The organism is Psychrobacter sp. GW64-MNA-CIBAN-0177, from assembly GCF_040309585.1.
GTDB lineage: Bacteria > Pseudomonadota > Gammaproteobacteria > Pseudomonadales > Moraxellaceae > Psychrobacter > Psychrobacter okhotskensis.
Genome location: NZ_JBEOOY010000010.1, coordinates 1 through 57,671, shown reverse-complemented (window position 1 = coordinate 57,671; position 57,671 = coordinate 1). Strand labels below are relative to the sequence as shown.

The 57,671-nt window shown below is 44.1% G+C and carries 43 protein-coding genes (1 of these 43 running past the window's edge); 26 read left to right on the top strand and 17 right to left on the bottom strand.

Features of this window, described 5'->3' with window-relative positions; translation table 11 throughout:
• Positions 1-370, bottom strand: the 5' portion of a protein-coding gene (locus AAEY79_RS08295) for a hypothetical protein (RefSeq protein WP_201616267.1). The gene continues 2,708 nt to the left of window position 1, outside the view; only the first 370 of its 3,078 coding nucleotides appear in the window; it begins with the start codon at positions 368-370; the stop codon falls past the left edge of the window.
• Between the two features lie 612 nt (positions 371-982).
• Between AAEY79_RS08295 and aceE the strand changes: the two genes are divergently transcribed.
• Positions 983-3,796 carry a pyruvate dehydrogenase (acetyl-transferring), homodimeric type gene (aceE, locus tag AAEY79_RS08290; protein ID WP_352288010.1) on the top strand — a complete coding sequence of 938 codons (2,814 nt, stop codon included), beginning with the start codon at positions 983-985 and terminating at the stop codon, positions 3,794-3,796.
• A 25-nt stretch (positions 3,797-3,821) separates the two neighbouring features.
• Positions 3,822-5,579, top strand: coding sequence for a 2-oxo acid dehydrogenase subunit E2 (locus AAEY79_RS08285; protein WP_350643024.1), 1,758 nt, complete (start codon positions 3,822-3,824; stop codon positions 5,577-5,579).
• Positions 5,580-5,712: 133 nt separating this feature from the next.
• Here the strand turns inward: AAEY79_RS08285 and AAEY79_RS08280 are convergent, their stop codons facing one another.
• Complete coding sequence (locus AAEY79_RS08280; protein ID WP_350643026.1) at positions 5,713-6,345, bottom strand: OmpW family outer membrane protein; 633 nt, start codon at positions 6,343-6,345, stop codon at positions 5,713-5,715.
• A 646-nt stretch (positions 6,346-6,991) separates the two neighbouring features.
• Between AAEY79_RS08280 and AAEY79_RS08275 the strand changes: the two genes are divergently transcribed.
• Positions 6,992-7,975, top strand: a complete 984-nt coding sequence (locus tag AAEY79_RS08275; RefSeq protein ID WP_201566225.1) for an ion transporter — start codon at positions 6,992-6,994, stop codon at positions 7,973-7,975.
• Positions 7,976-8,235: 260 nt separating this feature from the next.
• Here AAEY79_RS08275 and AAEY79_RS08270 read toward each other — a convergent pair whose 3' ends face one another.
• The 3 genes from AAEY79_RS08270 to AAEY79_RS08260 form a co-directional block, all read right to left on the bottom strand.
• Positions 8,236-8,883, bottom strand: a complete 648-nt coding sequence (locus AAEY79_RS08270; protein WP_025651789.1) for a TerD family protein — start codon at positions 8,881-8,883, stop codon at positions 8,236-8,238.
• 116 nt (positions 8,884-8,999) lie between these two features.
• Positions 9,000-10,121: a YafY family protein gene (locus tag AAEY79_RS08265; protein WP_201566224.1), complete on the bottom strand. Its 1,122-nt coding sequence runs from the start codon at positions 10,119-10,121 to the stop codon at positions 9,000-9,002.
• A gap of 165 nt (positions 10,122-10,286) precedes the next feature.
• Positions 10,287-13,139, bottom strand: coding sequence for an ATP-binding protein (locus tag AAEY79_RS08260; RefSeq protein ID WP_227693153.1), 2,853 nt, complete (start codon positions 13,137-13,139; stop codon positions 10,287-10,289).
• A gap of 441 nt (positions 13,140-13,580) precedes the next feature.
• Here AAEY79_RS08260 and rsmG point away from each other — a divergent pair, with 441 nt between their 5' ends.
• The 10 genes from rsmG to AAEY79_RS08210 all read left to right on the top strand — a co-directional run bounded on the left by rsmG (position 13,581) and on the right by AAEY79_RS08210 (position 23,939).
• Positions 13,581-14,258, top strand: a complete 678-nt coding sequence (rsmG, locus tag AAEY79_RS08255) for a 16S rRNA (guanine(527)-N(7))-methyltransferase RsmG (protein ID WP_374190023.1) — start codon at positions 13,581-13,583, stop codon at positions 14,256-14,258.
• A 260-nt stretch (positions 14,259-14,518) separates the two neighbouring features.
• Positions 14,519-15,292 (top strand): ParA family protein, encoded by a 774-nt coding sequence (locus AAEY79_RS08250; protein WP_037025999.1) that lies wholly within the window; start codon positions 14,519-14,521, stop codon positions 15,290-15,292.
• A gap of 262 nt (positions 15,293-15,554) precedes the next feature.
• On the top strand, positions 15,555-16,700 hold the full coding sequence (locus tag AAEY79_RS08245) for a ParB/RepB/Spo0J family partition protein (protein WP_201575783.1): 1,146 nt from the start codon (positions 15,555-15,557) through the stop codon (positions 16,698-16,700).
• Between the two features lie 91 nt (positions 16,701-16,791).
• Positions 16,792-17,532 carry a MotA/TolQ/ExbB proton channel family protein gene (locus AAEY79_RS08240; RefSeq protein WP_025651794.1) on the top strand — a complete coding sequence of 247 codons (741 nt, stop codon included), beginning with the start codon at positions 16,792-16,794 and terminating at the stop codon, positions 17,530-17,532.
• Between the two features lie 81 nt (positions 17,533-17,613).
• Entirely contained in the window at positions 17,614-18,045 is a 432-nt protein-coding gene (locus tag AAEY79_RS08235; RefSeq protein ID WP_025651795.1) for a biopolymer transporter ExbD, read from the top strand.
• Positions 18,046-18,220: 175 nt separating this feature from the next.
• Positions 18,221-20,008 (top strand): lipid A export permease/ATP-binding protein MsbA, encoded by a 1,788-nt coding sequence (gene msbA / locus AAEY79_RS08230; protein WP_352288004.1) that lies wholly within the window; start codon positions 18,221-18,223, stop codon positions 20,006-20,008.
• 79 nt (positions 20,009-20,087) lie between these two features.
• Complete coding sequence (gene lpxK / locus AAEY79_RS08225) at positions 20,088-21,278, top strand: tetraacyldisaccharide 4'-kinase (RefSeq protein ID WP_352288002.1); 1,191 nt, start codon at positions 20,088-20,090, stop codon at positions 21,276-21,278.
• A gap of 35 nt (positions 21,279-21,313) precedes the next feature.
• Positions 21,314-22,129: a 3-deoxy-manno-octulosonate cytidylyltransferase gene (kdsB, locus tag AAEY79_RS08220; RefSeq protein WP_352287999.1), complete on the top strand. Its 816-nt coding sequence runs from the start codon at positions 21,314-21,316 to the stop codon at positions 22,127-22,129.
• 166 nt (positions 22,130-22,295) lie between these two features.
• Entirely contained in the window at positions 22,296-23,432 is a 1,137-nt protein-coding gene (locus AAEY79_RS08215; protein WP_352287996.1) for a DNA polymerase III subunit delta', read from the top strand.
• 159 nt (positions 23,433-23,591) lie between these two features.
• A complete protein-coding gene (locus AAEY79_RS08210) occupies positions 23,592-23,939 on the top strand; it encodes a PilZ domain-containing protein (RefSeq protein ID WP_201566215.1) in 348 nt (115 codons plus the stop codon).
• 259 nt (positions 23,940-24,198) lie between these two features.
• On the opposite strand, the gene ppk2 is transcribed toward AAEY79_RS08210, so the two are convergent.
• Together ppk2 and AAEY79_RS08200 are read right to left on the bottom strand one after the other, a co-directional pair.
• Complete coding sequence (ppk2, locus tag AAEY79_RS08205) at positions 24,199-25,278, bottom strand: polyphosphate kinase 2 (RefSeq protein ID WP_240990777.1); 1,080 nt, start codon at positions 25,276-25,278, stop codon at positions 24,199-24,201.
• Positions 25,279-25,470: 192 nt separating this feature from the next.
• On the bottom strand, positions 25,471-27,090 hold the full coding sequence (locus AAEY79_RS08200) for an acetyl-CoA C-acetyltransferase (protein WP_201566214.1): 1,620 nt from the start codon (positions 27,088-27,090) through the stop codon (positions 25,471-25,473).
• A 652-nt stretch (positions 27,091-27,742) separates the two neighbouring features.
• On the opposite strand from AAEY79_RS08200, the gene AAEY79_RS08195 reads away from it, so the two are divergent.
• The 4 genes from AAEY79_RS08195 (at position 27,743) to AAEY79_RS08180 (ending at position 32,708) form a co-directional block, all read left to right on the top strand.
• Positions 27,743-29,143 (top strand): 3-oxoacyl-ACP reductase, encoded by a 1,401-nt coding sequence (locus tag AAEY79_RS08195; RefSeq protein WP_352287992.1) that lies wholly within the window; start codon positions 27,743-27,745, stop codon positions 29,141-29,143.
• Between the two features lie 421 nt (positions 29,144-29,564).
• Positions 29,565-30,476: a MaoC/PaaZ C-terminal domain-containing protein gene (locus AAEY79_RS08190; RefSeq protein WP_352287989.1), complete on the top strand. Its 912-nt coding sequence runs from the start codon at positions 29,565-29,567 to the stop codon at positions 30,474-30,476.
• Positions 30,477-30,563: 87 nt separating this feature from the next.
• Positions 30,564-31,136 (top strand): beta-lactamase hydrolase domain-containing protein, encoded by a 573-nt coding sequence (locus AAEY79_RS08185; protein WP_025651805.1) that lies wholly within the window; start codon positions 30,564-30,566, stop codon positions 31,134-31,136.
• Positions 31,137-31,316: 180 nt separating this feature from the next.
• Positions 31,317-32,708, top strand: coding sequence for a serine hydrolase domain-containing protein (locus tag AAEY79_RS08180; protein ID WP_350588152.1), 1,392 nt, complete (start codon positions 31,317-31,319; stop codon positions 32,706-32,708).
• 51 nt (positions 32,709-32,759) lie between these two features.
• Here AAEY79_RS08180 and AAEY79_RS08175 read toward each other — a convergent pair whose 3' ends face one another.
• From AAEY79_RS08175 to AAEY79_RS08165, 3 genes are all read right to left on the bottom strand, one after another.
• Entirely contained in the window at positions 32,760-34,007 is a 1,248-nt protein-coding gene (locus AAEY79_RS08175) for a sodium:proton antiporter (protein WP_201577822.1), read from the bottom strand.
• Between the two features lie 251 nt (positions 34,008-34,258).
• Positions 34,259-36,145, bottom strand: a complete 1,887-nt coding sequence (gene ilvD / locus AAEY79_RS08170) for a dihydroxy-acid dehydratase (RefSeq protein WP_025651808.1) — start codon at positions 36,143-36,145, stop codon at positions 34,259-34,261.
• A gap of 185 nt (positions 36,146-36,330) precedes the next feature.
• Positions 36,331-37,119, bottom strand: a complete 789-nt coding sequence (locus AAEY79_RS08165) for a hypothetical protein (RefSeq protein ID WP_201566209.1) — start codon at positions 37,117-37,119, stop codon at positions 36,331-36,333.
• Positions 37,120-37,339: 220 nt separating this feature from the next.
• On the opposite strand from AAEY79_RS08165, the gene AAEY79_RS08160 reads away from it, so the two are divergent.
• The 4 genes from AAEY79_RS08160 (at position 37,340) to dusB (ending at position 43,556) form a co-directional block, all read left to right on the top strand.
• A complete protein-coding gene (locus tag AAEY79_RS08160; RefSeq protein ID WP_025651810.1) occupies positions 37,340-37,783 on the top strand; it encodes an HIT family protein in 444 nt (147 codons plus the stop codon).
• Positions 37,784-38,065: 282 nt separating this feature from the next.
• Positions 38,066-40,111: a BCCT family transporter gene (locus AAEY79_RS08155; protein WP_025651811.1), complete on the top strand. Its 2,046-nt coding sequence runs from the start codon at positions 38,066-38,068 to the stop codon at positions 40,109-40,111.
• Positions 40,112-40,342: 231 nt separating this feature from the next.
• Entirely contained in the window at positions 40,343-42,385 is a 2,043-nt protein-coding gene (locus tag AAEY79_RS08150; RefSeq protein WP_025651812.1) for a BCCT family transporter, read from the top strand.
• A 133-nt stretch (positions 42,386-42,518) separates the two neighbouring features.
• Entirely contained in the window at positions 42,519-43,556 is a 1,038-nt protein-coding gene (dusB, locus tag AAEY79_RS08145; RefSeq protein WP_084212287.1) for a tRNA dihydrouridine synthase DusB, read from the top strand.
• A 32-nt stretch (positions 43,557-43,588) separates the two neighbouring features.
• Here the strand turns inward: dusB and AAEY79_RS08140 are convergent, their stop codons facing one another.
• Positions 43,589-43,978: a DUF1622 domain-containing protein gene (locus AAEY79_RS08140; RefSeq protein WP_025651814.1), complete on the bottom strand. Its 390-nt coding sequence runs from the start codon at positions 43,976-43,978 to the stop codon at positions 43,589-43,591.
• 211 nt (positions 43,979-44,189) lie between these two features.
• Between AAEY79_RS08140 and AAEY79_RS08135 the strand changes: the two genes are divergently transcribed.
• Positions 44,190-45,077, top strand: coding sequence for an SDR family NAD(P)-dependent oxidoreductase (locus AAEY79_RS08135; protein ID WP_025651815.1), 888 nt, complete (start codon positions 44,190-44,192; stop codon positions 45,075-45,077).
• A 173-nt stretch (positions 45,078-45,250) separates the two neighbouring features.
• Here AAEY79_RS08135 and AAEY79_RS08130 read toward each other — a convergent pair whose 3' ends face one another.
• The 6 genes from AAEY79_RS08130 to lipB all read right to left on the bottom strand — a co-directional run bounded on the left by AAEY79_RS08130 (position 45,251) and on the right by lipB (position 49,943).
• Positions 45,251-45,643, bottom strand: a complete 393-nt coding sequence (locus tag AAEY79_RS08130) for a hypothetical protein (RefSeq protein ID WP_025651816.1) — start codon at positions 45,641-45,643, stop codon at positions 45,251-45,253.
• A gap of 245 nt (positions 45,644-45,888) precedes the next feature.
• Complete coding sequence (locus tag AAEY79_RS08125) at positions 45,889-46,875, bottom strand: SEL1-like repeat protein (RefSeq protein ID WP_025651817.1); 987 nt, start codon at positions 46,873-46,875, stop codon at positions 45,889-45,891.
• 210 nt (positions 46,876-47,085) lie between these two features.
• Positions 47,086-47,448, bottom strand: coding sequence for a DUF5376 family protein (locus AAEY79_RS08120; protein WP_025651818.1), 363 nt, complete (start codon positions 47,446-47,448; stop codon positions 47,086-47,088).
• Between the two features lie 217 nt (positions 47,449-47,665).
• Positions 47,666-48,139: a hypothetical protein gene (locus AAEY79_RS08115; protein WP_025651819.1), complete on the bottom strand. Its 474-nt coding sequence runs from the start codon at positions 48,137-48,139 to the stop codon at positions 47,666-47,668.
• Positions 48,140-48,338: 199 nt separating this feature from the next.
• A complete protein-coding gene (locus AAEY79_RS08110) occupies positions 48,339-48,869 on the bottom strand; it encodes an inorganic diphosphatase (RefSeq protein WP_025651820.1) in 531 nt (176 codons plus the stop codon).
• Between the two features lie 168 nt (positions 48,870-49,037).
• A complete protein-coding gene (gene lipB, locus AAEY79_RS08105) occupies positions 49,038-49,943 on the bottom strand; it encodes a lipoyl(octanoyl) transferase LipB (protein WP_201566208.1) in 906 nt (301 codons plus the stop codon).
• Positions 49,944-50,383: 440 nt separating this feature from the next.
• Here lipB and AAEY79_RS08100 point away from each other — a divergent pair, with 440 nt between their 5' ends.
• The 4 genes from AAEY79_RS08100 to msrAB all read left to right on the top strand — a co-directional run bounded on the left by AAEY79_RS08100 (position 50,384) and on the right by msrAB (position 57,511).
• A complete protein-coding gene (locus tag AAEY79_RS08100; RefSeq protein ID WP_201566207.1) occupies positions 50,384-51,865 on the top strand; it encodes a coniferyl aldehyde dehydrogenase in 1,482 nt (493 codons plus the stop codon).
• A 361-nt stretch (positions 51,866-52,226) separates the two neighbouring features.
• Complete coding sequence (locus AAEY79_RS08095) at positions 52,227-54,179, top strand: glycine betaine ABC transporter substrate-binding protein (protein WP_352287984.1); 1,953 nt, start codon at positions 52,227-52,229, stop codon at positions 54,177-54,179.
• Positions 54,180-54,197: 18 nt separating this feature from the next.
• Positions 54,198-55,160 (top strand): ATP-binding cassette domain-containing protein, encoded by a 963-nt coding sequence (locus AAEY79_RS08090; protein WP_201578010.1) that lies wholly within the window; start codon positions 54,198-54,200, stop codon positions 55,158-55,160.
• Between the two features lie 527 nt (positions 55,161-55,687).
• The gene (gene msrAB, locus AAEY79_RS08085) at positions 55,688-57,511 is read left to right on the top strand and encodes a bifunctional peptide-methionine (S)-S-oxide reductase MsrA/peptide-methionine (R)-S-oxide reductase MsrB (RefSeq protein WP_201578012.1); all 1,824 of its coding nucleotides are present in this window, start codon (positions 55,688-55,690) and stop codon (positions 57,509-57,511) included.
• Positions 57,512-57,671: the final 160 nt, after the last annotated feature.

Genomic DNA, 57,671 nt, shown 5'->3' with positions numbered 1-57,671 from the left:
CAAATTTATAGGTAATGGTGTTGGTATCGTTTCTGTTTTGCATATTTTGTTTGATAAAGAAGGCGCCAACGTTGGGAGAGGTGGTATTAACAGCACCATTGATACTTTGGGAGGTTCCACTTTGTGTCATTGATCCAGTAATCACGACATCATCATCTGGAGTATTAGAGTTGCCCGCTGCTGTAATCGTTGAGTTGAAAGAACCTGCTAACCATTGACTATACTCTCCAGACTCTACTGTTGATGATTCATAGCCCGTTGGACAAGTAGCCGCTGCCACTGCAAAACTTGGGAAGAAGAATAAAGAAACTAACGCAATCCAGCGCGCTATTATGGATTTTAGTTCTGATGGCTTAGCAGACAGATTCATGACGACTCCAATGAGCAGGACAAAATATAGATACGGCTTTAGTCAAGTGTAACGTTCGAAGTACAATTAAGATACAAAAATATGACGAACGTCTTTTTAATGGGTATGAACAACCAATTTACTGGGGTCAATTATGAAGGTTATTGCTTTTATCATGTCTGTTACAATATTTGAATACTAAATATTTAACTAATCTAGCGTTTTTGTCTCTCATTATTCTAGAATAATAACTGAAAATTTTTCCAAAAAAATAATCACTATTTATTTAAGAAATACTTGTCATGTTGCCATTTTCTTATCGCTATAAACAACCATGTAATAAGCGCCTATAATAAAGAGTACTTATCGTTTGATAACCAAATGTAGAGCGCGATTTTCTATTTCATTTTACTGTGCTGCTTTTTTTCTAATAGGCTAAAGGGTAGTTGCATCATATTGTCACCTGAGCCTTATATGGCTGCACTATAAAGTGGGGCGGCTGAGCATATTTTGTCATAAGTAAAAAGAGAATCATTAAACAAACTATTCGCGTATTACTATATTGAATAACACGTTGATTTAACAATACCCTGCCATGGTGCAGGGCTGACTGATAAAAAAGGATGAATAAAGATGAATTATTACAAGGATGCTGATAGCACCGAAACCCAAGAGTGGCTGGACGCCTTTGAGTCTGTCATCAAACATGCGGACAAGGATCGTGCGCAATTTTTGTTAAAAGCTTTATACAATATGGGGGTACAAGAAGGACTGCCGTTCAATCGACTGGATACGGCTTATATTAATAGTATTGCCGTCGAAGATGAGCCAATGTACCCAGGTGACTTGGGTATGGAGCGTAAAATTCGCGCCTTGATTCGCTACAATGCTTTGGCAATGGTCATGCGCGCTAATAAGAATGACGACGACTTGGGTGGTCACTTAGCGACATTTGCCTCTAGTGCCACGCTATATGAGACTGGCTTTAACCATTTTTTTCGGGCAGCAAGCGATCACTTCGGTGGTGATATGATCTACTATCAAGGTCACTCTGCACCCGGTATCTATGCTCGCTCATTTTTAGAAGGTCGCTTGACAGAGGATCAGCTTGAGAACTTCCGTCGTGAAGTCGGTGGCAAAGGTTTATCAAGCTATCCGCATCCTTATTTGATGCCAGACTATTGGCAGTTCCCTACGGTATCAATGGGACTTGGCCCTATCATGTCGATCTACCATGCGCACGTGCATAACTATCTGATCAATCGCGGCTTGCTCGAAGATGAAGGTCGTAAGATTTGGACTTTCTTGGGTGATGGCGAGACAGATGAGCCAGAAAGCTTAGGAGCTATTTCTCTAGCGGGCCGCGAAAAACTGGACAACCTCATTTGGGTGGTCAACTGTAACTTGCAGCGTCTAGATGGGCCAGTGCGTGGTAATGGCAAGATTATTCAAGAGTTAGAATCTGTGTTCCGCGGTGCTGGCTGGCGAGTTATTAAAGTCGTTTGGGGTGGCAACTGGGATACCTTGCTAGCCAATGATGACTCTGGCGCGCTCAAATACCGCATGGAAGAAGTGGTTGATGGGGAGTATCAGCTGTATGAAGCCCGCGATCCTGAGTTTGTGCGTACAGAGTTTTTTGGTAAATACCCTGAGCTAGAAGAAGTCGGTAAATCATTGTCTGATGATGATATCGCACGCCTAAACCGTGGTGGTCATGACCCAGTGAAGGTCTACGCCGCCTTTAGTGAAGCGATGAAAACCAAAGGTCAGCCAACGGTAATTTTAGCCAAAACCGTGAAAGGTTACGGCTTGTCCGATCAAGCCCAAGCAGTCAACAAATCGCATCAGATCAAAAAGCTGGATCAAGATGGCTTGATGTATTTCCGTGACCGCTTTGATTTGCCGTTTACTGATGAGCAGTTAGAGACGCTACCGTTTTATCGTCCAGAAGAAAACTCAGCAGAGATGAAATATCTAAAAGGACGCCGCGAAGCCTTGGGCGGTCATTTACCCAATCGCCGCAGTGGGCATATCCCCTTAAATATCCCTGAGTTGTCCATCTTTGACCGCGTATTAAAAGGTAGTAATGGCAAAGAGCAATCGACGACGATGGTGTTCGTACGCCTGCTGGCAGCCATGCTAAAAAACAAAGACATCCAAGATCGAGTAGTACCCATTGTCCCTGACGAAGCACGTACTTTTGGTCTAGAAGGTATGTTCCGTCAATTGGGTATTTATTCTGCTATCGGTCAAACCTATACGCCAGAAGATAGCGAAGCATTGATGGGCTATAAAGAAGCCAAAGACGGTCACATGCTAGAAGAAGGCATCAACGAAGCTGGGGCGATGAGTGCTTGGATTGCGCTCGCGACCAGTTATTCGATCAACGCCTTACCGATGATTCCGCTATATATCTATTATTCTATGTTTGGTTTCCAACGTGTGGGCGATTTGGCTTGGGCGGCAGGGGATTGCCAAGCACAAGGTTTCTTATTGGGTGCGACCGCTGGTCGTACGACACTGAATGGCGAAGGCTTGCAGCATCAAGACGGTCATTCGCAGATATTGTTCAACGTCGTACCAAACTGCGTCAGCTATGACCCCTGCTTTGGTTATGAGCTGGCCGTTATCATGCATGATGGCTTGCGCCGCATGTACGCAGAAGGCGAGCGCGTCTATTATTACTTGACGCTTATGAACGAAAACTATGAGCAGCCTGCCATGCCAGAAGGGGTGGAAGAAGGTATCAAACGCGGTATGTATTTGCTAGAAGACAATGGCTCAAGTCAGGTTCAGCTCTTGGGTTCGGGCGTTATCTTACGTGAAGTGCAAAAAGCAGCACAGATTCTAAAAGATGAGTTTAATATCACCTCCAACGTCTGGAGTGTGACCAGCTTTAACGAGCTAACTCGTGATGGTATGGCTTGTGATGATTATAATCGCTTGCATCCAATGGATGAAGAAAAGGTGCCTTGGGTCACTGAGCAATTGGCCCAGCACGAAGGTATCGTAGTGGCAGCGACGGACTATATGCGTAACTATTCGGAGCAGATTCGTGGTTGGTTACCTGACAGTCGTCCTTATACCACGCTAGGAACAGATGGTTATGGTCGTTCAGACTCACGTGAGAAATTGCGCAGCTTCTTTAACGTCGACGCCGCTCACATTGTGGTAGCGACGCTAAAACGCTTGGCTGATGAAGGTGAAGTCGAAATGCGCTTGGTCAAAGATGCCATTTCTAGCTTCGGTATCGATGTAGATCATCCACCTGCATGGCAGCAACAGCCTCATTATGATCATTTCCCAGATGCGCCAGCGCCTGATAAGGTCAACCCGCATCCTGTCCCTGAGTTCGTTGGGGAAGAGGATGACGAAATCAGTAGTGAAGGCCGTTCTGAAGATCAAGCCGATGCGACTTTACTCAATGATGGTGATGTCAAAGAATAATAACCATAAGACAAGGAGATAAATCATGGACATTAAAGCCCCCGATTTGGGTGTTGATAGCGCCGAAGTCAGCGAAATTATGGTAGAAGTTGGCGACGTCATCGAAAAAGACGACAACATTATTTTATTAGAATCTGACAAAGCCTCAGTCGAAGTACCTAGCTCTGCCGCTGGTACAGTCACTAAAATCAGCGTTGCAGTTGGCGATCAAGTCAGTGAAGGCATGGTACTGATTGAGTTAGATAGTGATACTGGCACTGATAGTGAAGACAGCGGTAATGAGAGCAATGATGCTGAGGCAGACGATCAGCAAGCTCCTGAAAATAATGCGGCAAGTGCGGATAGTGTAGATGCCGAAAACGACGATAAAGAAAAAGCACAGGCAGACGAGCAAGCATCTTCTGTCTCCGATAGCGCTGCTGACTCTGCGCCAAGCTCAGGGAAAGCGACCACTCATGCACTGCCTGATTTAGGTGTGGATGAAGCGCAAGTTTCTGAGATCATGGTGAGTGTCGGTGACATGGTTAGCGCTGACCAATCTATTTTGCTGATTGAGTCTGATAAGGCATCGGTTGAAGTACCGGCACCAGAAGCAGGGAAAATTGAGAAAATACTGGTCGAAGCTGGTGATATGGTTGCCAATGGTCAAGATTTTATCGTCATCATTAGTAGTGGCTCAGAGGCGGATAGTGCCAATAAATCAGCAAATGAATCAAAAACCGACAAACAAACCAGCTCAAATGACCAAAAGCAGGCGGCGGCTGAGCCAAAGCAAGCATCTGTAAAAGAGACGTCAACCAGTACACCGACTCAATCAGCGGACAACAAGCTGAATGAAACTCAGGTGAATGAGAAGTTGGTCGATGTTTATGCTGGTCCTGCCGTGCGTAAGTTGGCAAGGCAGCTAGGTGTAGATATCAGTCAAGTGACGGGTTCTGCAATCAATGAACGTATCTTAAAAGAAGACTTATTTGCCCATGTGAAGCAAAGCCTGACCAATAAGCAAGCTGCACCTGCTAGTAGTGGCACTGCGTCCAGAGCAAGTCTACCAAGCCTGCCTGATATGAGTAATGCAGAAATCTGGGGCGAGACAGAAGTACAGGATCTGAGTCGTCTGCAGAAAGTCTCTATACCTCAGCTCAACTACAATACGTTGCTGCCACAAGTCACACAGTTTGATCTGTCGGATATTACCGAGACGGAAAAACTGCGCGGTGAGCTAAAAGGTGGCATGAAAGCGGAAGGTATTGGCTTCACAATCTTGGCATTTGTGGTAAAAGCAACCGCCTATGCCTTGACCCAGCATCCTCGCTTCAATAGTCACTTAAGCGATGACAATAGCCAAATTATCCTGCGTAAAAGTGTGAATATGGGCATTGCGGTAGCGACCGATGATGGCTTAATCGTCCCCGTTATTAAAAATGTGCAAGACAAGGGTCTTAAACAAATCGCGATTGAGATTGGCGAGCTGGCAGTCAAAGCCCGTGATAAAAAGCTGAGCACCAAAGATTTACAAGGCGCAAGCTTTACCATATCAAGCCAAGGTAATCTAGGAGGCACTGCCTTTACGCCACTGGTAAATTGGCCACAAGTAGGTATCTTAGGTGTGTCAGAAGCCAGTATGCAGCCACGTTGGAGTGAGAGTAGCCAGAGCTTTGAGCCACGCCTCATGCTGCCATTGTCGTTATCTTATGATCACCGCGTGATTAATGGTGCAGATGCGGCAGTATTCACCCGATATATTGCGACCTTGCTTGCTGATCCACGCCGTATTTTACTGTAGAGATTTTTGGTTTTTAACCTGTATAAATAATAAAAAGACTGTCTTCGGATGGTCTTTTTTTGTGCTTAAATTTTAAGCATAAAAAAACCAGCGATTAATCTGGCTTTTTTATTGATGGTATTTTGACTATAGATTAAAACTGTTTAACGAAAGCCACACCATATACCCAAGGGCTGATGTCGACCTCGCCGATGTCATCACCATTTAGGCTAGCATCTGTTTTAATATCCATATAACGTGCATCAATACGGAAGGCTTCAGTCGGAGCAAAAGGTATGTCAAGACCGATATGACCGGCCACGCCGACACTATCATCAAGCTCTAAATCGTTACCATTACCAAGGTAAATTCTCTCTTTAAAGAAAGTTGTATAATTGACCCCCACACCAACAAATGGCTTGATATTCATTGGCAGGTCATAGCCATCGAAATGATATTGTAGAGATAAAGTAGGCGGGAGATGCTGAGTTTTTGCATCAATTTTATTGCCATTAGTATCGGTTAGAGTGATGTCGTGATGGAATGGAATCGCCGCTAGCAGTTCGACACCGACGTTGTCGGCAAAGAAGTACTCACCGCTGACAGTCGGACGGATATCATCATCAACTTCTACAGAAAGTGTACCGTCTGCAAGTGTGCCGTTATTACTTTTAGGGTCGACCATATGAGCACCAGCAGCCACAGACCATGTACCCGCAGGTACGGCAAAAGCAGTGGTCATGGCTAATAAAGTCGTAGCAGCTAAAACTAGGGATTGTAGTTTCATCGTTTGATTCCTCAACGCAATAATAGGTTATCGATAAGCATTTAATGAGGGATGGCATTAAGTGCTGATACACAATGTTATCATTATGAATTGCTTTGTAACATTGTAACGCTATTGTAGCATTAAAACCATTTTAATAGTAAGGTTTTAACTAAAAAACCCTTAATAATTTTAAGGGAATGAAAGGCTATGGTGTAAATGACAGGTTCATCAAAACATATTTGTTAAACAGTTCTCGTTACTGTAAGTTAGTAGTCAGTTTTATACGGCTGGTATAAATTAATATAAAGGGACAATTAACGACGACGGATAGGGTGTATTATGCTGGGCTACTGTAGTAACTCGCCGCTGCGCTGCGGACAAGCACGTTCAATGACTTTATTAAACCAAGTGGATTCTTGTTGCCCAGAATGCGGTGTTTTTTTATTGCCTGCTCAAAATCTCAGTCGTCAATTACGTGCCGATGAGCGATTTTTACAATACACCTTTCTTACGACGGGGTTAATGTTGCTGGCTTGCGTCTACATTTATTACGTAAATTTTGTATAATGATACTGCTTTTCATTATGTCATTTAGCGCGATAATCAGGCTTTAATACTTTTATTTCATTATCATAAGATCGGTGTTACACCGTATAGGGACCGCATGCAATTCCAACATATACGGCGCTTGCGTACTTTCGTTTATAACATTTTGCAAAATGATGAGCATGACACGCTTTTTAGCCGCTACGTCGATTATTTTCTGATATTTCTAATCATGACCAACGTGGCAGCCGTGATTGCGGAGTCTGTAGACAGTTGGTACTACCCTTATCAAGATTATTTTACATGGTTTGAAAACTTCTCCATCGTAGTGTTCTCTATTGAGTATCTGCTACGTTTGTGGAGTGTTGCCGAAGCGAAGCCCGATCACACCACTTGGCGTCAGCGTTGGCAATGGTTAAAAAGCCCCTCGGCATTGATTGATTTGGTTGCTATTGTGCCGGCGTTCTTGAACTTCTTTGTCACAATTGATTTACGCTTCTTACGTATTTTGCGCCTCTTCCGTATTCTTAAACTAACGCGTTATTTTGCGTCGATGCGTATTTTATTGGTGGTAATCAGTAAAGAGAAAGGCTCATTTCAAGCCGTTATTTTTATTCTAATTATCATGATTGTGACCGCTTCTAGTGGTATTTATCTGGTGGAGAACCATGCCCAGCCAGAAGAGTTTGAGTCTATCCCTAAAGCCATGTGGTGGGCGGTAGTGACGCTGACGACAGTGGGTTATGGTGATGTGACACCTATTACCAATGCCGGTAAAATATTGGGCGCGATCATTACGATACTGGGTGTCGGTCTGGCCGCATTGCCTGCAGGTATTCTAGCCACGGGTTTGGCAAATGAGCTGAACCAGCGCCGTGAAGAGCTAGAGCAGCACTTTCGTGAGCAACTGGTCGATAGCGATTTTGATTTGATACAGAACCAGATGATGGTAGAGAAAATACGTCGTGAGCTTGAGCTAGATAAGGAGCAGGCGCAAAACATCGTACTACAGGTATTGCGCGAAAAAGAACTGGAACGCCGTGAAAATGAAGTCGATGAGCGGCAAAAGAATTTTTGTCCGCATTGCGGTGAGGCTTTGTAAGTAATATAGTTAGGATATCTTAAAAATGTGACGGTATTGCTGATATCAATTTTTTGTAGCCTCTGTCTGCGCAGGCATAGCAAGTAAGAAAAATGGATATCAGCAGTGCGTGATATATTGATATTACTTTTCACTCACTATATTCGTAGTAATTATTTTGAATTTGCAAAAATCAGAGTTTACAAAAAGGGTGCAACGTTTAGAGAACGTCGCACCCTTTTTTATCACATGAGATTGTGTCCATTATACCTGATTTGATGTTACACGCCTTGTGGAATAGGCAGCGCACGTGCCAATTCATGAGCGACTTGCTGCGCTGCTGTGGCTAAGTCTTCGGCGGCAAGCGGTAGGTTTTGCAATGTCAGATGCCAATCATCTACTTCTCGGCGCAAATGGGCGACCCAAAGCGTAGAGCAATCTCGCGGCAGTTGCTTTAGATTAACCTCAAAACAGCGGTTGCCTTCATCATCACTTAAATGAATCTCACCTTTTTTGACTCGAAAAAAAGCATGACCGTGGTAAGAGTTAGCAAGCAAGGCAATATGGGTGATATGTGCTGGAATCTTGTCCAAGTAGAGTCTGATTTGCTCTTGGTCAAGTGGGGCTAGGTACATTGCTTGGTCGCCACGGTCTTTGCCGTTCAGACTGTCCCCTTGATGGCGTACTGATTCGGCCTTATCGCGTAGCTGTTTGAACCAGACGATATCGCTAATAGTACAGTTATCGTCATACAAGGCGCACGCTAAGTCGATATCAATCGCCCCTTCATTCTTTTTAAAACGCTTCAACATACCTTTGGGTTCAGTCTTGGTAAACTCGTAGTTGAGCGCAAAAAATAACGTGCCCGCATCCAAACCTAATCCTTTTAAACTGTCTGATAGTAGTGGTGACGGGGCAGTGGTCGACATAATATTCCTTGTTATTTTTTGATGATTTAAATGATTTGATATTAACTGAGTATTGCTCCGGATAAAGAGAACTCAAAATAAAGAAGGTTCAAATTAAAAAGTGTGCTTTATCCGCGTCATTGATTATCCAAGGCTTTATCCAAGACAGCTTGATATAGCAGCTCAGGTTTGGCATTTAAGAGACCATTGCCAAAACCGCGCAACCACCAGACCAGCTGGGAGGTCAAATTCACCGTTGCCTGAATGGTCAGTGTGTCATCGTCATTCAAGGTAACCGTTTGATCATCGCTAAGCTTGCTTTCAGTTAGGCTTTTGCCCGCTTGTTTGGTGAATTGTAGCTCAATAGGCATATTTTTGCCATGATCGGACAGCTCACGAAATAATGGATGGCTAAAGCCCATACCACCGGCGTCCAAATAACTGTCAAGGTGAAAATTATCGGGAGTCTTTGCGGCAGTTTCTAAAATCTCGACGCTGGCAAATCGATGCAAGGCAAATGTGCGAATGACAGTCTCTGGATCATCCGTGCGAGTTGCCAGTAGGTAAATGATGACGCCGCGTTGAATGATAGCGATGGGATTTAGGATGTATTCACCGGCTTGCGATTTATTGCTACGGGTATAGCAGGCTTTAATTTGTAATTGATAAAACAGCGCGTGGTAAATATTGTCTTTGCTATCCAAGTCAATATGTGGGGCGATTAATGGCTGAGTGGCAGGCTCGATGCGCACTCTGTCTATCCATGAATGGGTGACTTTGCTGTTTTTTAGCTGCCGCCGTGCTAGGTCAAACCACGGAAATAACTCATCTAAAATAACAGGCGGTAATAGCTGGGTCAGATTGGCCTCAACCATATTAAAGGCAACCGCTTGTGAGAGATTCATGTGCGGTAAGCTTTGTAATGGTGCATCATCACGCCAGCGCCAGCCTTGCGGATTGGCATTGTTTTTTTCGATAGGGAAACGTTTCGCCAGCGCATTTAGGTCGCGCTGTACCGTGCGCAGGCTAATATCAAAGCCTGCCATCATCAACTGCTCATAAATATGCGTGGTACCCACCCAGCGATTGCGCTGTAGTTGTGATAACACTTGCCACTGCCGCGCCGTCGTTGCTGCGCCGTGGCGATTATCGCTGCTGTCTTCTGAGACATTGTTGCCCGCAGCCGCTACGCTATTGGCTTGCTCAATAGCATCTGTTTGAGTTTGGAGTAGGTTGGCATTAGCAGGATGTACAGTCATTAAGCGATAACCTTTATGAAGTCACGAGTCAGTTTTTAGGTATCTTTATCGAGTCACTAGCCGTTTATCATCGCAGAAAAGCATCGTAGCGTCTAGGGCATCCCATCAATTAACCTATTGATTCATTAAGTGGTTTTAAATGGCTAAATTTCGCTATACATCAGCCTATATGGCATTAATGGACATTTTGGTATCATCAGTATCCACACTCTGATCGATGCTTTGATTGATACTAGGATCATCATCCATCACAGCTTCATTATTGTCTTTCTTGTTTTTACGTTTCTGTTTTTTTCTCTTGTCTGCTTTTTTCTGACGTTTTGCTTTCTGCTGCTTTTTATCTTTCTTTTTGGATTTTTTTTCGTCAATGTCATCGTCATTGTTATCTTGATTTTCATCCCATAACATCAAACGGCTTAGGACTTTGCCAAACAATGTCTCTTTACGATAGCGACCTTTTTTATTCACGGTATCGATAGGTAGACCAGTCATTAACGTCAGTGCTTCACTTAGAGTATGCACACCATAAATATGAAATTCGCCTGCTTTGACAGCGGCAATGATATCGTCGCGCAGCATGAGCTGTTTAACATTGGCCATCGGAATGACCACGCCTTGCTGCCCAGTCAATTCTTGCTCGCGGCATGCATCAAAGAATCCGGCAATTTTGGAATTGATGCCACCAACCGCTTGCACTTCGCCCAATTGGTTCATAGAGCCAGTAATGGCAAATGACTGATCAATCGGCACATTTGCTAAAGCGGACAATAGCGCACAGCCTTCGCTAACGGTGGCACTATCGCCATCGATATGCGCGTAGCTTTGCTCAAAAGCAAGTGAGGCACTAAAGTTGAGCGCATGATGTTGGCTAAATAAGGCGCGCAAATAGCTGGTCATAATCAGCATGCCTTTGGCGTGTAAGCTACCACCCAAATCCACGTCGCGCTCAATGTCGAGAATCTCACCCGTACCGATATTTGGTTGAATAACGGCAGTCAGGCGGGCGGGCATGCCAAACTCACTATCGGCATAGCTGACCACTGTCAGCGCATTGACTTGTCCGACAGCGCTGCCTGTGGTTTGGATAAGCTGTTGACCGTTTTTGAGCTCATCCCAATAGAGGTCACGCAGGTATCCTGAGCGCTCGTCCATATCATCGATGGCTTGCGTGACATGATGAGCATTGACAATGTTGTTACCGCTCAAACGTGCATGACGGTTGGACTCATGCAATAGCTTAATCAGTAAATCACTGTGCAAACTTAAGCGATCTTGGTCTTCTGCTTGCAGGCTTAAATGCTCGAGTAGGGCGGCTTGTGCACTACGATCAAACGGGTAGAGGTCGGCATAATCAATAATGTCGGCCATTTTTGCGACCAGTGCCAATTCGTGCTCACTGCTGCGAGGCACATCATCATGAAAGTCAGCACGTACTTTAAATACCGCATCAAACTCAGGCTCAAGCTCTAATAGCTCATAATACAAGTCTGCTTCGCCAAGCAAAATCACCTTAGTATCAAGGTCAATGGGCGCAGGTGCTAATGATAAGCTTCCTGTTAAGGTTAGCATCTGCTCAAGACTTGAGAGTTTGATTTTACGCGATTGTAGTGCGCGCTTAAGACCCTGCCATGCATAAGGATGCTCAAGTAAATGACTGGCTTCTAACAATAAATAGCCGCCATTGGCACGATGCAGGGCGCCCGCTCGAATCATACTGACATCGGTGGTCACCGTGCCCAGTTGGGTGATTTGCTCAACATGACCCAATAAGTTCAAATGCGTCGGCAAATCTTCAAAGACAACGGGTGCGCCGCTGTCTGGTGTGTGACTGACAATGACATTGACCGCGTAACGGCTCGGAGTCGTCGCCAGAACTGCCGTCACAAACTCTTCATCATCGCCATTTACGATGCGCTCGACATGCGTAACCATGTCGGCAAATACCGCTTTGAGATAATCAACGACCAGCGGATGACTGGCAAACTGCTCATAAATAGGGGTAAACAAAGGTTGCAGTGCACGACGTGCAATATTGCGATGTAATGCTTCTATGGCGTCATTGGCTTCGTCTTCTAACTGCTCTAAGGCGATGGTCAGCTGACTCAAGCGTTTTTGCATATGGTTCTTTTGCACGAAGTTACTTAGCTCAGCTTCGTATTCACTATTGCCATATTCGTTGTCGTTACCGTCAGTAGCATCTTTGCTAGAAATAGTCGTTTTCTTACTTTCTCCGATTACTGATGTGTTTTGACTGTTGATAGATGTTTTGGCATCTTTATTATCCGCATTATTGTTTTCAGTCGCGACTTGATCGGTTTCTGTTGTCAGTTGGCTTGGATGGACAAACACGGCTTTGTTATCAAAGGAGCGAAACGTCAATGCCAAATCATATTGCTTACCCTCAGCATTGAGCACATCATAAGCCTGACTTTCTTTTTGATGCGTGTCGTTTTTGATGGCTTCAATCTTGCTTTGATACTGGTCGCTACGAAAGCGCTGGCTCAGGCGTTTTTTGGCCTGTTGCCATAGACTATTAACTTGCTGCTGCAGTAGCGAGGCTTGACCAGCAGGAAGGCGCAAGGCGAGCGGTGTGCGTGGATCGGTGAAATTATGTACATAGACCCAGTCATCAGGTGTCGGCGCATCGGCAGCGATACGGGTCAGTAAGCGGCTGATAACGGTGCGTTTGCCCAAGCCATTTTCACCAGCCGCAAACACATGATAGCCACTGGCTTTGATATCCAAAGCCGTCTGCAACGCTTTTAACGCACGCTGTTGACCAAAGCCCACGTCCAAATCTGGCGCGGTACGTGTGTCCGTCGGCAGCTCATCGGCATTGCTATAGCGCTTTAATTGCTCAGCGCTGACAAGGCAGTGCTGTTTTACCTCAGTAAAGAGGGGATGCGGCGTATCTAGTGTTGTTTGCGTGCCGTCTGTCGTTTGGTCGGTCAATTCAGCAATGGGTGTTACCATATTAGTCGTGTCTTTTATATTAGCGTCATTTGATGTTTTGGACATAGGGGCATGTTTCTGTTCGGTCATAGGCGTATGGTGTGTCGTCTTAAAAAATGAATTGTTTTTAAAGGGTAGAGTAGGTATTAATTTTTTTACACAGTTTCTTTATGCTTAATTTTTAATGAGTAATTTTTTAATTGGTAATAAGACATCTTACAAGATATGGCGGTGTTTTAAATAAGTCATTAAACGCAGATTTGTATCATAATTGGATGCGTCACTGAAAATAATCAATAAAAGAGCAACAGATAGAGGGTCAGTTTAATGCCATCAAAGCAGAATAACGCCTCAATAGCCGCGCAGATAGTATAAGATGTCTCACATTGGCGCAATCTGCAACTATTCAATAGGCAGACTGCATGATAAAATAGACGGTTCACATGTCAAAACTGGATAACTCGTTGTATGTCAGCTTCCGCTAAAAAAACTTCATCGCCTGCCAACATGGGTAATATCCATATCGACCCGACTGGCTTTGTAAAGCTTGGCGCGCAATTGCCAGCGCTAGCTAATACCTTGGCACAAGCGATTAATGAGCTAAGTCTACCGTTAAGTGAGACGCAGCAGCGCACGTTATTATTGTACTTAGACCAGCTTTTATTGTGGAATAAAGCGTATAATCTGACCGCTATCACCGATCCAGAAGAGGCGCTGATTAAGCATGTGATTGATTGCTTGGCTATTATAACGCATTTGCCGTCGGGGTCACTGCTAGATATCGGTACAGGGGCTGGCTTGCCCGCCGTAATAATTGCGATTTGTCAGCCTGAGCGGCAGTGTACGGCGCTTGATAGCAATCAAAAAAAGATTCGTTTTATTAAGCAAATCAGTAGCGAGCTGGGCTTGAGCAATATGCAGCCTATCGCCTCTCGTATTGAAGCGCATGAGGCCAGCTATGACGTGGTCACCTCTAGAGCCTTTGCCAGTCTAATCGATTTTGTTGAGGCCGCGCAGCCAAGACTGGCGGATAATGGTTATTTATGTGCGATGAAGGGTAAAGCGCCAAGTGATGAAGAGTTACAAGCGCTAGATAACGACTGGCATATTAAGACCATTAAGCTTAACGTGCCACGTCTGCATGACAGTCGTCATTTAATTGAATTGTCTGCTAAAAATGTCTAAGCTATGAGCACCTTGTAGTCGTGAAACATCGTTTACCTTGATATTTAAATAGCATAATATCTAAAAAAGCCTTATGCAAAGCGAGCCATTTATATTATAAGTATCATGTGTATTATAGTGATAAGAAGCTGAACGCCAAAGATTGCGATTGCTAAAATGACTATTAATAACAGGCAATTATTAAAAGTAGGCAGTCACAGATACATAGTACAGACAGTCGGTAAAATACAGTAAAGACCCTAATTAAATTGAGTGAGTGTATGGAAATCATAGCAATTGCGAATCAAAAAGGCGGCGTGGGTAAAACCACAACGGCAGTAAATTTGACCGCCAGCTTGGCTGCTAAGCGCAAGCACGTACTGCTGATTGACCTAGACCCACAAGGCAATGCGACCAGTGGTACTGGTGTGGACAAAAACGACTTAGCGCTGACGATAGCCGATGTGTTGCTGGATGGTGTCTCGCTATCTGATGCTATTGTTAACAGCCCAGCAGGGTTCGATGTGATCGGGGCCAATCGTGATTTGGCTGGTATGGATATCACCTTAATGAGTAAAACCAACAGTCATGAGCTGTTTAAGACAGCGATGGCAGCGTTGGTCAATGATCAGATCGCGGCTAACAAACCTGCTTATGATTATGTGATTATAGATTGCGCCCCAAGCTTAAACTTGCTGACGATTAATGCCTTGGTCGCCACCGACGGGGTTATTATTCCTATGCAGTGTGAGTATTATGCATTAGAAGGCTTAGCGGACTTGTCGCAAACGATTGAACGTCTAACAGAGCTCAATCCGAAGCTATATATTCGCGGCGTCGTCAGAACGTTATTCGATGCGCGCAATACATTGGCTCGCGATGTCTCTGCTGAATTAGAAGCGCACTTTGGCGATATCATGTACAAGACACATATTCCAAGAAACATCCGCTTGGCAGAAGCACCCGCACATGGCTTGCCAGTTATCGCGTACGAGCGCTGGTCAAAAGGGGCGCGTGCTTATCAAAAATTGGCTGCTGAAGTGATGAAACAGTAATAAAAAAGCCAATAGTTTTGTGTGTATAAGCACCAAAAACTAGTCATAATGGAAAATGACCAAACAGAAAATAGTATTAAACATCGTATTTATTATCGTCAGTCCAAAATAATATCAATACAAGACAACTGAGTGCTAGCGATACATTAGTATGGTCAGCGGGGTTGAGTCTGTAGTGATTTATAGTGGGCAGGCTGTAGCAATGAGTAAGCCGCAGTAACAATTATTTGGCTTTTATTTTAGCGTTAGAGGATAGGTAATCATGGCGAAGAAAAGAGGATTGGCTGCTAATCGAGGCTTGGATGCCTTGTTAGGGTCAATCAAAAAAGAAAAGCAAATTACCGCCTCTGCCTTGCAAGATGATATGGCTGCGCGTGACAACACTGTGCCAGCTGAAGCGCTAGAAGCTGATAGCGAAGAAGCCAGTGCGCCTGCCAAAACTGCTCGCGCCAAAGCCAGTGAAAAACCGGCTGCAAAAACTACAGCGTCTGTCGCGACTGATGGTAGTCGTACCGCCCGCTCGCCGCGTACGGCAAGCAAAATACCTGCCAATAAGTCTCGTGCCGTTGGTACAGACAATAATGGAGCAGAAGACCAAATCAGCTTGGTGCAAATCGATGTGACACGTCTACAAGCGGGTAAATATCAACCGCGCCGTGATATGAGCGAGACTGCCCTAATGGAATTGGCCTCTTCTATCGAGCAGCATGGCGTGATGCAGCCCATTGTTATCCGTCCACTATTAGCCAACGAAGACAAAAGCGAGGCATTCGTCACCCACGAAATCATCGCAGGTGAGCGGCGCTGGCGTGCAGCAAAAATGGCGGGCAAGTCTGTCATTCCTGCCATTGAGCGTGCCCTATCAGATGAGCTGGCCATTGCGCTGGCATTGATTGAAAATATCCAACGTGAAGATTTATCAGTGATTGAGCAAGCCGCTGCACTACAGCGCTTTCATACAGAATTTGGCATGAGTCATGCGATGATTGCCGAAGTCGTTGGCAAAGCCCGCACGACGGTATCGAACCTGCTGCGCCTGAATCAGCTACACGATACGGTAAAAGATCATTTGGCTAACAGTGCCTTAGATATGGGGCATGCGCGCACGCTTTTAGCATTATCCTCAGAACAACAGCCGATTATCGCGCAAAAAATTATCGATGGCGGCATGACCGTACGCGACGCTGAAAAACTGGTCAAATCGATCTTACAGCCTGCACCTAAAGTCAGTCGTACCGAGCAATCTCACTCTCGTGATGCAGAGCGTTTGACACAGCGTTTGACCGACATGCTAGGTGCTGAAGTCAAATTGAAACATAAGAAAGATGGGCAAGGAAGTGTCGAGATATTCTTCCATAGCCAAGATCAGTTAGCCGCCTTGATAAAGCATATAGAAGCGCAAGCTTAAGACGCTGCATAAGTGCGACTACGGCTTAAATGCTTAGATATAGAGCTATCCTTGTAACAACCATTTTATAAGTATATAGAAGAGAGTCAGTATGTGGGAGTTGGTAAAGGCGGGCGGTTGGTTAATGACGCCGATTGTAGTGTGTTCAATACTGGCATTAGTCATCATCATCGAGCGTAGCCATACCTTACAGTTTAATAAAATTGTACCGGGCAGATTGCGCGAACAGCTAATCACCCGCCTACGCGAAAACGGCGATATTGGCCGTACCCAGTTGATGAATGTTAAAGAAAAGACACCCTTGGGTGATATTTTAGCCACTGGTTTGCTCTATCGTCAGTATGGTTTGGACTCGATGACCATGCATATGCAGAATCGTGCCAGTGTGCAGGTACATCAGTTAGAAAAGAACATCAATATGCTCGGTACCATAGGAGCGATTGCGCCGCTACTCGGATTATTGGGGACGGTATTGGGGATTATCTCATCGTTCTTAGCGATTACTGATGGCGCGATGCAAGACCCAACGATGCTCGCCGCTGGCGTGTCCCAAGCACTAATCACTACAGCAGCGGGCATGATTGTAGCTATACCAGCGTTGGTTGCCTATCGTTATTTTCAGCGTCGTATCATTGATATCAACGCCCAGTTTGAGACCCAAGCAGGTCTGATGATTCAAGAGTTGTATGATTATCAATTGCTTGAAAATACTTATAATACTCATTTGAAGAAGCCAATACAGGGTGCATCACCTGCCGAAAATGAAGACAATAAGCATGTAGTGGATGCGCTAAGTTTAGATAATAGTACGGCAGCAACGTCATCGTATTAACAATGGTATGAGTCGTATTCGCAATAATATGAACAGTCGTTCATTAAGAAAATAAGTATTAAGTCAATTAAAGAGAGTGATATGCGCTTTAGAAAACCAACGGTTGAGCCGCTCGAAATTAATCTAACGCCAATGATTGACTGCTTATTATTCTTAATTGTGTTCTTGCTACTGGCGACGTCGTTTAATCATTTTAGTCGCTTAAATATCATTCTGCCCGAAGCAGAAGGTGTGGCACTGACAGAAGAGAAAAACAGTATCGAGGTGGCGGTACAAGAGGATGGCAGTTATTTGGTTAATGGTATTACTCTTGCCAGCAGCAATGAGGCTGAGTTGACCAGTATGTTACAGCAAGAGGCGGGCAGTAATCGTGACATGCTATTTGTTATTGCAGCGGATGCCAATGCTACCCATCAATCAGTGGTGCGGGTCATGGATATTGCGGGTAAGCTGGGTTTTTTAAACCTAAATATTAGTACCGTCGTACCACTCGGTCAGCCTTTGCCACAATAACTTTTATCGCAATAGCTTTTACTACAATAGCCTTTGGGTGTTTTTGCACCATAATTTCTAATTGTACGATTTAAAAAATGTCAGCTTTGTACCGCTGTTGTATAACATCAAAATCCTATAAAATTGTGCCATCAGCACAGTCCATTCATGTCATAACACCCAAATTGAGGCTTTTATGAGCCAAGCTTATCAACCTGACTCTACAAAAACTTCTACTAAGAGCACATTAGTGTCGCCAGCCAACACGCCTAAGCGCAAAACATTATTGCGTCTACTCAGTTATCTAAAACCCTATTGGTGGGCGCTGTTACTAACAGTTTTGGGTTTTTCAATTAACGCCGCGACAGAGATTTGGATTGCCAAGTTACTGCAATATATCACTGATGCCATCAACCAAAACGATCAAAGCAAGCAAGATTTATTTCCGCTTTTGATTGTCGGGCTATTCTTTGTGCGGGGTATTGGTAGCTTTTTAGGTAATTATTACTCTGCTTTGGTCTCTCGTAATTTGGTATATGAGCTGCGAGTGGAAGTCTTTAATAAATTGCTGCGCTTGCCAAGCTCGTTTTATCTGGCCAACCCAGCTGGCACCATCTCGTCAAAGCTCATCTTTGATGTTGAGCAGGTCACCGCTGCCAGCACTGATTCGATGAAAACGGTATTGCGCGATGGTTTGACGGTCATAGGATTGATTGGCTTTTTGCTATACAGTAATTGGCGTTTAACCTTGATTCTGTTTGTCGTTTTGCCGCCGATATTATGGCTGATTCGTATCGCCTCCAAGCGTTACCTTAAGCTTTCTAAAGGTATTCAACAGACGATGGGTGATGTCAGTCATATCACCAATGAAGTCATCGGTGGCTATCAAGTGGTCAAAAACTACGGTGGACAAGCGTACGAATCCAAGCGGTTTGATCTGACTTCAAAAAAGAACTTACGCCAAGGCATGAAAGTTGTCATCACTAACAGTATTAACACGCCAGCAGTACAGCTGCTGATGGCGATGGCCATGTCGGTCGTGGTATGGCTCGCGCTGCGTCCGGCGGTGATAGATAATATCTCAGCTGGTGAGTTTATCTCCTATATTGCGGCAGCAGGGCTATTGAGTAAGCCGGTACGCTCGCTGACTGATGTCAATCAAAAGCTACAAAAGGGTCTTGCTGCTGGCGAATCAATATTTGCGCTACTGGATGAACCAGAAGAAGAAGACACAGGCGTGCTCAATCCCACTTTATCAGGTGACATTCATTTAGATAATGTCAGCTTGATTTATCCGGATTCGACTATAGCTTTGCGTGATTTTAATTTAGAGATACGCTCAGGCGAGACGGTTGCGTTGGTGGGGCGCAGTGGGGCGGGTAAGTCGTCCTTAGTGAACTTACTAACGCGCACCTTGACGACGACTTCAGGACAAATCAGGATAGATGGCTTACCTATAGAAGAGATTACCTTGGAGAGTCTACGCTCGCAAATTGCCATGGTCGATCAGCAAGTGGTGCTATTTAATACCACAGTATTTAATAATATTGCCTATGGTGGCTTGGCCAATAAAACCCAAGCTCAAGTTGAGCGGGCCGCAAAAGATGCCTTTGCCCATGACTTTATTGTGAAGATGCCAAATGGTTATCAAAGTGAGATTGGTGCTGAAGGTCTGCAGTTATCTGGCGGTCAACGTCAACGTTTATCGATTGCCCGTGCGCTATTAAAAGACGCGCCGATTTTAATATTGGATGAAGCAACCAGCGCTTTGGATAACGAATCTGAGTATTACATTCAGCAAGCGCTTGATAACGTGATGAAAGATCGTACCACGCTAGTTATTGCCCATCGATTAACCACTATTGAGTCGGCTGATCGTATTGCAGTGATGGATGGCGGTCAGATCGTTGAGTTAGGGACACACGACGAATTGATAAGATTGCAAGGTCATTACGCACAAATGTATGAGCGCGATTTTGAGTAAGAGTGTGAAGGGTTTTGCTAAGATTTGAACGACGGGCTGCTGAGCGAGCATTAAGATAATGGAAAAGTGACCAATACCAATGAGCATTGAGACGACAGTGACGCGTGCATGGCAACGTCAAGCCGCTTGGTTATGGCTATTATTGCCGATTAGCTGGTTGTATGGGCTCATTACCATGCTGCGCCGTCAAGCTTATAAGTTTGGATTACTAGCCAGTTACCGCGCCCCCGTTCCTGTGATGGTGATTGGTAATATCAGCGTGGGCGGTAGCGGCAAAACGCCATTAATTATTGCTCTGGTCGACTATCTCCAAGCGCAAGGTATTAAAGTAGGGGTAATTAGTCGTGGTTACGGTGGCGATAGCAGTCAGATGCCAGCCTTGGTCGATGCCGCCAGTCTACCCAGTGTGGTAGGGGATGAGCCTTGTTTAATTGTCAATATGACGGGTGTATCAATGGCGGTCTGCCCCAATCGTAAGCAAGCGATTACTACTTTATTGGCTGCTCATCCAGACCTACAATTAATCATCGCCGACGATGGTTTGCAGCATTATGCGTTGCAACGTGATATTGAATGGATTGTGGTCGATGCAGCACGGGGCTTTGGCAATGAGCAGTTATTGCCGACCGGATTTTTACGTGAGCCCATGTCGCGCTTGCAAGGCGCCACTGTTATTTACCATGAAGAGCCAAATACCAGTTCAGCGTCTGATAATAAAAAGATCCAACAGTCACAAGCCGAGCGTCTGTCCATGCACCTGCAAGCGGACGACATGCAACTATTGTGGCAACCGGTATTGGCTGACGCTAAAATGACGAGTTTACAAATAACTGATTTGCGACCCTCTGATTCGCAAGTTGGTGATTTTCAATTAACAGATTTTGAAGTAAATAACAAAGCACCTGAAAAGGGCAGCAAAGTCCACGCTGTAAGCGGTATTGGCTATCCGCAGCGGTTTTTTGATACTTTACACGCGCTTGGTTTTGAGGTCATTGGTCACCCTTATCCTGACCATTATGAGTTTAGTATGGCTGAGCTGCTGCAATATCGCCAATATCCCATCGTGGTAACCACTAAAGATGCGGTAAAACTAAGAGCCTTACTATTGCAACTAACTGCTCAACAACCGTTAAGCGATGAGTATAAAGCGCTGGTAAGTAGACTCTGGATATTACCGGTGACAGCGGTGTTATCGGATAGTTGTTATGACAATTTACATCAGCAATTAAAATTTTTAAATATTGATATCTGTAATAGTGAAAAGCTGTAAATCTTAGAATTTAAATGATTTTGTAGGAATAAACTATGTCGCCCATCATTACGCCCGCCAAAACGCATATTGTCGTTCCTGCTCGTTTTAAGAGTACGCGATTACCCGGTAAGCCATTATTAAACATTCATGGCAAGCCGATGATTCTTTGGGTCGCTGAAAAGGCGCAGGCAGCACACTTCGCTGATGATATGTGTATTGCGACCGATGATGAGCGTATTGCCAAAGTATGTATGGATGCAGGTTTTGATGTGGTGATGACCAGCGCAGAGCATGCTTCGGGGACTGACCGTTTGGCAGAAGTTGCTGCGATTAAAGGCTGGGCTGAGCATGATATTGTGGTCAATATGCAAGGTGATGAACCGTTGGTACCGCCGCTATTATTAGAGCAGGTGAAGGCGCTGTTGGTAGCAGACAATGACAGCGTGATGGCTACTTTATGTGAGCCTATTGATGACCACGAGACTTTTATGCGTCCATCAGTGGTAAAGGTTGTCAGTCAGCATGCTAATGATTTGCAGCGAGCGCTATATTTTAGCCGAGCACCGATTCCTTGCGATCGCGATATCTTATTGGCTAATGAAAGCCAGAAACAGCCGCCCAAAAATGCTTATCGTCATTTAGGGTTATATGCTTATCGCGTCAGCCTATTGCAGCAGTTTGTGCATTGGCCGCAAACACCGCTTGAAATACTTGAAAGCTTAGAGCAATTACGCGTTTTAGAGAATGGCGGTCATATTGCTATTGCCACAGCCGCTTGTCAGCTACCAGCAGGTGTCGATACGCAAGAAGATTTAGACCGTTTAAATAGCATGAGTTTGGCAGATTTTCAGAATCCTATGGCTAAATAGCCTAAGTAAAAATATGATTTTTGCCAAACAATATTATTGTGACGCCTAGCAATCGCACTATCTACTAATCGCGCTATTTACCAATTCATCAAACGCAGTTGTTAAATACGGCCGTGGAATATGATCGTGAAACACAGTCATCAAGCATCGCTATCGAGCAAAATTTATGAGTGACCTCACAGAAAATACAGGTGCATTAGATACCTCAGATGGCATTTATTTTGCACCGTTACTGCCGTGGCAGCAAAGTCTGTGGTCGCAGTTGACCAATCGGGTATCAACGTCGCAGCAGTCTTTGCCTCATGCCCTGCTCGCAGCAGGGATGCAAGGCATGGGTAAGCGCGCGTTTGTATGGCGCTTAGTCGCTTGGTTATTGTGCCGCAAGCGCGATACTCATCCATCTGGCGCTTGCGCAGAATGCGAGAGCTGTCAGTGGCTCAGATCCGGTACCCATCCAAGCCTACAAGTGCTTCCTTTCGTCAGTATGCCAGTCAGTGCAGAAAATATAAGCAATAGAGAAACTGCCAATAGTAACGCTAAAGACAAAAAATCTGCCAAAGCCGCCAGCAACAGTGCTCTTAAAATAAAAGTTGATGATATTCGTGCGTTGCAGCCTTTTATTTATCAAGGCGGGCAGGGGATGCGCATCTGCGTGTTAGATCATGCCGAGCAAATGACCGTTGCTGCTGCCAATGCGCTACTTAAGACGTTGGAAGAGCCACAAGCGCAAGTCCATTTATTCTTAATCAGTGATACGCCAGCGCAGCTATTACCCACTATCAAAAGTCGGGTTCAGCAGCTAGCTCTGCAAACTATTGAGCCTGCTAGCGCTGTTGACTATGTCACACAAGCGCTTGGGTCTACAGTTAATCGTGAAGCGGTCGCTACGTCGGCGATTGAGCAGCTTATCCAATTGGCAAACGGTGCGCCTTTAGCAGCAATAGCGTTGGCGCAAGCACCTTGGTACAGTAAGCGCGCGTTATGGCTGACAACATGGCAAGCGTTACGTAGTGGCAAACGAAGTAGCGTGGCAGCCAGCGATTATTGGCAAACCCAGCTGAGTATCGCAGAGTTTATCCAGCTGTCTGAGCTGATGCTGCTTGATATGCGCCGTGTCTGCTTAGGATTGAGCGAGCTGCAAAAAGACATCAGTCTCTCAGTAGCATTAGAGGCTTATCAACCTACTGACAGTGGTTTAGAGGGCTTTGCGACTAGCCTACAACAGACTAAAATTGCGCTACAACAAAATGTGCAAGAAAAATTCGCCTATGATAAGCTAATGCAAGAGTTGGCCTATCTATAGTCAATCCACCATAGAAAGTAAGTAGAGCATGACTAAGAAGATTAAGATGCTTAATGATCATTTGGTGGTTTGTTAATGTACTGGTCTCTTTATTATTTATTATGTATTATTTATTACTCATAAAAATATCTCAAACCTCATTTATAAAGGAAGCGGACTATGGCAATGCCAGGGCGTGGCGGGATTCTAACCTGCCATATGGAAGATATCGAAACGTTGTACGCCAGCTATTTATCCTTTGTCAATAATGGGGCATTATTTATTCCCTCTGACCGCGTGCAAAAGCTGGGCGATGAGGTGTTTATTGCGGTGACTTTACCCAACTCTAGCGAGCGTTTACCGATGAATGGTAAGGTGGTCTGGATTAATTCTAAAGCCCAAAGCGGTCGTCCAGCCGGTTTTGCCGTGCAGATTGGCACTGATATCGCGGGGCAAAGAATCAAAAACGAAGTTGAACGTTTATTGGCTGGTAAGATTGACAGTTTACAGTCTACTTATACTATGTAGCATGTATATAGTCAGAGCACTTTTAAACCGCTACGGTGTTACCCGCCCTAGATGTACTCAGTGTACTATCTGCGGTCGGTCGCCTTGTAGCGATTCTAAAATTCCTTGACTATATCTATCCATACGCTTATCTGTTGAAATAATAATGAGTTTCAAAATAAATAGTGGGATAAAAAACGCCGCCTTATATATAAGGCGGCATTTTTTTTGAGTGAGATAGTACTGGATTGAGTACGACTAAGTAAAGCAAAAAGACAGGTTAATAACGCGGTGGTACATACATATCATCTGGAATCGGCTCACGATAATACTCATCGTCGCGCTTACGTTCGGGCAATTCTACTTCATCGCGCGGCACTTCTTTATAAGGGATTTGCTCGAGTAGGTGGGCAATACAATTTAATCTCGCCCGTTTCTTGTTATTGCCTTCGACCACCCACCAAGGTGCTTCAGGAATATGAGTACGCTCGAACATCGTCTCTTTCGCCTTGGTATAATCCTCCCAACGCCGCCGTGATTGCAGGTCCATCGGTGAGAGTTTCCACTGCTTAAGCGGGTCATGAATGCGGCTCATAAAGCGCGAATGTTGCTCATCATCAGTAATCGAAAACCAGTACTTTACCAAGCGAATGCCGGAGCGCACTAGCATACGCTCAAACTCGGGCACCGACTGAAAAAACTCCTCATACTGCGCATCCGTACAAAAACCCATAACGTGCTCGACGCCGACGCGGTTATACCAACTACGATCAAATAGGACAATTTCACCAGCAGCAGGCAAGTGCGCCACGTAACGTTGAAAATACCATTGTGATTGCTCACGTTCCGTTGGTGCAGGTAGGGCAGCGACTCTACAAACGCGCGGGTTTAAGCGTTGGGTGATACGCTTAATGGCACCGCCTTTGCCCGCCGAATCACGACCCTCAAATATCACCACAATACGCTCACCGCGAGCCACTACCCAATCTTGTAGCTTGATAAGCTCACGTTGCAAGCGCACCAACTCTTGGAAATAAGTACGCCGATCGAGCTTTTCTTGTGCGCTCATCTCACGGCCATCAAAACGAAAATCGCGCATATAGTCATCGATTTCGTTCTCAAGCTCTTCATCATAGGTATCAATTAAGTCTTCATGCATTCTACGACGCAACGTATCGTCAAAGACTTCTTTGTCGATACGTTCAATAATAGTGGTTTGTTCTAGCTGGTTCTGATCACCGCGTTCTTCCGTTCTTAAAGGTTGGGGGTCAATCGTTGAGAATGTTTTCGTCACATCAAACTCCTCAGGGCTAAAAATGGCTTGCTTAAGCTTTTTTAACAAATACTTTGTCATACCCATAAACGTTACCTTTGATCGGCTAAGTGGTTTTGCAAACCCTTGTTGTTAGAGGTTCCTTAATAATAACAAATACAGCCAACAAAAAAATGCCCTTTAATTAATTAAAGGGCATTTTTAGTTGAAACTAGTGTGTTGGTTAAACAGGTCAACCAACGCATTTATTCCGCATGGTTATTCTTGCTGTTTTTAAGATTACTTCTCTAAGATACAAGTAACGCCTTGACCGCCAGCGGCACAGATAGAGATAAGGGCACGACCTGAGCCTTTTTGATCCAATAATTTAGCAGCAGTGGCTAAGATACGACCACCAGTCGCAGCAAATGGATGACCTGCTGCCAATGATGAACCATTGACGTTGAGCTTGCTACGATCGATAGAGCCTAGTGGGGCGTCAAGACCTAGACGCTCTTCACAGAATTTCTCATCTTCCCAAGCCGCTAGCGTTGATAGCACTTGTGAAGCAAAGGCTTCATGAATCTCATAAAAGTCAAAATCCTGTAGTGTCAGACCAGCGCGCTCAAGCATACGCGGTACGGCATAAGCAGGTGCCATTAGTAAACCTTCTGTCGTGCCAGACTTACCGATGAAATCAACAGCGGCGGTCTCTTGATGGACGATGTAGGCCAATGGCTTAAGACCATGCTCTTTTGCCCATTCATCCGTACCCAATAGTACACAAGAAGCACCATCAGTTAGCGGCGTAGAGTTGGCGGCAGTCATCGTTGGATTGGCATTCTTTTTGCCAAATACGGGCTTCAATTTACCTAGTTTCTCTAAAGTAGTGTCTGGACGCAAGTTATTGTCGCGAGTCAGACCTTTGTAAGGTGTAATCAAGTCATCAAAGAAACCTTCGTCATAAGCGCGTGCTAGGTTTTGATGGCTATTAAAGGCCAGCTCATCTTGTGCTTCACGGCTAATATTCCACTCAAGCGCAGTGATGGCCTGATGGTCGCCCATAGATAGACCAGTACGTGGCTCACCGTTTTGTGGTGAATCAAGTAAGTCTTTTGGATTTAAACCCATCAGTGCTTTTAGACGTTGTTTGTTGTCTTTAGCAGCACCAAGTTTGATAAGAACTTTACGTAGGCCATCGCCAACTGCGATAGGGGCGTCAGAGGTGGTATCTACACCACCAGTGATGGCTGAATCGATAATGCCAAGGGCGATTTTGTTGGCAGAAGCAAACGTCGCTTGCAAGCCAGTCCCACAAGCTTGTGAGATGTCATAAGTAGGGGTATGCGGGTTTAGAGCGGTGCTTAATGTGGCTTCACGAGTTAGGTTGATGTCACGGCTTAGCTTCATAACGGCACCAGCAACGACTTCACCGACTTTTTCGTCTTGTAGATTAAAGCGCTCAATCAGACCGTTCAACGCAGCGGTTAGCATATCTGTGTTGCTGACGTCTGCGTATGAGCCGTTTGAGCGGGCAAATGGGATACGGTTACCCCCTAAGATTGCGACGCGATTTTGACCTGAAGCAAGTTTGCTCGCGCTTGACTTTTTCGCAGTAGTGGCGGTCTTTTTAGCAGCTGCAGTATCGACTTTATCATCCGTTTCTTTTGCGCTGGCAGTGCTTTTGGTGTTCGTGTTTTTAGTGTCAGTATCTTTTACAGCAGATGTTTTGGCCGTAGTTGCTTTATTATCGGTGCTGCTGGTTTTATTAGCGGCAGTGTCTTTTTTAGCGCTATCTGCTGACTTAGCATTGTCTGACTTGGTATTTTCAGACTTAGCATTGTTTGCTTTGCTATCAGTAGACTTTACGACTGTGCTTTCAACAACAGGGCTCTCAGGGTGATTATTTTTATTACTCATAATATTATCCTTAAAATATTGGCAGAAGAAAAAAAGAAAATAGCCCTTAAAAAGGGTGACTAATCAAAATATATTGCTTAAGTTGCTCAGCAGTATGACTCAGTGATTTAATGCAGTGAACAGATATTATCATTTATTGTACCGTCTAGCTGTGTATCATAAGGCGTTTTTGCTGCCTTACTGTATGTCTTTAGCAAACTATGTGACTCTTATTTAAGCTCAGTAATCTCTCAGTCCACTGATAGCTATAAAGGCAGCCATGATATTTCTTAGAATGATAACTTTCGTAGACTGGCTAGTATTGATTATTAGCATTGCATAACGGCACGTTTGATAATATATTGTTATCGATAAATGCATTTGCCATAACTTATAGGTCTGATTTTAGCACAAGATAGCAATTTTTAAATCTAAAAAAAGAGACTGTCTTGTATACTGGCTTGTTTACAGATTGTTATAGACATTTTTGGCTTTTGGACTTGTTTACTATGTGAGTGTATAGTTAAGGCAGTTTTGTACCCATTTACTAAATATAAATAATTATGATGCTGATGAGTCTTTATACTTGTTGATGTTTGTATGAGTGATTATAAAAGACAAATTCCATTTTTCATTTACTCTTATCTTAACCTTTCGTTATAGGAACTATATTATGTCAGACCGTTATGGTGATTTTGTTCAATCTTCTATTGGTAAAAAAGTCGCAAAAAACTTAGGCTTGCCTATGCCGGTAGAGCTTGACCGTTTTGATAGTGGTCAACCCTTGGTACGCGGTAGCGTATTGGTCGGTCGCGCTGCTGGCGATGACAAAAGCGTGAGTGAGTCAATCGCCCGCATCTTGTCAGACGTCCATGCCGAGGTATTTGTCAATAGCAGCGATGGTATCAAAGATGCGCTTTCTGATGCGGGTGTTGAGGCAAAAGCCAATACGGGCGGCGATGATAAATTTAAAGTCTTGCTTTTTGACGCCAGTAATATCAGTAATGCTGACCAGCTTAAAGAAGTGTATGAATTCTTCCACACCGTTGCTCGCGGCGTAGAACGATCAGGTCGAGTAATCATCGTGGGCCGTACGCCAGAAAACTCGACTGATATCGAAGCAGCATTGGCACAACGTGCGCTTGAAGGCTTTGTGAAGTCAGTTGGTAAAGAGTTTAAGCGTGGTATTACTGCACAGCTTATCTACGTTGAAGAAGGTGCTGAGCAAAATCTAGATTCGACACTACGCTTTTTCACTTCTGCGCGCTCAGCTTATGTGTCAGGACAAGTCGTACGCGTCAGCAAAGGCGATAACGTCGATGTCGATTGGACACAGCCTCTAGGCGGCAAAACCATGCTAGTCACTGGCGCAAGTCGCGGTATCGGCGAAGCCATCGCGCGCGTATTGGCTCGTGAAGGTGCTCATGTTATCTGTCTTGATGTTCCGCAGCAGCAAGCTGACTTGCAAAAAGTCGCTAGCGAAATTAGTGGCTCTGTCTTAACCGTCGACATCACCAGTGCCGACGCGGGCAAAGAAATCGCAGAAGCAGCGCAAAAGCGTGGCGGTCTAGACTCAATTATCCATAACGCTGGCGTGACACGTGATAAAACCTTGGCAAAAATGGATGAGAAAAAGTGGGACATGGTCATCAATATTAACTTAGGCAGTATCGCTAAGCTGAACCGCTACTTGCTTGACAATGACGTCCTAAAAGAAAACGCGCGTATCGTTTGCGTATCATCTATCTCAGGCATCGCGGGTAACTTGGGTCAAACCAACTATGCCACCTCAAAAGCAGGCGTGATTGGCTTGGTTGATGCCACTGCCAAGCAGTTAGAAGATAACGCTAAGGGCATGACTATCAACGCTGTTGCTCCAGGATTTATCGAAACGCAAATGACAGAAGCCATCCCATTTGCTATTCGTGAAGCGGGTCGCCGTATGAACTCAATGAGTCAAGGCGGCTTACCAGTCGACGTCGCTGAGACTATCGCATGGTTTGCATCTCCTGCTTCTGGCGGTCTAAATGGCAACATTGTACGCGTTTGTGGTCAAAGCTTGCTAGGTGCATAGCCTTGAGTGCATCGTCCTAATTCGTTTGTGGGTATAGGTGATGAATTTGCTCATGGTAAATCCATGATGTAACTTACAATTTTTTATGTGCCTCACATATGCTTACGAAAGAATTGCTGATAAATTGTAATAAAGCTGCCCAAGGGTGGCTTTTTTATGATAAAAACACAGGAACTTTATGATAAAAGCACAGGAACCATGAGCCCAATTGATTTTTGTTGGGATAAGCGCCTATACTAGATATAAGGAATAGGTATAAAAAATATCTATATATAACGGCTGCCTTGTATGAAAAATGCTATGTATTAAATATATCGAGCAGAGCGCTTATAACATCACTCAACGGTAAGCTTAATCAACGACTTCATAGCATCTCGAGATGCACTAAGAAAATTAGCTTGAGCCACACTTAGGATTTATTATGTCAGACAAACATTATGATGCGTTGCCAAAAGCGCATACGACTTACGCCAATATCGTAAAAAGCTTATTGCCGATTGGCAACAGTGGCAAAATCAGTAAAGACCAATTGCCGCAAGCGACCTATTATGTAGATGATTTACACATCGATCAAAGCAATCTTGATGATTACCGTAAGATTTGTGGCTTTGCTGATAATGGCAAAGTGCCTGTGACGTATTTTTCGGTCTTATCGCAGACCTTACAGATGAATATGATGGTTAAAGAGCCATTCCCGTTTGCCATGTTAGGTCTAGTACATGTGGATAATAGCGTGACTCAGTACCGTCCTATCGGTGAGCGTGAGACTGTCGCTATGGCAGTGAAGTTCGATAACTTGCGTGATCATGCTCAAGGTCAACAGTTCGATTTTGTGACGACGGTCAAATCAGAGGCCGAAGTCATTTGGGAAGGGACGTCAACCTATCTGTCACGTAGCAAAAAATCGGACAGTAGCAAAAAAGATAATAAAAGTACCCCGCGTCCAGTAACCGTGAAGCCAGCAGTAAACGCAGACGGTGTGCATAGCATCTTTGAAGTGCCAGAAGACATTGGTCGTCGTTATGCTTTTGTTTCAGGTGACTTCAACCTTATCCATCTGCATCCATTATCAGCGCGCGCGTTTGGTTTTCCTAAAGCGATTGCTCACGGTATGTGGTCAAAGGCCAAGTGCCTTGCCATGATGGACGAGCTACCTGATGCTTGTACGGTTGATGTGTCATTTAAGTTGCCTATCTTTTTGCCTGCTGAAGTAGAGCTTATTGGCGATCCGGTCGCGCAGCTTGACAATGCAGACGACACTTGTGAGTTTGGCTTATATAGCTCTAAAAACGACAAGCCACATCTGGCGGGTGTTATTAAATTGCAGAAGTGACCGTTAATTAACTGCCAACAAAACGATAACCAGTAAGCTAAGACGCCTTTATCTCAATAGCCACACCTAACGAACACATTTATAACTATGACTTCACAAAATAAAGTAACCAGTACCGTACATTCTGATCGCTCGGCCGCAGCTGATACAGTCGCTGCGAACGATTACGCTGCGACTGACAGCGCTACTATTGACATCAGCGCTTGTGATAATGGTGTCGATCTTGCCACTATTTTCGTCCCTTACTTTCGCCCTGATGCAAATACCATTGTGTGCGGTGCGCTCGATGAGGAAAAAGTGGCGGCTTTGGCCGAAGCTGGGGTTGAGCTAGTCATTAACTTACAACCTGATGACGAGTTGAGCTTTGATGAAGCAGCAGCAGTTGAGCGGGCAGGCATGCACTATGAGCAGCTGGCTATTAGCGGCGCTGCAGATTTAAAGCAGCTTAAGATATTGGCGTTTGATAATATCTTACGCCAACATCATGGCAAAAAAACAGCGTTGCACTGTGGCTCTGGCAATAGAGTAGGTGCAGCGATTGCTCTGCGGGCAGGTTGGCTACGCGGGCGTAAGATGGATACGGCTATGGAGCGTGGTCGCGGTCATGGTTTGACGAAGCTTGAAGACGAAGTTTATAAGCGTTTGTTAGTACCGCGCTAAAGCATGAAGAGAAGTAATAAAAAAGGCGACCAATAGGTGGCCTTTTTTATTATTAAATAATTTATTGGTATTTTATAAATGCCGTAGTATATAAATGCTTAAGATTAAGGCGCTAAGGCGTTTTAAAATCTTGAAGTTTCAATGACCTGTCATAATTATAAAGAATGGAGTAAAGCAACCATGAGCGACAACAATAATAAAACCAATCAAAACCCTAACGATCAAACCGATAGCGAGCTTCAGCAACATTTGCAGCGAATACTTACCGATTTACAGCTTGATGATGCGCCTGCTGGTGGTGCGGTGGTTGTCTATCAGGACGGCAAATGTATCGCACAAGCGAGCATAGGGCTGGCGCGCGCGAATTTGTCATGGAGTCCTGATACTTTATCGCTTAATTTTTCGACGGGTAAGGGCGTATTGGCAACGCTGGTGCATGTATTGGTTGCGCAGCAGTTGCTTGCTTATGATGAGCCGATTGCCAGCTATTGGCCCGCATTTGCTGCCCAGCATAAAGGTGATATTACGCTACGCCATGTTATGTCGCATCAAGCCAATTTATTCTCTATTCAGAGTATTGATGCGGACAGTGAAGAGTTGCTCGATTGGCAGTTGATGCTTAGTAAAGTCGCTGCGATGTCAGTCACTGCACCTGAAGATGCCGAGTTATACGACAGCGCGTATAGTGCCTTAGTCTATGGCTGGGTATTAGGCGGCGTGATAGAAGCGGTGACTGAGCTGTCATTGGCTGAGGCGCTGCGGCATTATTTGACTGAACCACTGGGTATCGCAGACAGTTGTTATTTCGGCGTACCCGCTAGCAAAGTAGACCAAGTGGCGATGCTGGCCAAAAACTTTGCTGGGTCAAATGAGGACAGCTCACAGTTAGGTAATAGGCGTCATAAACCTACGATAAAAGCAGACTCAGCAGAGACATTAAAAACGTATGCAAATCTGCCCAGTTATGGGTGTTGGCAGCAGCACACGTTAGAAAATAAAGAAACGGCAAGTACAATTCAGGGTGATGAGCAAAACAACCTGCCTATTTTAGACACGGCTCATATTAATGGTTTGTATTTCAATACGAGCAAGCTGAATCTAAGAAATTATAAAGCGGCACTCATACCTGCTAATAAACAACCTATTGACTATTACCAGCGTGAGACGTTACAAGCAGCCATTCCAGCGGCCAACGGTGTTGCCTCAGCGCAGGCACTAGCCACTATCTATGCGATGTTGGCTAATGGCGGGCAATGGCAGGGACGCACGCTTATTGATAGCGCCACTTTTGAGGCGCTAGCCAAACCGCAAGTCACAGGGCTAGATGCTGTCATGCCATCGAATATGGATTGGCGCTTGGGTTATCATCGACTACTCAGTATTTGTGCTGATACTCAAGCGAGCTTTGGTCATATGGGTTATAACGGTTCGGTTGCGTGGTGTGATCCTGCGCGGCAGTTATCCTTTGCCTTTATTCATAACTTTGATACCACGATGCTCAACGATGTTCGTCAGTTTGCCCTAACCGAAGCTGTGTTTGGCTTGTTGGACAATAAAATCCTAGCGCCATAAAGATACAGAGTGATCATAATCACTGTTGATTTATCCGTATTGGGGTGAGGGTTAATGTGGTTTTTTCGGCGTCATTTTAAGCAACTTTGTGGCGCTGAGGCCATGGATAAAGATTGAAGCCAGAATCACAATCGAGCAGACGACCCATAATTTGAGCGCATCTTCCTCACCAAAAAAACCTTGATTGAGCGCGTAAGATAAATAATATAAGGTACCAATACCGCGGATGCCCAATGCAGAGATGGCATATTTTTCAGTGTGTGGCAAGTTTAGCCCAGACAGGGCAATGAAGCCGCCAATCGGACGTATCAATAATAAAAAAGTAAAGCTGACGATATAGACACGCCATGTTAGCTCAACACCCGACTGTAACCCTTGACCGAGAAACATCCCAAAAGTGACGAGCACGAGTGACATCAGCAAGCCTTCTGATTGCTCTGCAAAGTCATGCAGCTTGTTATGGTAACTGTGTTCATGCTCTGAACGACGAAAAGCAAATGCTGCGATGAATACCGCAATAAAACCATAGCTATGTACCAATTCTGCTAAACCGTAGGCCAGTAGTGTTAGCGCAATCACCAGATACCCTTGAGAGATGGTGGTTTCGTGGCTGTACTTTGAAAACACCAATTTTGCTAACAGTTTACCGACGATGATACCAACTACCAAGCCTGCGCCAATTTTCCACAGTACGTCATGAGTAAACCACGACCAGAGCATCTCACCAGTAAAATCCTTACCTTCGCTAAAAGCCTCTGCTATTTTAATCGCCAAATAAACAAATGGAAAAGCCAGCCCATCGTTTAATCCAGCTTCTGAGGTTAAGGTGAATCGCGGCGTATCTTCACCGCCTGTGTTCGGTGGTCCGACTTGAATGCTAGAGGCCAATACGGGATCAGTCGGTGCCAGTACCGCGCCCAGTAAGATTGCTGCACCCATACTAAGACCAAAAGCATAATAACCCAAGGCCGCCATAGCAAAGATGCCAATTGGCATAGTGATAAGCAACAGACGGACAGTCGGGCGCCACAATCGCCAAGACAACTTAGTGTCAATCTTGATACCCGCGCCAACCAAAGAGACCAACACCACAATCTCGGTTAATTTCTCGACGATTAAACCATTATCAAGCGGATTTAAAAATGATAATGTCGTCCAATAATAACCCATCAGCAGACCAAAGCTGACTTGCAACATAGGTAAGGAGATAGGCGTGCGCTTAAAGATAATAGGAAACAACGCCCCTAATAAAAAGGTGATGCCACAGACCAATAAGAATAAATTATAGTTTTCAATCATAGGTTTGCTACACACTGTGTCATAGGGTTTAAATTTTTGAGGTTAGAGGGTATTTATTAGCTCATTAATAATGACGGTAAAAATTTTTTATTACTACAAAAAAACGTTATCAGAATAGTGACTACGTTGTTTTTTGGTGAAAAAAAAGCCTGAATACTAAAAAAGCCTGCATCACGCAGGCTTTTTTAGTATTCAGGCTTAGGATAATTCTAGTAAAAATATTCTAAAAAATGCTAGGTAAGGTTTTTAGCTTAGCGCTCCACTTGGCTCACATCGCGCACCGCACCAGTATCAGCACTGGTAGTCATTGCTGCATAAGCACGTAGGGCAGGAGAAACATGACGCTCACGGCTGACAGGTTTCCACGCATCGCGTCCGCGAGCTTCCATCGCTTCGCGACGAGTGGCCAAATCGGCATCGCTGACCTGCATATTGATGGTACGATTAGGAATGTCGATATGGATGATGTCGCCTTCTTCAACCAGACCAATCGCTCCACCTTCAGCCGCTTCAGGGCTGGCATGACCGATTGATAGGCCAGATGTACCACCAGAGAAACGACCATCGGTGAGTAGAGCGCATTCTTTACCCAAGCCTTTTGACTTCAGATAAGTCGTTGGATACAGCATTTCTTGCATACCAGGGCCGCCTTTCGGGCCTTCATAGCGGATGATGACAACATCACCTGCAACAATTTGATCATCAAGAACGGCGGCGACAGCATCATCTTGTGATTCAAAGAGTCGCGCGCGCCCTGTGAAAACTAAGATGCTTTCATCGACACCAGCGGTTTTGACCACGCAGCCACGCTCTGCAATATTGCCGTATAGTACAGCAAGGCCACCATCGGTTGAATAAGCATGCTGGGCACTGCGGATACAGCCTGACTCACGGTTGACGTCAAGGTTTGACCATTCTTTTGACTGAGAAAACGCCTCAGTCGTGCGCACGCCACCAGGCGCGGCGATATAACGCGCACGTGCCTCAGTATTGTCAGGGTTCATGATGTCCCATTTATCAATCGCTGCTTTCATCGTCTCACTATGGATGGTCGGCACGTCAGTCTTCAATAATCCGGCACGATCAAGCTCGGCTAGTAATGCAAAGACACCACCAGCACGATGCACATCTTCCATATGGTACTTTTGCGAGGCAGGCGCAACTTTTGCCAGACAAGGTACGCCGCGACTCAGGCGATCGATATCTGACATTTTAAAATCAACTTCCGCTTCGTTGGCGGCTGCCAATAAATGCAAAATAGTATTGGTCGAGCCACCCATGGCGATATCTAGGGTCATCGCATTTTCAAAAGCTGCCTTACTGGCGATTGAGCGCGGTAATACCGAATCATCATCTTGCTCATAGCGACGCTTGGCTAATGAGACGATGGTGCGACCCGCTTCTAAAAATAATTCACGACGCAGCGAATGAGTAGCTAACAGCGAGCCATTACCCGGTAATGCCAGTCCTAACGCTTCGGTCAAGCAGTTCATCGAGTTGGCCGTGAACATACCTGAGCATGAGCCACAAGTCGGGCAGGCTGAAGCTTCAATAGCGGCGACATCTTCATCACTAATGCTGTCATCAGCGGCATCCATCATCGCATCGACGAGATCCAGCTTACGAACGGCGCTGCCGTTACTGTCTTCATTATTGTGACTTTTACCGACTGTACTGGCCAAAATTTTGCCCGCTTCCATCGGCCCACCTGAAATAAATACCACGGGAATATTAAGGCGCATTGCGGCCATCAACATACCAGGGGTGATTTTATCGCAATTAGAAATGCAAACTAGGGCATCGGCGCAATGCGCATTGACCATGTATTCAACAGAATCGGCAATCAAGTCGCGACTCGGTAGTGAATACAACATACCGCTATGACCCATGGCAATACCGTCATCTACCGCAATGGTATTAAACTCTTTTGCGACGCCGCCCGCTTTTTCAATCTCACGCGCCACCATTTGCCCGAGGTCTTTTAGATGCACATGACCGGGTACAAACTGGGTAAAGGAGTTGGCAATTGCAATAATTGGTTTGCCAAAGTCGCCGTCAGTCATACCTGTTGCACGCCATAGGGCACGTGCACCTGCCATATTACGACCACCAGTAGAGGTTTTTGAGCGATAATCCATGTGATATTCCTTACAAATAAGCGAGATTTATGAACGTGTGCAGCATCAGCTGTGATGCCGATAGTGTGCTTTTTATGTAGAGTGAGTACTAGTGAATAATACTAATTCGTTACCATACCATTAGCTATGAGTAACTAAAAATAATGGGGCAATAAACAATCGATCAATATGAGACAACATACTCGCTACTCAAGACGCGCTAAGATAGCATCATCAAACCATGGTAACTCGGTTTTGTCAGCTTCTAATTTGGCAATGACCGTCAATGCATGCGTGGCTAGTAATTGTTGGTAATCAGCGCTGGCCTCAATAGTCAGTAGCGGCGCTTCAGTTGTGCCATGTTCATCGATACTGATTAAGGTCTGTTTGGTATTTTTATATAGGATATCAACGCGACCAAAAAACTGCCAGTCTTTAAAGGCTGCAGTGATAGCGTCCGCTTCATTCTGTGTATAAATCTGCTGGGTGTCTTTACCAGTATTGGTCCAATGCAAGCGTACCGCCAATTGTAGCGCCTCGCTAAACACCACCAACGAGCCAATGACTTTGACATGCCAAGGGCTAGTTATCAGCGCTTTATCAATACCGATAAATTTCGCCGCCTCATTAGCTGTCATAGGCGTATTAAACTGCGCCAGCAATTTGGGCGTCAGCGGATAAGTTGCTTTGATACTGTCTTCTAGGCTGTCGTAATGATATAAGAATGGCAGCGGCAGATCTTGGGTGATAATCTTCTTAATAATTTTACAGTTATGGATACGCCAGCTGATCGTTTTATCGCTTAGTGCTTCTGCCAAGATAATCGCATTGGAATCTATCTTTTGACTGTTATTATCAACCGCAGATTCGTTCTCTACACCGCTATTATTCATAGCAGGGGTGCCAGTATTGCCAGAGGCAGATTCTGTATTATGAGGGTCTGAATAAGAGTCGTTGGCTGTAAATGAGTGAGTCGGCAAGGTAGGCAAATCCATAAACGTCGTGTCAGCAAAATAGGCTATTAATATAACATTTATAGTAGGCACCTCGCCAATAAATTAATGGCTTCAAGAGGTGAAGGTTTGCTTCGACAATTTGGATGGATAGGCAATTACAGATAGCCATTATGGTAACTTGTGCTTAACCCATAATTCGTCCACTATATGACAGACATTGTATTCAATACTGATAATCAAACAATCAAAGGAAAAAATAATGACACAAGCCAATCAACCGACTAATTATGACGACAGTAATATTTTTGCTAAAATGCTAGACGGTGATATTCCCTATCATAAAGTATATGAAGATGATAAAACGCTCGCCTTTATGGACATCATGCCGCAAGCAGAAGGTCACGTGTTGGTTATCCCCAAGCAAAAAGCCGTTGATTTAGGTGATTTGGAGCCAGAATATGCCGCAGCAGTATTAATGACCTCTAAAAAGATCGTGCAAGCACAGCGTCAATTATTTGAGCGTGAAGGTGTTATCCAGATGCAGTTGAATGGGTCACAAGCAGGGCAGACCGTCTTTCATTATCACGTGCATCTGATTCCATCAAGCATTCATGAGCTAGGTCGTCATGCAGTGACACAGGCAGATCATGGAAAATTGGCTGAGACGGCTAAACAACTTGCTGCAGTGATTTCTACTTTATAAGACAAGAACACCGTTTTATTACTTGGTAAATCAACTTTGCGCGTTAGATATTAAGCGTTTCTTGATAATTATAATTAGGCGGCTAACAAGCGGCCTTTTTTATTGCTTGGTAATAGTCATGTAACATTCGTTAAAGTAGTGTTACAAGTGAAAGGTACATCTGGGGTTGAGGCAAAGAGTGTGGTACAAATTATATTTTGTTGGGCGCACCGGTTCTACATTGTGTTTACCAACAACCTTTATATTTAATAACGCTGCATTAATTTGAGGACATCACTTTTTATGAGTAAATTACCTCGCTCTACCATTTTGCTGCCAGTATTTGTACCAGCCGCCACCATTATGCTGTTATTGGTCATTGGCACAGCGATTAATCCAGTAGCTGCTGGCGAGCTATTTAGTACCGTACTGGCATTTACCACCGATACTTTCGGTTGGTTTTATATGTTGGCAGTTGCCATATTTTTGATGTTTATTATTGCTTTAGCGTTTTCGTCTTATGGCAGTATTAAGCTGGGTCCTGACCATGCCGAGGCTGAGTATAAGTTCCTTGAATGGTTCGCCATGCTGTTTTCCGCAGGGTACGGTATCGCGTTATTGTTCTATGGAGTGGCAGAGCCTGTGTTGCATTTTGCCAGTCCGCCGCTGTCCACGCCGCAGACGATTGAGGCTGCAAAAGAAGCCATGCAAATTGCTTATTTCCACTGGGGTTTTCATATTTGGGCAATTTATGGCGTGGTAGGTTTGTCGCTGGCGTATTTCTCCTTTCGTCATGGTTTGCCATTGTCAGTACGCTCAACGCTATATCCATTAATCGGTGACAAAATCTACGGCCCTATTGGTCATACCGTCGATGTGTTTGCGATTGTGGGTACGATGTTTGGTATCGCTACCAGTTTAGGGCTGTCAGTGGCGCAAATTAACGCCGGTTTAAACTATCTGCTACCAGATATGGTGCCAGTGAATACCACGGTGCAAGTTATCATCATTGCTTTGGTAACAGCCGCTGCCTTGGTCTCTGTGTTAGCTGGGATGGACAAAGGCGTAAAGCGCTTGTCTATCTTAAACATGTTGTTAGCAACGGCATTGATGCTATTTGTCTTCATCGTTGGCCCGACTGTTTTTATACTCAATGCCTTTATGGAAAATACAGGCAGCTATTTGGGTAATATCGTTGAGCGTACCTTTAGCCTGCAAGCCTATCAATCGAGTGATTGGATCGGTAGCTGGACACTATTTATCTTTGCATGGACGATTGCATGGGCGCCTTTTGTTGGGTTGTTTATTGCCAAAATCAGTCGTGGTCGCACCATTCGTGAGTTTGTGCTGGGCGTAATGTTAGTACCAACACTATTTACTTTCTTTTGGTTTTCAGTATTTGGTGATACCGCGCTACACATGATTATGGTCGATGGTTATGATGCCTTGATTAGTGAGGTGCAAAACAACCAAGCGATAGCCTTATTTAAATTGTTAGAAAACTTACCCTTCACTCAGATTGTCTCGTCATTGACAGTAGTACTGATTATTACCTTTTTTGTGACCTCATCTGATTCAGGGTCATTAGTGATTGACTCGCTTGCTGCAGGTGGACGTAGCGATACGCCATGGTGGCAGCGCTCGTTTTGGGTGATCACCGAAGGGGCCGTCGCTGCAGTTTTACTCATCGCGGGTGGTCTAAGCGCGTTGCAAACAGCCGCTATCGTCAGTGCCTTACCGTTTGCGGTCATTATCTTGATTTCGACATTTGGTATGTGGCGCGCGCTACGGATTGAGGGGCATCGCAATCAAAGCTTAGCCAATGACAATCATCTGCCGCCACATCTACTAAAGCTAGACGCGTGGCGTGACCGTATTGATTATATGACCAATCAGCCAACGCGCGATAAAGTGCTGGGTTATATCAAAGGCACGGTTCTATCATCGATGAATGAGGTGGCAGAGAAGTTTGCCGAAACGGGTTGGTTGCCAGATGTTAATTATGATGAGGTCAATGACCGTGCTGTATTGGAATTAAGACGTGGCGATAACGTGGAGTTCTGGTACGAGGTTCGTTTGTCAGAGCATGAGATTCCTGACTACTATACCGAAGATATGGCCAATGAATTACCACAAGAGCATCACCATCGCGCTGAGGTATATCTGCGCCGTGGTGGCCAAACTTATGACTTATATGGGTATCAATCAGAGTCGGTGATTAATGATATTATTGATCAGTTTGAGAAGTACCTACATTTCTTGAATGTCTCGCCAGATAGCTTGCCGTGGCGTATGCAACAACATGATGAAGATATCACGTTGGAGCAGGGCAGTGTATTTGATAAATAGAGCGTTGATCATCCGATAAACAAAAAGGCAGCTGAAAAGTTGCCTTTTTTTGGAGATATTTATGTTGTTTATTACAATTTATTGGCTGATACGCATAGTTAAGGTCAATGTTTGTCTGCCTTATTTAAAAAACACTTAGACAGGCTATTTAAACAGATTATTTGAATAAATGAATGCTATATAACCGTATGACACGCATATCCAATTTCATAATTTTTTAGAGAACATTTTATGAGTAAGTTATCTGGCTCTACTATTTCGATGCCCGTATTTATACCGACAGCGATTGTCATGATATTGCTGGTGATAGGCACTTCGGTCAATCCGCAGCTGGCTAGTGGGCTATTTGAGCAAGTACTGAATTTTACCACTGAGACGTTCGGTTGGTTTTATATGCTGGCAACCGCGCTGTTTTTGATATTTATCGTGGTGCTGGCGTTTTCTCCTTATGGCAGTATTAAGCTTGGCCCTGATCATGGCGAGGCACAATACAACTTCATTGAATGGTTTGCTATGCTGTTTTCAGCAGGCTATGGTATTGCGTTGCTGTTTTATGGTGTCGCCGAACCGGTGCTACATTTTGCCACGCCGCCGCTGTCAGAGCCGCAAACTATTGCTGCTGCTAAAGAGGCAATGCAAATTGCTTATTTTCATTGGGGTTTTCATATTTGGGCGATCAATGGCGTAGTGGCGTTGACCTTGGCCTATTTTGCTTATCGTCAGGGTTTGCCTTTATCGATGCGCTCAACGCTTTACCCTATTATCGGTGAAAAAATATATGGCCCTATCGGCCATGCAGTAGATGTATTCGCCATCTTAGGCACTTTGTTTGGGTTGGCTACCAGCTTGGGTATCTCAGTCTCGCAGATTAATACCGGTTTGAACTATTTGGTTCCTAGTATCCCTGTTAATACCACGGTTCAGGTCATTGCCATTACTCTCATTACGGGTTTGGCTCTGATATCAGTATTGGCTGGTATGGATAAAGGGGTAAAAAGACTCTCCATTTTGAATATGATACTGGCAACCACGCTGATGTTGTTTGTGTTTATCGTTGGCCCTTCCGTATTTATTTTAAATGCCTTTATGGAAAATACGGGCAGCTATTTGGGCAATATCGTTGAGCGTACTTTTAGCTTACAGGCCTATCAGCAAGGGGACTGGATTACCAGTTGGACGCTGTTTATCTTTGCATGGACGATTTCATGGTCACCGTTTGTCGGCATATTTATTGCTAAAATCAGCCGTGGTCGTACCATTCGTGAGTTCATCGCAGGTGTGATGCTAGTGCCAACCATCTTTACTTTCTTTTGGTTTGCCGTGTTTGGTGATACAGCGCTAAATATGATTATGGTACAAGGCTATGAGTCATTAATTACTGAAGTACAGAACAATCAAGCGATTGCTTTGTTTAAGCTACTTGAAAATCTGCCGTTTACGCAAGTAGTATCAGCTCTGGCTGTTGTGCTTATTATTACATTTTTTATCACCTCGTCTGATTCAGGGTCTTTAGTCATTGACTCGCTCGCCGCAGGAGGTCGTAGTGATACGCCAGCATGGCAGCGAACATTTTGGGTGGTGATACTAGGCGTCGTCGCTTCTGTGCTTTTGCTAGCAGGGGGTCTACAGGCGCTGCAAACAGCCGCTATCGTCAGCGCCTTACCGTTTACTATTATTATTTTGATCGCTATGTACGGTATGTGGAAAGCGTTACGTATCGAGGAGCATCGTAATGAGAGTCTGGCGAATGAGAACCATCTACCGCCCCATCTGCTCAAGCTTGAAGCGTGGCGTGCCCGTATTGATTACATCACTGAGCAACCAAGCCGCGAGGCTGTTTTAGACTATATTAAAGGTACGGTCATGTCATCGATGACTGAGGTAGCTGAAAAGTTTAAAGAAACTGGCTGGCACCCTGAAGTAAACTATGATGACACCAATAACCGAGCGGTATTGGAGCTGCAACGTGGCGATGATGTGGAGTTCTGGTATGAGGTGCGTTTATCAAACCATGATATGCCTGACTATTACACGCAAGATGTGACAAGTGGTTTAGAGCAAGCACATCATTACCGGGCGCAAGTTTATCTACGTCGCGGTGCACAAACTTATGATTTATATGGCTATCAATCAGAATCTGTAATCAATGATATTATTGACCAGTTCGAAAAGTACTTAAAGTTTTTACATGAATCGCCTGATAGCTTACCGTGGCGGATGCAAGAGCATGATGAGGACATCACGCTAGAGCAAGGCAGTGTGTTTGATAAATAATTGGTTTAGCTATCAAAACTGAGCATTAATTGTTGCAGGTTTCCCATATGAATAGCTTGCAATAAAGTCAAGAACCCTTAGAATAACGGCTTGTTTTCATTAACTTATCTCAATCAAGAGCAAGCCGTTTTTTATGTCTATTGATTCTCCAGTTTCTTCTGAGTCGTCAGCACAAATCGCCAATGATCATCCTCTATTGCAGCCATTGATGATTGGCGGCTTGACGGTTGAAAACCGTCTAATGGTAGCTCCGATGGCAGGCGTGACGGACAATCCCTTTCGAAGGTTATGCAAGTCTTTTGGTGCAGGTCACGCGGTGAGTGAAATGATCATCGCTGATACCGCGCTTTATGCGCGCAAAAAATCCTTATATCGTGCCAATTTTGATAACGAAATCGCGCCTATTTCTGCGCAGATAGCAGGCGCGGAACCCGATAAATTGGCAGAAGCGGCGCGTTATCAGATTGATAATGGTGCGCAGATTATCGATATCAATATGGGCTGTCCAGCCAAAAAAGTCTGTCGTAAGCTGGCAGGGTCGGCGCTGCTACAAGACGAAGATTTGGTTGCGCGCTTGTTAGATGCTGCGGTAAATAGCGTCAATGCACCAGTGACACTAAAAACGCGCTTGGGTTTTGAAAATGGTCGCGAGAATATCTTGCGTGTGGCGAAGCGAGCAGAGCAGGCAGGCATTGCAGCTATTGCCATTCATGGGCGTACTCGTGAGGATATGTATACTGGTGAGGCGCGTTACGAGTTGATACGTGAAGTCAAAGAGAGTATTAGTATACCCGTTATTGCCAATGGTGATATCGATAGCGCGCAAAAGGCCCAGCGTGTCTATGAGCTGACCGGTTGTGATGCGGTGATGATTGGGCGAGCGGCTCAAGGACAGCCATGGATATTTCGCGATATCGAGCATTTTTTGCGTACAGGAGACATGTTGGCGGCACCGAGTGTGAGCGAAATTAAAGAGATTGTACTGGCGCATTTGCAAGAGCTATATGGCTTTTACGGTGAATACTCGGGGTGCCGAATCGCGCGCAAACACATTGCATGGTATACGACGGGCATTCCAAACTCTAATGCTTTTCGTCAAGCAATGTATGGCGAAGAGAGCACCGTTGGGCAGTTTCGTGTGGTCGAGGCTTTTTTACAGGCTCATGAGTAAGGCATAAATAGCGATTGGCTATGAAGTATTGATTACAACTCATCAGCATGCTCAGTCTTTGATGTTTGTTCAGGCGCAGACTTGGGGTGTTGCCAAGGAAAGCGTCCTTCTAGCTCGACTTGTAGCGATAAGCTTAAAAAAGTTCTAATGAGCACGATAAAACCCAAGACCAAAACGCTACGCAACGTAGGCTCTGTGACGACGGTGGCCATAATGTCGGCGGCGATGAGCACTTCGAGGCCCAATAAAATAGATTTGCCAACCGTCTGTCTGATTTCGATATAAGCGTCATGAGTAAAGCGACCCGTCAAACGAATGGCCCTATAAAATGCATAAAATAGTCCAAAAAGCATAATAAGTACACCAATGACTTCAACGAATTTGGCAATCAGATCAATATAATGAGCTAGCGTTTCTATCAAAAGACAGTCTCCTTTAAGGTGCGTAACATACAAAGGCAATTATAGCTAAAAAACTCGGTAGAGTAAGATGGCAAATTTACTGCCCTTTTGTTATCGGTTTGCAATACTATTTTATAAAATTTTACTGGTACTTTTTCGAGTAATTACAATGTAATTTTGGTATCCTAGAGCTGCACACTATTGGGAATATAATAAACAAAAAGGATTTTTTATGGCTACTCCCTCAAAAAAGGCAATTAGCAAAGCGGTTAAAGACAAACATATCATCATTACTGGTGCTTCAAGCGGCATCGGTGAACGTACGGCCTTTTTACTTAGTGAGTGCGGTGCTCATGTTATTTTATTAGCACGTACCGAAGAGAAGCTAAAAGTAGTAAAAGAAAATATTGAGGAGCTTGGTGGCAAGGCCAGTTATTACCCTTGTGATTTAACCAATATGGATGAGATTGAAACTGTTAGCACGCAAATTTTGGCTGATTTTGGCCATGTCGATGTACTGGTCAATAACGCGGGTCGCTCGATTCGCCGTTCGGTGCATGAGTCTGTTGATCGTTTCCATGATTTTGAGCGTACCATGGACATCAATTACTTTGGCGCTGTCAAAATAGTTCTTGGATTTTTGCCGACGATGATTGAACGCCAAGCCGGTCAAATTGTTAACATCTCATCCATTGGTGTACAGGCAAATAGTCCGCGCTTTGCCGCTTATGTCGCCTCAAAATCGGCATTAGATGCCTTTAGCCGATGCTTGGCTGCTGAAGTGAAAGGCGATAATGTCACGATTACCAATATCTTTATGCCATTGGTACGCACGCCGATGATTGAGCCGACTAAGTTATATCGTTACATGCCTGCGCTGATGCCTGATGAAGCGGCAATGATGGTCGCCAAAGCGATTGTTTATAAACCTAACAGTATTGCCAGTAATATGGGCAAGTTTGCGTCGGCTACTTATTCATTAGCACCAGCGATCAACGTGGGTATCCAATCGATGGGTTATCGTATTTTCCCAAGCACCCGCGCTGGATTGACCACCGATAAAAAACCAAACCTTGCTCAGCGTGCCTTTGCCAGAATTTTACCGGGTGAGCATCACTAAATTGTGTTTGTTACTTATAAAAGAAAAAGGATGCTGCGGTATCCTTTTTTAATGCTTTAAAATTATTCGTAATTTATATGAATGGGTAGGCAGTGGATTTTTTATTTACCATAATCACCGTTATGGGAAAAATGTGTGGTTTACTAGTGAGGATTTTTAATAAACTATTGTAGTTAAATATCTTTAAACAACGGATTTTCTCTAAAAAAATTTATTGATTCTTCATGATTGTAGCTACCAGCTTGCCATAAAACTCGCATGAGGTGATTAAACCTATCAATACAATAATCAATGTCATCTTCGCTATATCTATATGTATCAAATGTCCATGCGACTGTAGAGCTCCTATGAGCACAGACTAGATTATTTATACTATTTCCTAGGTAATAGATATTTCTTGCAAGATTTTTTTCTATCATATTCTTGTCATTCAGGTACTTACTTAACTTTATTAGTGAATATTCAAGATCCCAATATTTATCAACATCCCATGTGTCTTCACTCTCTAAATAATAATGAAAAGAGTCACTATTCCAAAACTTTTCTTCGCATTCATTTATTTCCATAAGCATAATTTCCTGTTTTCTGCATCGAGCTTGCCATTATCAGTGCACCAATATCATCAGTTATAGGAGAAGCTGTTTTTTTAGAGTATTGCTAGTATACATATGGCGAACCAATCAGGCGCTTTCACTGGTTCGGTTCCCTAGTGAGGACTTGAATCTTCGGCTGTAGGGTAATGGTCTCAGTATATTAAGATATTTAGGTGGTCACGGTGTACATAACATTGATTTTTTGAGGTCAAACTGACTTAATCTTGATTTATTTTCCTATAGTTATTACAGCTTTCTTGTTGCCCATTTTCACAAGCCTTATTAAACCAGTTCTTTGCTTGAGTATTATCTTGATTAACACCTACACCATCGCGATACATCGCACCAAGATTGTTTTGAGCAGGAGCATATTCTTGATCAGCAGCTTTTGTATACCACTTAAAGGCTTGGGAGAAGTCTCGGCCTACACCGTGACCCATGTAATACATAACTCCAAGATTATATTGTGCATTAGCATTTTCTTGATCAGCTGCTTTTCCAAACCATTTTAGAGCCTGTGAAAAATCTTGTGTCACGCCGTTACCCTGATAATATATTGCACCTAAATTAGCTTGTGCAGGAGCATATTCTTGTTCAGCTGCTTCTGTATACCACTTAAGTGATTGAGGCAAGTCTTGCTCTATACCATTGCCTTCATAATACATTGCGGCTAAATCATTTTGTGCAATGACATATCCTTGATTAGCAGCTTTTGTATACCATTTAAAGGCTTGTGAAAGGTCTTGGTCTACGCCATTGCCTTGGGTATACATTAAACCAAGGTTATACTCCGCTTCAGGAAAGCCTTGATCGGCTGCTTTCGTATACCATTTGATTGCTTCAGCATAGTTTTGAGGGACTCCTTCGCCTTCACGATACATCGCACCAAGATTATACTGCGCCTCAGGAAAACCTTGATTAGCCGATTTCATATACCACTGCGCAGCTTTGGCATAGTCTTGATGAACACCTTCTCCTATATCATACATCCAACCCAAATCGAATTGTGATTCTGCATCGCCCTGTTTGGCTAATTCCTGTACGTCTTCAGCTTTAGTTTCTGTCTCTATTTCCTGAATAGCTGTTTGCCCCTCAGAAGCTTCGTTTTTGGCTTCACTTTGCATTTTTTGACAGCTCGTAAGCGTAAGAGGTAATAAAGCAGTAGAAAAAAGAAGGGCAACTAAATTAGTTTTTTTGAAAATCATATATTTGATTCACTGGTAGAAAAAGTGTTGAATAAGTATATTATCTTAAAGTTTCAAAAGAGCGACTCTCTAAGCAAAAAAATATTGAGAAATTTTTTATTTACTGTAAAGTTTGTCATGAGAGCATGTTCGGTGCGCTATACAGGCATCGAACTTCAATTACATAGATTAATAACAAAATCTCGCAAAAAGCTCACTACACCACTAATTCTACAAATCAATAATAATCTCAAGACTGTAATCTTGCCTTAAAAAATCAAGCCATGCGACTATGAACTTTTCAAAAACATCTTTTTTGACAGTAGCTTTAAAGTCGTTATTATCTTCGTCATATATAGAGCATATCGTCACATTCTTACCGTCTATGACAACTTGCCAAGTCTCAGAACTTATATCTAATATATTAGTATTATTATTTCTTAAATTATGAAGAATGTTCTCTGAAAACTCGATATCTAGCTCTGATAAATAGTAGGACATCATTCTCATTTCATTGCTATTATTTAAAGGACGACATGATGGTATTGGCCTATCCCATTCATCATTTTTAAAATAATAAAAAGCCATACTCATAACAAATCCTTCTTTATTAATTTCTTCTAAAATAGAAGATTACTTCAATTACAAAGAAGTTATCAACTTTCCTCCGAAATTTGTAGTACTAAACTAAATATTGTTATTTACGGCCTTATTTTTAGGGTATACCCCAAGGGAACCAGATAATTCACCCCTCAAACGTATTAACAGACCACTTAAAATAGACCTCTATAATGGAACCATTTAAAACAGACTAACCAAACGCCCGCCATAACAGCCAAAACAATCCTGCCATCACCGCAGCAATAATCAATAGCCGCTTTGCCCAATGTGGTAAAAGAGGCTTTTTATATCCCAAATCATTAAGTTGGCTCTCTACACCCCTTTGTAGACTTTTGAAACCTTGATCTGCTTGAGTGGTTTTCACACGGTTTTTTATCAGTTTCCCAGCCTCATGTCCGTCTTCAGTTTCCTGCTCTCTATCAAAACTAATGGCGTGGTTGGAGATACCTTGCTTGTTAGCGATGGTATTCAACTTCTGCTGTTGCTTTACCTTCAATGCTGTCTCGTAAGCATCAATTCGAACCTTGGCGTCGTCCATACTGATATTTTCTTCAGCGGCCAAGGTTTTGATAGCCATCACCAGATTGTTTTTCTCAATCATCATGATGACCGCTTTTGGCAGCTTGGCACTGACAGATTTTGAGCTGGGATTGGGGTTAAACATGACTTTCCTTATTGAGGCTTGCTTTATTAGAAATGAAAATAGTTGCAGATAACTTTATAGCTACTGTCGTTTATTATAACCATTTTATAAGCGTGAGATTCAAGCAAAAAAATACCGCAGTCATATCGTGTCTGCGGTATCTTTAAGAGTGCTTATATTTGTGAGCATAAACATCAGCTCATTAGATTATTATTGTACTCTATAGGTCTTTCCAACGTTGGATAGATTCTTTGATCACTTCTTTGGCTTCTGCGACGTCACCCCAAGATTCAACCACTGTTGTACCAGCTTTTTTAAGATCTTTATAGTGGCTAAAATGGAACTGTAACTGGTTGATCAGCTGCTTTGGTAAATCTTCTAGGCTGTTGTAAGCATTGCCTGTATCACGGTCGTCAGCAGGGACGACGACGATTTTGTCATCAACTTCGCCATCATCAACGAATTTCATAACGCCGATTACTTTGGCTTTTAAGAAAATGCCAGTAGGTAAAGGCTGCTCAGTAATGATTAATGCATCAAGCTCATCGCCATCTTCATCAAGCGTTTGCGGGATAAAGCCATAGTTGCAAGGTTTGGCAAAGATTTGTGGATCAACACGGTCAAGCTCAAAAACGGCTAATTCGCGGTTCCATTCGATTTTATGGCTGCTGCCTGTTGGGATTTCTACCACAACGTTGATGATGCCACCGTCGACGTCACCTGCGTCCAAGATTTTATTAAAGTCTGCCATAAAATGCTCCTGTTGCTTTTATATTAAAGTTTGAGGGGTAAAGTTATCTAAGTAGAGGCCACAAATGCTAGCGGCACCTCATGAAAGTCGGCTGCGAGTATAGCAAATTTCCATATCAGTTGCTCGTTATGCTTAAGTCTAAGCAGGCACAAGGTTATGCAAAATAAGCTAAGACTTAGGCGCTACCGGTCGCAATGGGATTTTTCCTGCGTGACGCTGTGCAATATTATCAATCAGCATTTGAGTAACTTGTGTATAGCTTAGCTGCTCAGTCGTCTTTTTGTTGGCTGTCTTATCCAGAGCTGTTTTATCAAGATTGGCTAACTTATTAATTGCCACAAAATCCGCCAAACGTAGCATTTGCATGCCAGCGTAGCCACACGGATTGATGGCGTTAAAAGCCGATAAGTCACAATTGATATTGAGCGCAATGCCGTGATAGCTAAAACCATGTTTAATTTTAAACCCTAGCGAGGCTATTTTTCCTAGCATAATGGCATCCGTTGCTGGCAGGGTAGTAGTTTCATTGCTAGTGTCAGAATCCTCGCTATTGTCTGCAGCACACACGTATGAATTATTGTATAAATAAACGCCGGGTGCGTCACGACGTGAATGCGCACGGACATGGATACTGTCAAATGAGGCTAAACCTTGCAAACAGGCATTGGTCACGTCCTCAATCGCTTGCTCGGCATGCGATACCAGATTGCGCACACTCCAGCCTATACTGTCCAAATCAAACAACCAGTAAATAACCAGCTGGCCATGACCGTGCCACGTCACTTGTCCGCCGCGATCTGTTTTGATAATAGGGGTGTCAGTCCGTTGCAGGATATGTTCTTCTTTACCTGCTTGCCCAAGCGTGTAGACGTCATTGTGATCGACAATCCATAACTCATCAGGCGTGCGCAAACCTTGCTCTTTTTTGAGCGCAATACGCGCTAACGTGCGTGCTAGCATCGCATCATGGGTAGAGACATAATCGGCTGCCGACAGCGATTTTGTCAGAAGGGTGTCATTAAGCAAGGTATCGTCAAGAAGGCTATCGTGAATCTGTTGCGTTAGGTTTTGCATAAGCGTGACTGTCTTGTTGTGGTCTGGTATAGAGTATTGGCAAATACTGACTGGTAGCGACTGTTCAACGCGCCCCAATATTGAGTGTAGCAGTTTTTAGGATTGCTGCTCAAATTTAAATCCATGCATATATAAAGCAGAATATTGAGGACAGAACAAAGTATTGAAGCATGTTACTTATAAAGTATTACTTAACAGAAGAATCTATATCGTGGGTATTGATGATGGCTGACACGTATCTTATACAAACCCAGCAGTCAATCAAAGAGACTGTTCATTGCTCAATCAATGCGCTACATTAAAGAGTAATGAATGGAATCTTGTTAGTTCTCATAATGATGTGCGCGTATGCGGAGATTTCCGCCAGCGCCTAAATAAAGATACAGAGTTTTAAACCAAATATAGCGTGCTGACTCTAACGCCTATGACAAGGAAGATATATGACAGACAACAATCAAAACACTAATGATCAAGCGTATAAAAACAATGATAAGTCACTTGGTAGTAATAAGTCACTTAGTATTGTGACCACTGTTGAAGATATGCAAGCGCAGTTCTCAAGATTACAAGCATTGAGCCGTGCTCAAGCAATAAATGATTGGGCGACGCGCGAGACTCAATTAGACAATTTAGAGATGATGCTCAGCGACAATCAACAAAGCATCGCTCAAGCGATCAGCGCTGATTTTGGTTATCGTAGTGAATCAGAGACTCAGTTTGCAGAGCTTGTTCCGAGTTTTACGGGCATTAGCCATGCCAAAAAGCATGGTAAAAAATGGATGAAAACTCGCCACGCTTCTATTTCAGCATTGTATATGCCAGCTCATAATGAGATTCAGCCACAGCCATTAGGCGTGGTTGGTATCATGGTGCCATGGAACTATCCATTATTCTTAGCGGTAGGGCCAATCATTGATGCACTCACGGCAGGCAATCGAATCATGATTAAGATGAGTGAGGCCGCACCGCAGTTCGCGCAAGTGTTTGCCGATCTTATCGCTCATTATTTTTCATCGGATATGGTTTGTGTCGTGCTGGGCGAAGTAGATATCGCTGAAGCTTTCAGTAAGATGCCATTCGATCATCTATTGTATACTGGCTCTACTGCGGTGGGCAAAAAAATCATGGCGGCGGCAGCGCCCAACTTGACCCCAGTTACGCTAGAGCTTGGTGGTAAGTCACCGGTTATCGTGTTGGAAGGTGCCAACTTAGAGGCGGCGGTCAATCGTGTGATGATGGGCAAAACGCTCAATGCTGGGCAAACTTGTATTGCTCCTGATTACGTACTGATTCAGCGCAAAGATCATGAAGTGTTTATTAACCTAGCAAAAGAGTGGATGCAGAAGCATTATCCGAATATCAGCGAAAACCCAGATTACTCGCGTATTATCAATGGTCAGCAATTCAAACGTATCAAAGGTTACTTAGATGCCTTATCTGGTGAAAACATTCATAAGATAACTGATGCAGACTATGATATTGAAACGCGGTTGATGCCGCCGCTGATTATCAGTGAGCCGGCAGCCGATAGTGATGTGATGCAAAACGAGCTGTTTGCACCGATTTTGCCGTTGATGCACTATGATACGCTCGATGATGCGATAGACTTCGTCAATGCGCGTCCGCGTCCATTGGCCCTCTATGTGTTTGGTGAGCGTAATAGCGACATAGAAAAAGTGCGTGACAACACGGTATCAGGTGGCTTGGCTATCAATGAAGTTATCTTGCATGTGGTGCAGCACGACTTACCGTTCGGCGGGGTTGGGCACTCAGGCACTGGCGCCTATCATGGTAAAGCGGGCTTTGAGCGTTTAAGTCATATGAAGCCTGTGTTTGTACAAAACAAGCTCAATGGTATGAATTTCCTATTACCACCTTATGGCGGCTTATTTAACAAAGCCATGGCGTTCATGATGAAATAAGTGTGATGAGATTGGCTGTTTAATAATGATAGCATCTACGTAAGTAGGTGCTATTTTTTGTCCAAAAAACAAAATTTTGATGATTATAGTATTTATTTTTGATGGCTTTATAATATTTTTTATACATAAAGGAAAAGCTGAACCCAGCCAATAGTTATTTATAATCATTCTCATTTGTTGCTACATTTCTTAATATTACCGGACGGTAGTTATGGTAAATTTATATTGCTGATGAGACATAAAGATTGATTTTGCGTGAATTATCAACCCAATGCAGCATTATTCGATATCGATAACCGCATTCAAAAGCTGACTTCAATATCGAAATAATTGATGCCAATAACGAAATATAGGACATCCCATGCGTCAATGGATTGCGTTAAGTTTACTGTGTATAAGTGTGTTGTTGCTGCCAGTGTCAGCATCAGCAGCTTGCGCATCACCGATCAAGTTTGGCGCGTTGACTTGGGAGAGTGGTCAGTTTACGACTGGTATACTCAAATATATTGCCGAGAGCGGTTACGACTGCACGATCGAGGAAGTACCTGGGGCAGGACCCGCACTCGAGACTGCATTGTCGCAAAACGATATCCAAATCATCGGCGAACAATGGGTTGGGCGCTCGCCGATTATGGAGCAGGCCATCAATGACGATAAAGTTGCGGTCATTGGCGATACGCTGCAAGGCGGTGCTACTCAAGGTTGGTACGTCCCTCAATATGTCATGGATGACAATCCGGGACTGCGTCGTTATCAGGATTTGCCTAAGTATGCAGCGTTGTTTAAAGACCCAGAAGATCCTAGCAAGTCACGGTTTATGAATTGTCCGTCAGGCTGGGCGTGTGAGATTTTTAACACCCGACTGCTCAAAAATACTGGCTTAGACGCGGTCTTTAATAATGCCCATCCAGGTACGGGTGCAGCACTCGATGCTGAGATTGCCTCCGCCTTTGAACAGAAAAAACCGTTACTATTTTATTATTGGCAGCCAACAGGGCTCATCGCCAAATACGACTTTGCGCCGCTAGCGTTCCCTGCCCATGAGGATGAGTGCTGGCAAGACTTGTTGTTGGCCGACGGCACCTCGGATTGTGTGTCTGGCTTTCCTGTGTCCCCGCTTAAAATTGCTGCATCGACGCCTTTTATTGATAATAATCCCGAATTGGCAAGCGCTTTTGAAAAAGTACAGTTCACGCCAGATCAGCTAAACAGTGCGATTTTAGAGATGAGTGAAAGCAAGCGCAGTGGTGATGAACAGGCGCTTGAGTTTTTACGTGCCAACCCAAACGTCTGGCAAGCGTGGCTACCCAAAGAAGTCGCTGAAAATCTTGCTGCCAATTTAGGCATCAGTCTAACGGACGATGGCACAGGCAATAGCGGTGTCAATCCATCACTGAATGACGCCACCTCAAGTAATGCCTTCCTAGCATTAACGTCCAGCTTTCCGTCATGGTCCCTTGAGTCACCGCTTAATAAAGCCTTAGCGACTGTAGTCAGAGACTATGGCGATGTGTTTCGGAGTATCAGTAGCGTCACTTTGACCTATTTATTATTACCTATTGAACGTCTATTGACGGTGATCCCCGCATGGTTAATTATTGGTCTGGTGACTGTATTAGCGTGGTTTGGGGTGCGCAAAGTATTGTTTGCTATTGCCTGCGGGGCAGGGCTGTTCTTAATCGGTGCGTTTGGATTGTGGGGCGCTTTGATCGATACGTTAGCGTTATTGATCGTCTCTGTTTTGGTGACAGTGGTTGTCGGTATTCCCATTGGTATTGCTATGTCGGGCAGCAGTCTGCTCCGTAAAATTATTACGCCGATATTAGATGTGATGCAAACCATGCCAAGTTTCGTCTATTTGATTCCCGTGCTCATGCTATTCGGTATTGGTAAAGTACCAGCATTATTTGCCACGATTATCTATGCCTTGCCACCGCTTATTCGTTTGACGACATTGGGTATAACGCAAGTCAATCATGAAATGATCGAAGCGGGGCGCTCGTTCGGTAGCACCCATTTTCAGCTACTCATTTGGATCAAGTTACCACAAGCATTGCCCAGTATTATGGCGGGCATCAATCAGGCAGTAATGATGTCGCTTGCCATGGTCGTACTGGCGTCTATGATTGGTGCGCCGGGTCTGGGAGAAGATGTCTTACAATCTATTCAGACGCTCAATATTGGTCAAGGACTACAAGCAGGTACGGCCATTGTCATTGTCGCGATTATCATTGACCGTATCAGCCAAGCCTTTGGTCAAGGGAAACGCGCGCGGCAAAAAACCATTGAAGCTGGCAAGCGTCCTATCGGTTAAATAATAAAGAGACTACCTATGAATCATATCCAGTTAGAGAATATCAGCAAAATCTATAATGCTAATGAGTCGCAAGCACAATCAGCTTTAAATCTATTAGCAGAAGGTATGGATAGTGTCGCTGTCAAAAAGCAGACTGGCTATTCAGTCGGGCTTTATAATGTTAATTTGGCAATAAAAGCGGGTGAGCTGCATTGCATTATGGGGCTGTCAGGCTCGGGTAAATCAACCTTGATACGCCATCTTAACCGTTTAATTGATCCGACCAGTGGCAAGATATGGGTTGATACCACTATTAATTCCAAGACACTGTCGTCAAAAGCACAAGGCATCGCAAAAGAAAAATCTATAACATCGACTGCTGCTGCACCAGTGAGTGATGCCAGTCCAGCAATTGTGACTCCAACGATGATGGATAATACCAGCTCAAGCGACTCTATCAATATTTTGGAATTGGATGATAAGGGGTTACAACAATATCGCCAGAATACCGTCAGTATGGTGTTCCAGCATTTTGGCTTGATGCCACATATGACAGTCATACAAAATGTGGCTTACGGGTTACGCGTTCGCAAGATGAGCGTGGAAGCACGTCATGAAGTGGCGCGTCATTGGCTTAATGAGGTCGGACTGCCCAATCTAGAGCATAGCTATCCCGATGAGCTATCGGGCGGCATGCAGCAACGTGTCGGGCTGGCGCGTGCCTTAGCGACTGACAATCCGATTCTGCTCATGGATGAAGCGTTCTCCGCGCTTGATCCGCTCATTCGTGCCCAATTACAAGATCAACTGCTTGAACTACAAGACCGTCTCAATAAGACCATCGTCTTTATCACTCATGATATTGATGAAGCGGTCAAAGTAGGTCAGCGTATTAGTATCTTAAATGGTGGCCGCTTAGTGCAAACTGGCACGCCTAGCGAGTTAAGAGACAATCCGGCTGATGACTATGTTGCGCAATTTATGCACGCTAAAGCTTAATAATAAATCAACGTTGGTGGCGTTCTGTCTTTTTTAATTTGCTTTTAAATCAAGATCAAACAGTATCGCTATTTAATGATTGAGACAAAGTCATTTATTTGTTAATGACCATTGTATTTTTGCCCATTAAGATATGACTGCTTGAATTGAGGATATTCCTTAGTTTATCTCCTTATATAAATAGACAATTAGATGCAGACTTGCCTCTAATTACTCTATATCGCCAGTCTTTCCGTGTTGTTAAAAAAATGTAGCAAGGGTATATTCACTATTAAAGTAAACTCCATTAACAGGGTATACTATTAAATTATTCTAACTTATCTCTCCCTATTTTCCCTTGCCTTATTTTTCAACGCCATCGGCTTAGAGCTGAATTTCCTTACTCATATTTTCACTTGGTTTATCCTCTTTTTAGCTCATTTAGATGACCATCGATTGAATTGAGCACCTGCTCTAATAACCTATCAAGAAGATCGTGACCGACTGCGCACGATATGAGTGCAAGACTTCATAAAAAAGGATCCGTTATGCCACATAATAACTTCGACAATGATCACGGCCACAACTCTGGTATGGTAACAAGCTCAAAGCGTCAGCCATCACGTTGGCTCAAAAATGCTAGTGCGCTGGGTGTGACCACAGTATTGAGTGCTGGTCTATTGTTAGCGTGTGGTCAAGTGAGCAGTGCAGAAAGTAAATCGAGTAGTAATACTTCGATTGGTAATAGCAAGTCTGGTAGTGAAAACAATGGTGTGACCAACTCACGCGATATGCTGCCATCTGACATGCTCAAGCAACTACAAGCGTTACCGCAGCTCACTAAAGGTCTGGGTAAAAATGGTGCAGCAGTCATTGATCCAAATAAACCCACTTTAGTTAAATTTTGGGCAAGCTGGTGTCCGCTATGTTTGGGTACACTAGAGGAGACCGAAGAGTGGCGTACCGATCCTAAATTTGCCGACCTAAATGTTGTGACAGTTACCAGTCCCGGTCACCTCAATGAAAAAGCCGATGGTGAGTTCACTACTTGGTATGCAGGCGTTCAAGCAGACTATCCGCAGCTACCCGTGTTGGTCGATAGCTCCGGTGATTTGATTAATAAGCTTGGTGTACAAGTCTATCCTAGCTGGGCAATACTGGACAAAAAAGGCAATCTTGTCCATTTAGTCAAAGGTAATATTACGGCTGAGCAAGCTTATGCGCTGGCCGAAAATGCCAATAATGATTTTGCGGCGCTTAAAAGCGGCAAGGCCAAACTGACAAACGCGCAAGCCTTAGACAATAACAGTAAGATTGAAACCATTAAGCAAAAAGATGGTGTGTACTATAACGATAAAGGTAAGGCGATTAATACCCGCTCAATCTATTTGGCTGGCGGCTGTTTCTGGGGCGTTGAGGCCTATATGGAGCGCGTCGATGGCGTGGTCGATGTGGTCTCAGGTTATGCCAATGGTGATGATGATCAGCCAAACCCAAGCTATGAAGATGTGATTCGCGGTTCAGGACATGCTGAAGCGGTGAAAGTTACTTATGATGCAGATAAGACCGATCTCGACACGATTTTGAAGTATTATTTCCGTGTCGTTGACCCGACCAGTGTAAATAAGCAAGGTAATGATCGCGGTGTGCAGTATCGTTCAGGAATTTACTATACCGATCAAGAGGACAAAGCGGTGATTGATGCCGCACTCAAACGCGTACAAGCTCAGTATAAGCAAAAAGTCGTCGTTGAACATGAAGCGTTAGATAACTTCTATTTGGCTGAGATGTATCATCAAGATTACCTCGCCAAAAATCCAAATGGTTACTGTCATATTGATTTAAGCCTTGCTGATGACAAACCTGAAGGCACAGCACGCACCAAGCTCGCCGCTGTTAGTACGGTTGCCGAGACTTTAGATCCCAAGCGTTATGCTAATTTTGACAAAAATGCTTTGAAGAATACCTTGACCAAAGCCCAGTATGATATTACCCAAGGTGCCGCTACTGAGCGTGCCTTTAGTCATGAATATGACAATCTGTTTGCACCCGGTATTTATGTCGATGTGGTCAGTGGCGAGCCGTTATTTTTGTCTACCGATAAGTATCAATCCGGTTGTGGCTGGCCAAGTTTCACTAAGCCTATTGATATGCAAGTCATTACTCAGCATGAAGATAAAGCCTTTAATATGGTGCGTACAGAGATTCGCTCACGGGTAGCAGACTCGCATCTTGGTCACGTCTTCCCCGACGGTCCAAAAGATCGCGGTGGCTTGCGTTATTGTATCAATGGTGGCGCATTACAATTCATTCCTGTCAGTGCGATGCCGCAATCAGGCTACGCGCCACTGGTTAAGTTGGTCAAATCGTAATTTTCATAGCTATAGTCATTTAATGGTGCTTATTTGCACAGTACAAAAAGACGTTAAGGTTATCCTTAGCGTTTTTTTATATTCCTAGATTAACACACCAAGTGCAACGCTAAGTAATGGAATAAAACACCTGGTTTGGCGTTTTAAACCCTAATCGTTT

What these genes read in the sequence shown, in the direction of transcription:
- AAEY79_RS08135 (WP_025651815.1), top strand. Translation starts at nt 44,190, where the DNA reads ATGGCTACTCCCTCAAAAAAGGCAATTAGCAAAGCGGTTAAAGACAAA.
- AAEY79_RS08235 (WP_025651795.1), top strand. Translation starts at nt 17,614, where the DNA reads ATGCGCTTTAGAAAACCAACGGTTGAGCCGCTCGAAATTAATCTAACG.
- AAEY79_RS08120 (WP_025651818.1), bottom strand. Translation starts at nt 47,448, where the DNA reads ATGAGTATGGCTTTTTATTATTTTAAAAATGATGAATGGGATAGGCCA.
- AAEY79_RS08095 (WP_352287984.1), top strand. Translation starts at nt 52,227, where the DNA reads ATGCGTCAATGGATTGCGTTAAGTTTACTGTGTATAAGTGTGTTGTTG.
- AAEY79_RS08245 (WP_201575783.1), top strand. Translation starts at nt 15,555, where the DNA reads ATGGCGAAGAAAAGAGGATTGGCTGCTAATCGAGGCTTGGATGCCTTG.
- AAEY79_RS08240 (WP_025651794.1), top strand. Translation starts at nt 16,792, where the DNA reads ATGTGGGAGTTGGTAAAGGCGGGCGGTTGGTTAATGACGCCGATTGTA.
- msbA (WP_352288004.1), top strand. Translation starts at nt 18,221, where the DNA reads ATGAGCCAAGCTTATCAACCTGACTCTACAAAAACTTCTACTAAGAGC.
- AAEY79_RS08210 (WP_201566215.1), top strand. Translation starts at nt 23,592, where the DNA reads ATGGCAATGCCAGGGCGTGGCGGGATTCTAACCTGCCATATGGAAGAT.
- AAEY79_RS08275 (WP_201566225.1), top strand. Translation starts at nt 6,992, where the DNA reads ATGCAATTCCAACATATACGGCGCTTGCGTACTTTCGTTTATAACATT.
- AAEY79_RS08155 (WP_025651811.1), top strand. Translation starts at nt 38,066, where the DNA reads ATGAGTAAATTACCTCGCTCTACCATTTTGCTGCCAGTATTTGTACCA.
- AAEY79_RS08175 (WP_201577822.1), bottom strand. Translation starts at nt 34,007, where the DNA reads ATGATTGAAAACTATAATTTATTCTTATTGGTCTGTGGCATCACCTTT.
- AAEY79_RS08270 (WP_025651789.1), bottom strand. Translation starts at nt 8,883, where the DNA reads ATGTCGACCACTGCCCCGTCACCACTACTATCAGACAGTTTAAAAGGA.
- AAEY79_RS08090 (WP_201578010.1), top strand. Translation starts at nt 54,198, where the DNA reads ATGAATCATATCCAGTTAGAGAATATCAGCAAAATCTATAATGCTAAT.
- AAEY79_RS08280 (WP_350643026.1), bottom strand. Translation starts at nt 6,345, where the DNA reads ATGAAACTACAATCCCTAGTTTTAGCTGCTACGACTTTATTAGCCATG.
- ilvD (WP_025651808.1), bottom strand. Translation starts at nt 36,145, where the DNA reads ATGGATTATCGCTCAAAAACCTCTACTGGTGGTCGTAATATGGCAGGT.
- AAEY79_RS08190 (WP_352287989.1), top strand. Translation starts at nt 29,565, where the DNA reads ATGTCAGACAAACATTATGATGCGTTGCCAAAAGCGCATACGACTTAC.
- AAEY79_RS08165 (WP_201566209.1), bottom strand. Translation starts at nt 37,119, where the DNA reads ATGGATTTGCCTACCTTGCCGACTCACTCATTTACAGCCAACGACTCT.
- AAEY79_RS08285 (WP_350643024.1), top strand. Translation starts at nt 3,822, where the DNA reads ATGGACATTAAAGCCCCCGATTTGGGTGTTGATAGCGCCGAAGTCAGC.
- AAEY79_RS08195 (WP_352287992.1), top strand. Translation starts at nt 27,743, where the DNA reads ATGTCAGACCGTTATGGTGATTTTGTTCAATCTTCTATTGGTAAAAAA.
- AAEY79_RS08115 (WP_025651819.1), bottom strand. Translation starts at nt 48,139, where the DNA reads ATGTTTAACCCCAATCCCAGCTCAAAATCTGTCAGTGCCAAGCTGCCA.
- AAEY79_RS08100 (WP_201566207.1), top strand. Translation starts at nt 50,384, where the DNA reads ATGACAGACAACAATCAAAACACTAATGATCAAGCGTATAAAAACAAT.
- rsmG (WP_374190023.1), top strand. Translation starts at nt 13,581, where the DNA reads ATGGGTAATATCCATATCGACCCGACTGGCTTTGTAAAGCTTGGCGCG.
- AAEY79_RS08215 (WP_352287996.1), top strand. Translation starts at nt 22,296, where the DNA reads ATGAGTGACCTCACAGAAAATACAGGTGCATTAGATACCTCAGATGGC.
- AAEY79_RS08180 (WP_350588152.1), top strand. Translation starts at nt 31,317, where the DNA reads ATGAGCGACAACAATAATAAAACCAATCAAAACCCTAACGATCAAACC.
- AAEY79_RS08125 (WP_025651817.1), bottom strand. Translation starts at nt 46,875, where the DNA reads ATGATTTTCAAAAAAACTAATTTAGTTGCCCTTCTTTTTTCTACTGCT.
- msrAB (WP_201578012.1), top strand. Translation starts at nt 55,688, where the DNA reads ATGCCACATAATAACTTCGACAATGATCACGGCCACAACTCTGGTATG.
- ppk2 (WP_240990777.1), bottom strand. Translation starts at nt 25,278, where the DNA reads ATGGGTATGACAAAGTATTTGTTAAAAAAGCTTAAGCAAGCCATTTTT.
- dusB (WP_084212287.1), top strand. Translation starts at nt 42,519, where the DNA reads ATGTCTATTGATTCTCCAGTTTCTTCTGAGTCGTCAGCACAAATCGCC.
- AAEY79_RS08130 (WP_025651816.1), bottom strand. Translation starts at nt 45,643, where the DNA reads ATGGAAATAAATGAATGCGAAGAAAAGTTTTGGAATAGTGACTCTTTT.
- AAEY79_RS08265 (WP_201566224.1), bottom strand. Translation starts at nt 10,121, where the DNA reads ATGACTGTACATCCTGCTAATGCCAACCTACTCCAAACTCAAACAGAT.
- AAEY79_RS08160 (WP_025651810.1), top strand. Translation starts at nt 37,340, where the DNA reads ATGACACAAGCCAATCAACCGACTAATTATGACGACAGTAATATTTTT.
- AAEY79_RS08260 (WP_227693153.1), bottom strand. Translation starts at nt 13,139, where the DNA reads ATGTCCAAAACATCAAATGACGCTAATATAAAAGACACGACTAATATG.
- AAEY79_RS08250 (WP_037025999.1), top strand. Translation starts at nt 14,519, where the DNA reads ATGGAAATCATAGCAATTGCGAATCAAAAAGGCGGCGTGGGTAAAACC.
- AAEY79_RS08150 (WP_025651812.1), top strand. Translation starts at nt 40,343, where the DNA reads ATGAGTAAGTTATCTGGCTCTACTATTTCGATGCCCGTATTTATACCG.
- aceE (WP_352288010.1), top strand. Translation starts at nt 983, where the DNA reads ATGAATTATTACAAGGATGCTGATAGCACCGAAACCCAAGAGTGGCTG.
- AAEY79_RS08185 (WP_025651805.1), top strand. Translation starts at nt 30,564, where the DNA reads ATGACTTCACAAAATAAAGTAACCAGTACCGTACATTCTGATCGCTCG.
- lpxK (WP_352288002.1), top strand. Translation starts at nt 20,088, where the DNA reads ATGAGCATTGAGACGACAGTGACGCGTGCATGGCAACGTCAAGCCGCT.
- kdsB (WP_352287999.1), top strand. Translation starts at nt 21,314, where the DNA reads ATGTCGCCCATCATTACGCCCGCCAAAACGCATATTGTCGTTCCTGCT.
- lipB (WP_201566208.1), bottom strand. Translation starts at nt 49,943, where the DNA reads ATGCAAAACCTAACGCAACAGATTCACGATAGCCTTCTTGACGATACC.
- AAEY79_RS08110 (WP_025651820.1), bottom strand. Translation starts at nt 48,869, where the DNA reads ATGGCAGACTTTAATAAAATCTTGGACGCAGGTGACGTCGACGGTGGC.
- AAEY79_RS08200 (WP_201566214.1), bottom strand. Translation starts at nt 27,090, where the DNA reads ATGAGTAATAAAAATAATCACCCTGAGAGCCCTGTTGTTGAAAGCACA.